General features: G+C 63.6%; 55 protein-coding genes (2 of these 55 only partly in view). 24 read left to right on the forward strand and 31 right to left on the reverse strand.

The window, feature by feature from the left end:
* Together gudD and ACLEJU_RS10360 are read right to left on the reverse strand one after the other, a co-directional pair.
* Nucleotides 1–801 carry the 5' portion of a glucarate dehydratase gene (gudD, locus tag ACLEJU_RS10355; RefSeq protein ID WP_435422976.1) on the reverse strand. Its footprint begins 555 nt before the window's first position, so only the first 801 of its 1,356 coding nucleotides appear in the window; the start codon lies at nt 799–801; its stop codon lies off the left edge, out of view.
* Nucleotides 802–820: 19 nt separating this feature from the next.
* Complete coding sequence (locus tag ACLEJU_RS10360) at nt 821–2,173, reverse strand: MFS transporter (protein ID WP_435422977.1); 1,353 nt, start codon at nt 2,171–2,173, stop codon at nt 821–823.
* Between the two features lie 259 nt (nt 2,174–2,432).
* Here ACLEJU_RS10360 and ACLEJU_RS10365 point away from each other — a divergent pair, with 259 nt between their 5' ends.
* Complete coding sequence (locus tag ACLEJU_RS10365) at nt 2,433–3,131, forward strand: FadR/GntR family transcriptional regulator (RefSeq protein WP_435422978.1); 699 nt, start codon at nt 2,433–2,435, stop codon at nt 3,129–3,131.
* Between the two features lie 115 nt (nt 3,132–3,246).
* Here ACLEJU_RS10365 and ACLEJU_RS10370 read toward each other — a convergent pair whose 3' ends face one another.
* The 7 genes from ACLEJU_RS10370 to ACLEJU_RS10400 all read right to left on the reverse strand — a co-directional run bounded on the left by ACLEJU_RS10370 (nt 3,247) and on the right by ACLEJU_RS10400 (nt 9,638).
* Nucleotides 3,247–4,005 carry an ABC transporter ATP-binding protein gene (locus tag ACLEJU_RS10370; RefSeq protein WP_435422979.1) on the reverse strand — a complete coding sequence of 253 codons (759 nt, stop codon included), beginning with the start codon at nt 4,003–4,005 and terminating at the stop codon, nt 3,247–3,249.
* Entirely contained in the window at nt 4,002–5,063 is a 1,062-nt protein-coding gene (locus tag ACLEJU_RS10375) for a FecCD family ABC transporter permease (RefSeq protein ID WP_435422980.1), read from the reverse strand. Before ACLEJU_RS10375 ends, ACLEJU_RS10370 begins: the two co-directional genes overlap by 4 nt.
* Nucleotides 5,060–6,175 carry an ABC transporter substrate-binding protein gene (locus ACLEJU_RS10380; protein ID WP_435422981.1) on the reverse strand — a complete coding sequence of 372 codons (1,116 nt, stop codon included), beginning with the start codon at nt 6,173–6,175 and terminating at the stop codon, nt 5,060–5,062. The genes ACLEJU_RS10375 and ACLEJU_RS10380 overlap by 4 nt, the downstream gene beginning before the upstream one ends.
* A gap of 114 nt (nt 6,176–6,289) precedes the next feature.
* Nucleotides 6,290–7,300 (reverse strand): zinc-dependent alcohol dehydrogenase family protein, encoded by a 1,011-nt coding sequence (locus tag ACLEJU_RS10385; RefSeq protein WP_435422982.1) that lies wholly within the window; start codon nt 7,298–7,300, stop codon nt 6,290–6,292.
* Nucleotides 7,301–7,454: 154 nt separating this feature from the next.
* Nucleotides 7,455–8,045, reverse strand: a complete 591-nt coding sequence (locus ACLEJU_RS10390) for an HAD family hydrolase (RefSeq protein WP_435422983.1) — start codon at nt 8,043–8,045, stop codon at nt 7,455–7,457.
* A complete protein-coding gene (gene tesB / locus ACLEJU_RS10395) occupies nt 8,042–8,911 on the reverse strand; it encodes an acyl-CoA thioesterase II (RefSeq protein ID WP_027917732.1) in 870 nt (289 codons plus the stop codon). Before tesB ends, ACLEJU_RS10390 begins: the two co-directional genes overlap by 4 nt.
* 154 nt (nt 8,912–9,065) lie before the next feature.
* Nucleotides 9,066–9,638 carry a GNAT family N-acetyltransferase gene (locus ACLEJU_RS10400; RefSeq protein WP_435422984.1) on the reverse strand — a complete coding sequence of 191 codons (573 nt, stop codon included), beginning with the start codon at nt 9,636–9,638 and terminating at the stop codon, nt 9,066–9,068.
* A gap of 167 nt (nt 9,639–9,805) precedes the next feature.
* Between ACLEJU_RS10400 and ACLEJU_RS10405 the strand changes: the two genes are divergently transcribed.
* From ACLEJU_RS10405 to ACLEJU_RS10415, 3 genes are all read left to right on the forward strand, one after another.
* Nucleotides 9,806–10,492, forward strand: a complete 687-nt coding sequence (locus ACLEJU_RS10405) for a histidine phosphatase family protein (RefSeq protein WP_435422985.1) — start codon at nt 9,806–9,808, stop codon at nt 10,490–10,492.
* A gap of 38 nt (nt 10,493–10,530) precedes the next feature.
* On the forward strand, nt 10,531–11,445 hold the full coding sequence (locus ACLEJU_RS10410; protein ID WP_435422986.1) for a histone deacetylase family protein: 915 nt from the start codon (nt 10,531–10,533) through the stop codon (nt 11,443–11,445).
* A 149-nt stretch (nt 11,446–11,594) separates the two neighbouring features.
* On the forward strand, nt 11,595–12,836 hold the full coding sequence (locus ACLEJU_RS10415; RefSeq protein ID WP_435422987.1) for a TIGR03862 family flavoprotein: 1,242 nt from the start codon (nt 11,595–11,597) through the stop codon (nt 12,834–12,836).
* Between the two features lie 35 nt (nt 12,837–12,871).
* Here the strand turns inward: ACLEJU_RS10415 and ACLEJU_RS10420 are convergent, their stop codons facing one another.
* The 5 genes from ACLEJU_RS10420 to ACLEJU_RS10440 form a co-directional block, all read right to left on the reverse strand.
* The gene (locus ACLEJU_RS10420; protein ID WP_435422988.1) at nt 12,872–14,203 is read right to left on the reverse strand and encodes a DEAD/DEAH box helicase; all 1,332 of its coding nucleotides are present in this window, start codon (nt 14,201–14,203) and stop codon (nt 12,872–12,874) included.
* 55 nt (nt 14,204–14,258) lie between these two features.
* The gene (gene yedA, locus ACLEJU_RS10425) at nt 14,259–15,173 is read right to left on the reverse strand and encodes a drug/metabolite exporter YedA (RefSeq protein WP_435422989.1); all 915 of its coding nucleotides are present in this window, start codon (nt 15,171–15,173) and stop codon (nt 14,259–14,261) included.
* A gap of 109 nt (nt 15,174–15,282) precedes the next feature.
* Nucleotides 15,283–15,888, reverse strand: a complete 606-nt coding sequence (locus tag ACLEJU_RS10430) for a 3'-5' exonuclease (RefSeq protein ID WP_435422990.1) — start codon at nt 15,886–15,888, stop codon at nt 15,283–15,285.
* Nucleotides 15,889–15,896: 8 nt separating this feature from the next.
* Nucleotides 15,897–16,376, reverse strand: coding sequence for a LabA-like NYN domain-containing protein (locus ACLEJU_RS10435; protein ID WP_027917740.1), 480 nt, complete (start codon nt 16,374–16,376; stop codon nt 15,897–15,899).
* A gap of 68 nt (nt 16,377–16,444) precedes the next feature.
* Entirely contained in the window at nt 16,445–17,212 is a 768-nt protein-coding gene (locus ACLEJU_RS10440; RefSeq protein ID WP_435422991.1) for a DUF2076 domain-containing protein, read from the reverse strand.
* 155 nt (nt 17,213–17,367) lie between these two features.
* Here ACLEJU_RS10440 and ACLEJU_RS10445 point away from each other — a divergent pair, with 155 nt between their 5' ends.
* Nucleotides 17,368–18,018 (forward strand): YciC family protein, encoded by a 651-nt coding sequence (locus ACLEJU_RS10445; protein ID WP_435422992.1) that lies wholly within the window; start codon nt 17,368–17,370, stop codon nt 18,016–18,018.
* An 18-nt stretch (nt 18,019–18,036) separates the two neighbouring features.
* Here the strand turns inward: ACLEJU_RS10445 and hrpB are convergent, their stop codons facing one another.
* On the reverse strand, nt 18,037–20,565 hold the full coding sequence (hrpB, locus tag ACLEJU_RS10450; RefSeq protein ID WP_435422993.1) for an ATP-dependent helicase HrpB: 2,529 nt from the start codon (nt 20,563–20,565) through the stop codon (nt 18,037–18,039).
* 115 nt (nt 20,566–20,680) lie between these two features.
* On the opposite strand from hrpB, the gene ACLEJU_RS10455 reads away from it, so the two are divergent.
* Both ACLEJU_RS10455 and ACLEJU_RS10460 read left to right on the forward strand, forming a co-directional pair.
* On the forward strand, nt 20,681–21,100 hold the full coding sequence (locus ACLEJU_RS10455; RefSeq protein ID WP_435422994.1) for a polyribonucleotide nucleotidyltransferase: 420 nt from the start codon (nt 20,681–20,683) through the stop codon (nt 21,098–21,100).
* Between the two features lie 25 nt (nt 21,101–21,125).
* A complete protein-coding gene (locus ACLEJU_RS10460) occupies nt 21,126–21,995 on the forward strand; it encodes a cation diffusion facilitator family transporter (RefSeq protein ID WP_435422995.1) in 870 nt (289 codons plus the stop codon).
* Between the two features lies 1 nt (nt 21,996).
* Here ACLEJU_RS10460 and ACLEJU_RS10465 read toward each other — a convergent pair whose 3' ends face one another.
* Complete coding sequence (locus ACLEJU_RS10465; RefSeq protein ID WP_435422996.1) at nt 21,997–22,827, reverse strand: DUF6515 family protein; 831 nt, start codon at nt 22,825–22,827, stop codon at nt 21,997–21,999.
* 391 nt (nt 22,828–23,218) lie between these two features.
* Between ACLEJU_RS10465 and ACLEJU_RS10470 the strand changes: the two genes are divergently transcribed.
* Complete coding sequence (locus ACLEJU_RS10470; protein ID WP_003249795.1) at nt 23,219–23,695, forward strand: Lrp/AsnC family transcriptional regulator; 477 nt, start codon at nt 23,219–23,221, stop codon at nt 23,693–23,695.
* 52 nt (nt 23,696–23,747) lie between these two features.
* Nucleotides 23,748–23,951 (forward strand): DUF2788 domain-containing protein, encoded by a 204-nt coding sequence (locus ACLEJU_RS10475; protein ID WP_027917747.1) that lies wholly within the window; start codon nt 23,748–23,750, stop codon nt 23,949–23,951.
* Between the two features lie 4 nt (nt 23,952–23,955).
* Here ACLEJU_RS10475 and ACLEJU_RS10480 read toward each other — a convergent pair whose 3' ends face one another.
* From ACLEJU_RS10480 to ACLEJU_RS10490, 3 genes are all read right to left on the reverse strand, one after another.
* Nucleotides 23,956–24,591: a pseudouridine synthase gene (locus ACLEJU_RS10480; protein ID WP_435422997.1), complete on the reverse strand. Its 636-nt coding sequence runs from the start codon at nt 24,589–24,591 to the stop codon at nt 23,956–23,958.
* A 6-nt stretch (nt 24,592–24,597) separates the two neighbouring features.
* Nucleotides 24,598–26,061 (reverse strand): AMP nucleosidase, encoded by a 1,464-nt coding sequence (amn, locus tag ACLEJU_RS10485; RefSeq protein WP_294338723.1) that lies wholly within the window; start codon nt 26,059–26,061, stop codon nt 24,598–24,600.
* An 84-nt stretch (nt 26,062–26,145) separates the two neighbouring features.
* Nucleotides 26,146–27,798, reverse strand: coding sequence for an acyl-CoA dehydrogenase family protein (locus ACLEJU_RS10490; protein ID WP_435422998.1), 1,653 nt, complete (start codon nt 27,796–27,798; stop codon nt 26,146–26,148).
* Between the two features lie 306 nt (nt 27,799–28,104).
* On the opposite strand from ACLEJU_RS10490, the gene ACLEJU_RS10495 reads away from it, so the two are divergent.
* Together ACLEJU_RS10495 and ACLEJU_RS10500 are read left to right on the forward strand one after the other, a co-directional pair.
* Entirely contained in the window at nt 28,105–29,511 is a 1,407-nt protein-coding gene (locus ACLEJU_RS10495) for a PAAR domain-containing protein (protein ID WP_435422999.1), read from the forward strand.
* A complete protein-coding gene (locus ACLEJU_RS10500) occupies nt 29,504–29,881 on the forward strand; it encodes a hypothetical protein (RefSeq protein ID WP_440776678.1) in 378 nt (125 codons plus the stop codon). The genes ACLEJU_RS10495 and ACLEJU_RS10500 overlap by 8 nt, the downstream gene beginning before the upstream one ends.
* Before the next feature lie 60 nt (nt 29,882–29,941).
* Here the strand turns inward: ACLEJU_RS10500 and ACLEJU_RS10505 are convergent, their stop codons facing one another.
* A complete protein-coding gene (locus ACLEJU_RS10505) occupies nt 29,942–31,933 on the reverse strand; it encodes a sensor histidine kinase (protein ID WP_435423001.1) in 1,992 nt (663 codons plus the stop codon).
* A 265-nt stretch (nt 31,934–32,198) separates the two neighbouring features.
* Between ACLEJU_RS10505 and ACLEJU_RS10510 the strand changes: the two genes are divergently transcribed.
* The 4 genes from ACLEJU_RS10510 (at nt 32,199) to ACLEJU_RS10525 (ending at nt 35,679) form a co-directional block, all read left to right on the forward strand.
* Nucleotides 32,199–32,996, forward strand: coding sequence for a hydroxymethylpyrimidine/phosphomethylpyrimidine kinase (locus ACLEJU_RS10510; protein WP_435423007.1), 798 nt, complete (start codon nt 32,199–32,201; stop codon nt 32,994–32,996).
* Nucleotides 32,997–33,009: 13 nt separating this feature from the next.
* Nucleotides 33,010–33,633, forward strand: coding sequence for a thiamine phosphate synthase (gene thiE / locus ACLEJU_RS10515; RefSeq protein ID WP_435423002.1), 624 nt, complete (start codon nt 33,010–33,012; stop codon nt 33,631–33,633).
* Nucleotides 33,634–33,650: 17 nt separating this feature from the next.
* On the forward strand, nt 33,651–34,934 hold the full coding sequence (hemL, locus tag ACLEJU_RS10520; RefSeq protein WP_435423003.1) for a glutamate-1-semialdehyde 2,1-aminomutase: 1,284 nt from the start codon (nt 33,651–33,653) through the stop codon (nt 34,932–34,934).
* A gap of 199 nt (nt 34,935–35,133) precedes the next feature.
* The gene (locus ACLEJU_RS10525; RefSeq protein ID WP_152956212.1) at nt 35,134–35,679 is read left to right on the forward strand and encodes a tetratricopeptide repeat protein; all 546 of its coding nucleotides are present in this window, start codon (nt 35,134–35,136) and stop codon (nt 35,677–35,679) included.
* A 3-nt stretch (nt 35,680–35,682) separates the two neighbouring features.
* On the opposite strand, the gene ACLEJU_RS10530 is transcribed toward ACLEJU_RS10525, so the two are convergent.
* Nucleotides 35,683–36,009 (reverse strand): DUF1820 family protein, encoded by a 327-nt coding sequence (locus ACLEJU_RS10530; protein WP_435423004.1) that lies wholly within the window; start codon nt 36,007–36,009, stop codon nt 35,683–35,685.
* A 175-nt stretch (nt 36,010–36,184) separates the two neighbouring features.
* On the opposite strand from ACLEJU_RS10530, the gene ACLEJU_RS10535 reads away from it, so the two are divergent.
* The 4 genes from ACLEJU_RS10535 to lnt are packed head-to-tail and all read left to right on the forward strand — an operon-like array spanning nt 36,185 to nt 40,040.
* Nucleotides 36,185–37,183 (forward strand): PhoH family protein, encoded by a 999-nt coding sequence (locus tag ACLEJU_RS10535; RefSeq protein ID WP_294338734.1) that lies wholly within the window; start codon nt 36,185–36,187, stop codon nt 37,181–37,183.
* Nucleotides 37,176–37,649, forward strand: coding sequence for an rRNA maturation RNase YbeY (gene ybeY, locus ACLEJU_RS10540; RefSeq protein WP_435423005.1), 474 nt, complete (start codon nt 37,176–37,178; stop codon nt 37,647–37,649). The genes ACLEJU_RS10535 and ybeY overlap by 8 nt, the downstream gene beginning before the upstream one ends.
* A 25-nt stretch (nt 37,650–37,674) precedes the next feature.
* A complete protein-coding gene (locus ACLEJU_RS10545; protein ID WP_294338737.1) occupies nt 37,675–38,514 on the forward strand; it encodes an HlyC/CorC family transporter in 840 nt (279 codons plus the stop codon).
* Between the two features lie 8 nt (nt 38,515–38,522).
* On the forward strand, nt 38,523–40,040 hold the full coding sequence (gene lnt, locus ACLEJU_RS10550) for an apolipoprotein N-acyltransferase (RefSeq protein ID WP_435423006.1): 1,518 nt from the start codon (nt 38,523–38,525) through the stop codon (nt 40,038–40,040).
* Nucleotides 40,041–40,148: 108 nt separating this feature from the next.
* On the opposite strand, the gene ACLEJU_RS10555 is transcribed toward lnt, so the two are convergent.
* Entirely contained in the window at nt 40,149–40,910 is a 762-nt protein-coding gene (locus ACLEJU_RS10555) for a YdcF family protein (protein ID WP_435424893.1), read from the reverse strand.
* Between the two features lie 131 nt (nt 40,911–41,041).
* A complete protein-coding gene (locus ACLEJU_RS10560) occupies nt 41,042–41,356 on the reverse strand; it encodes a hypothetical protein (protein ID WP_435424894.1) in 315 nt (104 codons plus the stop codon).
* A 229-nt stretch (nt 41,357–41,585) separates the two neighbouring features.
* On the opposite strand from ACLEJU_RS10560, the gene leuS reads away from it, so the two are divergent.
* From leuS to ACLEJU_RS10585, 5 genes are all read left to right on the forward strand, one after another.
* The gene (gene leuS, locus ACLEJU_RS10565) at nt 41,586–44,192 is read left to right on the forward strand and encodes a leucine--tRNA ligase (RefSeq protein ID WP_435424895.1); all 2,607 of its coding nucleotides are present in this window, start codon (nt 41,586–41,588) and stop codon (nt 44,190–44,192) included.
* Nucleotides 44,193–44,253: 61 nt separating this feature from the next.
* Nucleotides 44,254–44,859, forward strand: a complete 606-nt coding sequence (locus ACLEJU_RS10570) for an LPS assembly lipoprotein LptE (protein ID WP_435424896.1) — start codon at nt 44,254–44,256, stop codon at nt 44,857–44,859.
* Between the two features lie 36 nt (nt 44,860–44,895).
* Nucleotides 44,896–45,933: a DNA polymerase III subunit delta gene (gene holA, locus ACLEJU_RS10575; RefSeq protein WP_435424897.1), complete on the forward strand. Its 1,038-nt coding sequence runs from the start codon at nt 44,896–44,898 to the stop codon at nt 45,931–45,933.
* A gap of 210 nt (nt 45,934–46,143) precedes the next feature.
* Nucleotides 46,144–46,308: an alternative ribosome rescue factor ArfA gene (gene arfA, locus ACLEJU_RS10580; RefSeq protein WP_435424898.1), complete on the forward strand. Its 165-nt coding sequence runs from the start codon at nt 46,144–46,146 to the stop codon at nt 46,306–46,308.
* A gap of 60 nt (nt 46,309–46,368) precedes the next feature.
* Nucleotides 46,369–47,685, forward strand: coding sequence for a lytic murein transglycosylase (locus ACLEJU_RS10585; RefSeq protein ID WP_435424899.1), 1,317 nt, complete (start codon nt 46,369–46,371; stop codon nt 47,683–47,685).
* Between the two features lie 117 nt (nt 47,686–47,802).
* Here ACLEJU_RS10585 and ACLEJU_RS10590 read toward each other — a convergent pair whose 3' ends face one another.
* From ACLEJU_RS10590 to rodA, 8 genes are all read right to left on the reverse strand, one after another.
* Entirely contained in the window at nt 47,803–48,741 is a 939-nt protein-coding gene (locus ACLEJU_RS10590; RefSeq protein ID WP_435424900.1) for a S66 peptidase family protein, read from the reverse strand.
* Between the two features lie 135 nt (nt 48,742–48,876).
* The gene (gene lipA / locus ACLEJU_RS10595) at nt 48,877–49,893 is read right to left on the reverse strand and encodes a lipoyl synthase (RefSeq protein ID WP_060509515.1); all 1,017 of its coding nucleotides are present in this window, start codon (nt 49,891–49,893) and stop codon (nt 48,877–48,879) included.
* A gap of 2 nt (nt 49,894–49,895) precedes the next feature.
* Entirely contained in the window at nt 49,896–50,543 is a 648-nt protein-coding gene (gene lipB, locus ACLEJU_RS10600) for a lipoyl(octanoyl) transferase LipB (protein ID WP_110637742.1), read from the reverse strand.
* Nucleotides 50,543–50,818 (reverse strand): DUF493 domain-containing protein, encoded by a 276-nt coding sequence (locus tag ACLEJU_RS10605; protein ID WP_103448833.1) that lies wholly within the window; start codon nt 50,816–50,818, stop codon nt 50,543–50,545. The genes lipB and ACLEJU_RS10605 overlap by 1 nt, the downstream gene beginning before the upstream one ends.
* Before the next feature lie 73 nt (nt 50,819–50,891).
* Complete coding sequence (locus ACLEJU_RS10610) at nt 50,892–52,052, reverse strand: D-alanyl-D-alanine carboxypeptidase family protein (protein ID WP_435424901.1); 1,161 nt, start codon at nt 52,050–52,052, stop codon at nt 50,892–50,894.
* Nucleotides 52,053–52,276: 224 nt separating this feature from the next.
* Nucleotides 52,277–53,278, reverse strand: a complete 1,002-nt coding sequence (locus ACLEJU_RS10615) for a septal ring lytic transglycosylase RlpA family protein (protein ID WP_435424902.1) — start codon at nt 53,276–53,278, stop codon at nt 52,277–52,279.
* The gene (gene mltB, locus ACLEJU_RS10620; RefSeq protein WP_435424903.1) at nt 53,278–54,288 is read right to left on the reverse strand and encodes a lytic murein transglycosylase B; all 1,011 of its coding nucleotides are present in this window, start codon (nt 54,286–54,288) and stop codon (nt 53,278–53,280) included. Before mltB ends, ACLEJU_RS10615 begins: the two co-directional genes overlap by 1 nt.
* A 17-nt stretch (nt 54,289–54,305) precedes the next feature.
* Nucleotides 54,306–55,218, reverse strand: partial view of a rod shape-determining protein RodA gene (rodA, locus tag ACLEJU_RS10625; protein WP_050437190.1) — the 3' portion only. It continues 191 nt past the right edge of the window; the window shows 913 of its 1,104 coding nt (coding positions 192–1,104); its start codon lies off the right edge, out of view; it ends in the stop codon at nt 54,306–54,308.

Genomic DNA, 55,218 nt, shown 5'->3' on the forward strand with positions numbered 1-55,218 from the left:
ATCTTCGGCGTAGGCCAACACATCATGCTTGTCGCGGCACAGGGCGATGGCTTCTTTCAGCGACCAGGCGCCGTTCGGGTCGAGGGTGATACGCGCTTCAGGGAAGCGTTCGGCCAGGGCCGTCACCGCTTCCATTTCCTCCTCGCCCCGCAACACGCCGCCCTTGAGCTTGAAGTCGCTGAAGCCATAGCGCTGCTTGGCGGCTTCGGCCAGGCGCACCACCGCTTCCGGGGTCAGGGCCTTTTCGTGGCGCAGGCGGAACCAGTCGTCGTCGGCGTCGGCTTCGTTGCGGTAGGCCAGGTCGGTCTGCTGGCGGTCGCCGATATAGAACAGGTAGCCGAGCATCTTCACCGCCTCGCGCTGCTGGCCTTCGCCGAGCAGTGCCGCCATCGGCACATTGAGGTGCTGGCCGAGCAGGTCGAGCAGCGCCGACTCGATGGCCGTCACCGCGTGCACTGTGATGCGCAGGTCGAAGGTCTGCAGGCCGCGGCCGGCGCAGTCGCGGTTGGCGAAGGTCTGGCGCATGGCGTTGAGCACGCGCTGGTAATGGCCGATCGGCTGGCCGACTACCAGGCTGCGGGCGTCCTCCAGGGTCTGGCGAATTTTTTCGCCACCAGGCACTTCGCCAAGGCCGGTGTTGCCGGCACTGTCGCGCAGCACCACGACGTTGCGGGTGAAGTACGGGCCATGGGCGCCACTGAGGTTGAGCAGCATGCTGTCATGGCCAGCCACGGGGATCACGCGCAGTTCGGTCACGACCGGGGTGCTAGTGTGTACGGCGGGATTGGTCTGCATGTTCATGGTTGTTGTCTCGCAGTCATCAGTGGGTCTGGCCCAAGGCCGAAGGCGCCTTGAGGTCGTCAGAAGGAGCGCCCTTCGGGCGAATGCGTACGAAGAAGATGGCGATGGCCGCCAGCACCGAGGTCACGGCCAGGCCATACAACCCGCCCTGGATCGATCCGGTCTGCTGTTCGAGCAGGCCAAAGGTGGTGGGGGCGACGAAGCCGCCGAGGTTGCCGACCGAGTTGATCAGCGCGATCACCGCTGCGGCGATACGGGCGTCCAGGTAGCCTTGCGGAATCGGCCAGAACAGCGACGAGGCCGACTTGAAGCCGATGGCGGCGAAGCACACGGCGACGAAGGCGAACACCGGGCCGCCGGTGGTGGACATGAACATGCCGATGGCGGCGACTACCAAGGCACCGGCCACCCAGGCCTGCTGGAACTTCCAGCGCGTGGAACCGGCGGCGAAGGCATACATGGCGATGATCGAGATCAGCCACGGGATCGAGTTGAAGAAGCCGACCTGCAGGTCGCTGAGGTCGCCCATGCGCTTGATGATGCTTGGCAGCCAGAAGGTGGCGGCGTAGATGGTCAGCTGGATGCAGAAGTAAATCAGGCAGAACAGCACGATCTGGCGGTCCTTGAGCAGGCTCCAGGCCGAAGGCTTCACCGCGCCGACCGCTTCGCGCTCTTGCTGCTCACGGTCGATGGTCGCCACCAGCGCCTCCTGTTCGGCCCGGCTCAACCACTTGGCATCCTGCGGCTTGGAGTCGAGCCAGAAGAACACGAAGAAGCACAGGGCCACCGAGGCCATGCCTTCGATGAACAGCATCCATTGCCAGCCGTGCAGGCCCAGGCCCTGGATCTGCATCAGCGCGCCGGCCAGCGGCCCGGAAATCAGCGATGCCAAGGCTGAACCGCTGAGGAAGATGGCAATCGCCTTGCCGCGCTCGGCGGCCGGCAGCCAGCGGGTGAAGTAGTAGATCACGCCAGGGAAGAAGCCCGCTTCGGCCACGCCCAGCAGGAAGCGCAGCACGTAGAACTGGGTTTCGTTCTGCACGAAGGCCATGGCGGTGGCCACCAGGCCCCAGGTGAACATGATGCGGGTCAGCCACAGCCGCGCGCCGACCTTTTGCAGCAGCATGTTCGAGGGCACCTCGAACAGCGCGTAGCCGATGAAGAACAACCCGGCGCCGAAACCAAAGGCGGCGGCACTGATGCCCAGGTCGCTTTCCAGGTGCGGGCGGACGAAGCCGATGTTGACGCGGTCGAGGTAGTTGACGATGAACATGATGACGAACAGCGGCAGGACGTGGCGCTTGACCTTGGCCACGGCACTGGCCAAGGCGTCGCCTTCATTCCGGGCAGACGGAGCGAGGGTGTCGTTCACTTGTGGATCTCCCACTAATTGTTTTTGTGCGGGTCGAAGTTGTCTGACATGACAGTAGGCAGAGCATATGCGTAGCGAGGTTGTACGACAAGATGCCGAATATCGCCTAATTAGCAAAATACAAGCTTATAAATGGCAGAATTGCATCGATTGTGCCGGGATTGTTTTAAACAGCTCGATACCGTGCAGAGAAAAACCGGGCAGAAAATATTTTATCGGGTTAACTTGTCGTACAAGTTAACCTTATGTGAAATCCACCATGGATACATCCCCAGCCAAACGCAGCCACAGCCGCGCCCATGACCTGGTGTCGAGCCTGACCCAGCAAATCCTGCTAGGTACCTTCAAGCCGGGGGACAAGCTGCCGTCGGAAAACACCCTGGTGCGCGAGCATGGCGTCAGCCGCACTGTAGTCCGCGAAGCGCTGTCGAAGCTGCAGGCCTCAGGCCTGGTGGAACCGCGCCACGGCATCGGCACTTTCGTGATGGAGCGCCAGGGCCAGGCGGGTTTGCGCGTAGGGGCGGAGAATGCGGCGAGCGTGCGCGATCTGCTGGAGCTGCGCATCGGCCTGGAGGGCCAGGCGGCGGCCCTGGCCGCCGTGCGCCGCAGTGATGAGCACCTGGCACGCATGCGCAAGGCGCTGGATGACTACCAGGACCTGGCGGCTGCCGGTGACAGTTGCATCGAGGCAGACCGGCGTTTTCACCTGTTGATCGCCGAAGCCACCGGCAACCTGTATTTCAGCCAGATGATGGCGCAGCTGGGCAACGGCCTTATCCCGCGTAACCGCATGGCCCTGGCCGAACGCGCGGGGGCCAACCTGGCGCGGCATGCTTATTTGGCGAACCTGGAGCACGAGGCGATCCTCAATGCCATCCGCCGGCAGGACCCGGATGCGGCACGGGCGGCGATCTGCCTGCACCTGTCCAACAGCCGGGATCGCCTGCTGCCGCAATAGGGGCTGCTGCGCAGCCCTTCGCGGGCATGCCCGCTCCCACAGGATCACCACAGACCTCAAGCTTGCGGGATACCTGTGGGAGCGGGCGTGCCCGCGAAGAGGCCGGCACAGGCAATCACAAGGCTCGATCCACCAGCACCTGCAATCGCCCCTTCGAACAGCGCTCGACCCGCGCCGCGACGCCATACACCTCAGCCAGCAGCTCAGGCTGCAGCACTTCCCTCGGCGCCCCGCACGCCACCACCCTGCCCCCGCGCAACACCACCAGCCAATCGGCATGGCTGGCCGCCAGGTTGATGTCATGCAACACCGCCACCGCCAGCAACCGATGCGCCACCACCCGCTCGCGCACCGCGCCCATCACCCGCAACTGGTAATGCAGGTCCAGCGCGCTGGTCGGCTCATCGAGCAGCAGCACCTGCGGATTGCGCGCCATCAGCTGCGCCAGCGCCACCAGTTGCCGCTGGCCACCGGACAGGCTGTCGAGCGAGCGCTCGGCCAGCGCCTCGATACCGAGCTGGCGCAATGCCTCGTAGGCGCAGCCAAGCAGGTCATCCGTACGACTCACGCGCAACGCCGCGACAATACTTTCCAGCACCCCAAGGGCAATCCCCGGTGGCAGTTGCTGGGGCATGTAGGCCAGCCGCCGCGAGCGCTCGGCAAAGCTCAGTCGGGTCACGTCCTGGCCATCCAGGCTCAAGCCGCCCTTCATCCGCTCCAGCCCCGCCAGCGCCCGTAGCAAGGTTGATTTGCCCGCGCCATTGGGGCCGACCAGTGCCACCAGGCTGCCGGCCGGCAGCTCCGGTAAGCTCACCCCGTGCAGGATCTGCCGCGCGCCATAGGCGACCGCCACTTCATCGATCACCAGGCTCACAATTTTCTCCCCCGGCGGAACACCAGCAGCACGAACACCGGTACCCCGACCAACGCCGTGACGATGCCCACCGGCACGATCACCCCGGGCAAGATCAGCTTGCTGGCAAGCGACGACAACGACAGCATCAATGCCCCCACCAGCGCACTGGCCGGCAGTAGAAAGCGCTGGTCCTCACCAACCAGCAAGCGGGCGATATGCGGCCCGACCAGGCCGACGAAACCGATGGTGCCGACAAACGCCACCGCCGTCGCCGACAACAGACTGATGCGCAGCAGCGAGGCAAAGCGCAGGCGCCGGGTGTCCACGCCAAAGCTGCGCGCGCGGTCCTCGCCCATGCGCAACAGGGTCATGGCCGGCGCGGCACGCAGCGAGAACGGCAACAGCAGCGACAGCACCAGGGCGAGGATGCCGAGTTTCTGCCAGTCGGATCGGGCCAGGCTGCCCAAGGTCCAGAACACCAGTTGCTGCAGCACGTCCTCGGTGGCCAGCAACTGCAGCAGCGAGACCAGCGCATTGCAGCTGAACACCAGGGCGATGCCGAACAGCACCAGGCTCTCCACCCCTGCGCCACGCAAGCGCGACATGGTCTGCAGCAACACCACCGACAGGCAGGCGAAGACGAAGGCCATCACCGTCACCTGCACACTCGGCGCCAGCCAGGCGATACCCAGTGGATAGGCGATCGCCAGCGATGCACCGAGCGCCGCCGATGACGACACGCCGAGGGTGAAGGGGCTGGCCAGCGGGTTGTCGAGGATCGCCTGCATCTCGGCGCCAGCGAGCGCCAATGCCGCGCCCACCAGCACCGCCATCAGCGAGTAAGGCAGGCGCACGTTCCAGATGATCACCCGCTCGGTGGCGCTCAACGTTGCCGGGTCGAAGATGCCCTGCAGCAGTTGCCCCAGGCCCATGCCCGAGGCACCGCTGGCCAGGTCTCCGAGCACCGACAGCAGCAGCAACAGCGCCAGCGCGAATACCAGCAAGGCCCGCCGCCAGAGCAGGCGGCGGTAATGCCAGGCCGCGAGTGCCGCGCCCTCCTGCGCCAGCGCGGTCACTTGGCGTCGACCCAGTACTGGCCGTCCAGGCCTACCTTGAGCATGCGGTTGATTTCACCCAGGGTGGCCTGTGGATCGACATCCGCGAAGCGCTCGGGATGCACCCAACGCGCCATGGCCTCGATCGCGAGGATGTTGAACGGCGAGTTGTAGAAGTCATGCCACAGGCCGTGGGACTGCCCGGCCTGGATCGGCCGCAGCGGCGCGAACTCGGGGCGTGCGGTGATCTTCGCCAGGCTCTGGCGGGCGGTCTCGGTGGATACGCCCGCCCCCAGCAGCACGCCCGGCGCACGGTTGCCGGTGGCGATGTAAACGTCCGGGTCGGCTTGCAATACATATTCGACACTGACGTCGCCCAACGCGCCCGGCACCACGTCGGCGCCGATGTTGTGCCCGCCGACCGCCTCGACCACGCTGCCCAGGCCGCTCTTGCCGGTGGTATGTCCCGGTGCCTGCCACACGCCCGCCAGCAGTTCGAGAAACACTTTCGGCCGCTCACCGGGCTGTAGCGAGGCCACACTGTCGGTGATGTGCTTGAGGTGGCGGTCGTACAGACTCAGGTATTCCTGAGCCTGCTGTTCACGCCCGAGCAGGGTACCCAGCGCCTGCATGCTGACCCGGGTGTTACGGATCGGGTGCACGCGGAAGTCGACGAACAGCACCGGTACCCCGGCCTTTTCCAGCAGGTCGGCCACCGGGCTGTGCTGGGTCGGGCCTTCGCCAGCGATGCTGAAGATCGCCAGGTCCGGCTTGAGCGCAAGGATCTGCTCGGCACTGACGCTTTGCTCGGAGGCTTGGCCGATCAATGGCAGCTTGGCGACCTGCGGGTACAGCTTGGCGTAGACGTCGTAGGTGTGCGGATCGAGCAGGCGCATGTCGTTCTGCCAGCCGACCACACGTTGGAACGGGTTGTCGCGGTCGAGCAAGGCCAAGGCGAAGAACAACCGCCCTTCGCCAAGTACGACTCGCTGCGGCGCATGATCGACTTCGACCTTGCGCCCGAGTACGTCAGTAACTTGCAGGGCACTGGCAGTTTGCGCAAAGCCGGCAGCAGCAGCCAGCAGAACGAGGGCAGGCAGCAAACGCTGCCGGATACGGGAAAGGAAGCACATCGGGGGAATCCTCTTGAAGAGAATCAGTCGCATCTGAAGCGAGGCATTCTAGCCAGCCGCTTTCCCCTACTGATGTGCGCAAATGTATTGGCTTGTCGGGCGCCCGTTACAGTTTTACCAGGTCAGGCAGATCTTGCCGAAATGCCGGTTGCTCTCCTGATAGCGGAACGCTTCGACGATCTGCTCCAGCTCGAAATGCTTGTCCACCACCGGCCGCAAGCCGTTGGCATCGATCGCCCGCACCATCGCCTGCTGCTGCGCACGACTGCCCACCAGCACACCTTGCAGGCGGATCTGCCGCACCAGTGCCTGCACCAGCGGCAACTGCCCGGCCACGCCGGTAAGAATGCCGATCAGCGACACGTGCCCACCGATGCGCGCGGCGATCATCGACTGCTCCAGAGTCGCCGGCCCGCCCACTTCGATCACATGATCGACGCCGCGATTGCCCGTGAGCTCACGCGCCTTCTCGCCCCAGGCCGGGGTGCTCTTGTAGTTGATCAGGTGGTCGGCGCCGAGGGCTTTCAGGCGTTCGAGCTTGGCGTCACTGGACGACGTGGCGATGACCGTGGCACCCGCCAGCTTGGCGAACTGCAGGGCGAAGATCGACACACCGCCGGTGCCCTGCACCAGCACCGTGTCACCCGGCTTGAGGTGGTCATCGCTCATCAAGGTGCGCCAGGCGGTAAGGCCCGCCGTAGTCAGGGTCGCGGCCTCGGCATGGCTGAAGCCTTGGGGTGCCAGAGTGAACGAGGTGGCCGCAGCCGTGACCTGTTCGCGGGCATAACCATCGATGCCGTCACCGGGCACCCGGCCAAAGCCTTCGACATTGGCCTGGCCATCGATCCAGTCGGGGAAGAAGGTGCTGACGACGTTGTCGCCGACCTTGAATTCACTCACACCCGCACCGACCGCGATCACTTCGCCGGCACCGTCGGCCATGGGAATACGCCGCTCGCTGGGGCCCCACATGCCGCTGACCACGGCGAAGTCGTGATAGTTGAGGGAGCTGGCATGCAGCTGCACGGTGATCTCGCCGGCCTTGGGCGCTGGGGCCTCGCTGGTGCCGACTTCGACCTTGTCGTAGCCGCCGCCGGGTTGCACATAGATGGCCTTGCTGGTCATGAGTGAGGCTCCATTCAGGGAAAGACAGGGGTTCAGCATAGCCAGTACCGGCCCTTTCGCGGGACAAGCCCGGTATCGTACAGAGTCCGAGCCTGCGGTAATCCTCTAGGAGCGGGCTTGCCCCGCGAAGAGGCCAACACAGGCAACACAGATTTCAGCCCAGCATCACCCGCAACGCCCGGCAATCCGCCGCATGCCAGTCCACCAGTTCAGGCCACGGGTTATCCGGCAGATTGACCAGTACCGTGCGCGCCCCTGCCGCCCGCCCGCAGTCCAGGTCAAAGCGGTAATCCCCAACCATCACCAACTCGTTGGGTGCCACACCCCAGGCGCTGGCAATCTTCAACAGCCCATCCGGGCTTGGCTTGGGCTCTGCCTCATCGCGCCCGAGAATGTGCTCGACCGCAAAGCAGTCCGCCAGGCCGATTGCCTCAAGCGTCACATGCGCCAGCTCCCGCGCATTGCGGGTAAGGATGCCCAGGCGGCAGCCACGCTCGGCCAGCTCACGCACCAGCTCCACCGCCCCGGTGGCCGCTGTCGAGGCAATCGCCAGGTCGCGTTCATGTTCCAGCAGCCAGGCATGCTTGGCCGCCGCTTCCGCCGCCGGCAGCGCCGCCAGGTGGGTGAGAATGTCGTGCTCGGCCGGGATATCCAGGGCGACGCGGATAGCGGCGAAGTCGTGCACTGCCACAGTCAGGGTGCCGTCCATGTCGAACACCCAGTTGCGGATTTCGCCCAGGCTCATGCCCAGTCCTTACGGTGGCGAATCAGGCCTTCCTGGGTCGACGACGCCACCAGCTGGCCGGCGCGGTTGAAGATGCTGCCGCGGCAGAAGCCACGGGCATTGCCGGCCCACGGGCTATCGGTGGCGTACAGCAACCACTCATCGGCGCGCAGGTTGCGGTGGAACCACAGCGAATGGTCGAGGCTGGCGATCTGCATGTCGCGCTGCCACACCGACTTGCCATGGGGCAGCAGCGAGGTGGTCAGCAGGCCGAAATCGGAGGCGTATGCGAGCAGGTACTTGTGCAGTGCAGGTACGTCCGGGAGCGTCCCGTCGGCGCGGAACCAGGCGTACTTCACCGGGTCGCCGGGCTGGGGGTTGAACGGGTCGCGCTCGGTCACCGGGCGGATCTCGATCGGCTTGGCGCACAGCACCTTGTCGCGGATACGCTCTGGCAGCTTGTCGGCATGGGCACTGGCCAGCTCGACTTCGGTCGGCAGGTTTTCCGGGCCGACCACGTCGGGCATCTGCACCTGGTGCTCGAAGCCTTCCTCGTCGTACTGGAACGACGCGCTGCAGGTGAAGATCGGCTGGCCCTTCTGGATCGCCGTCACTCGCCGGGTGCTGAAGCTGCCGCCGTCACGCACGCGGTCGACCGAATAGACCACCGGCAGGCTGGCATCGCCAGGGCGCAGGAAGTAACCGTGCAACGAATGCACATGGCGCGCATCCTCGACCGTCTGGCTGGCGGCCGACAGCGACTGGCCCAGCACCTGGCCACCGTACAGCTGGCGGAAGCCCAGGTCCTGGCTGCGGCCACGGAACAGGTTCTCCTCGATCGACTCGAGGCTCAACAGGTCGACCAGGTCGTCCAACACATGACTCATCGGGGGTTCTCCTTGTAGGAGCGAGCTTGCTCGCGATGCGCCGCATGAGCGGCGCTCGGTTTCACAGGCGCTGAACATCTTTCGGCGAGCACCTTGCAGATCTTGTAGATAGAGAAATGATACAGGGTTTGTCATCAACGCCGTGCATGGCGGCTCATTCAGTGCGCAGGGTCTGCTCCCAATGCGCGCGGTCAATGCGGTACAGCACATGGGGGCGCAACGGGTGGCCGATGGGTAGCCGGGGGTGGTCGAAGCTGCCATTGACGTCCTGGACCATGCCGATGGCCTGCATGACTTTCTGCGACGGCAAGTTGCTCTCGCTAGTGAACGACACCACCTCCTCCACGCGCAATTGGGCGAAAGCACAACGCAGGCAGGTCCATGCCGCCTCGCTGGCAAACCCAAGGCCCCAGTGGCGCCGGGCCAGGCGCCAGCCAATCTCCACCGCCGGTGCGAACGGCGCGTCGAAATTGACATTGAGCAGCCCCGTCATGCCGATGAAAGCGCCGCTGTCCTTTCGCTCCAAGGCCCACAGGCCGAAGCCGTATTCGTTGAAGTGGCCACGAATCCTGCCGATCAGCGCCGCCGCTTCCAGACGTGTCATCGGCGCCGGGAAATAACGCATCACCTGCGGGTCGGCACACAGCGCAGCGAACTCGCGCAGGTCGTCATCGCGCCATTGGCGCAACACCAGGCGTGCGCTTTCCAGGTGGAGGATAGGTGTCATGGGACTAGCTCCGGTTCTGCGCTGTGGCACTTAACAGCGTAGGCGCGGGCAGGTTTTTCACGCAACCGGCGGCGCCCAGAATGCAATTTTCACAACCCCTTCACCAGCCCCCGACAGACGGCTGAGCACAATACCGCCACACCACCGCCGCGCCATTGGAGTGACGCATGCAGCCGAGCAACACTTTGGGCCATCCCGCCATCCACGCCCGTCGCAAGCGACGCATGTCACGCAAAGCCCTCGGTGCCGCTCTTGGCCTGTGCATGGTCATCGCGGCGGTGACCACCTGGCTGGCGACGAGGACCCATATCGTGGACCTTGGCAACGAACAGCAGTTGAGTGAAAGCGGCCTCCTGCAAGACTGGGCCGATGGTGCGGTAATCGTGATGATCCGCCATGCCGAGCGGTGCGACAGCGCACCCGGCCCGTGCCTGAATGACCCCACCGGTATCACCGTGGCCGGCAGCGAGGCCGCCACGCGGGTCGGCCAAGGCTTGAAGCAACTGGGCCTGAGCAATGCCGATGTGCTCGCCAGCCCCAAAGTGCGTACCCAGCAGACCGCGCACTTCATCCTTGGCCAGTCCGTAGCAAGCGAAGGCTGGCTGGAAAGCTGCGACAACCAGTTCGCCAGTGAAGCGCTGGCCCGCAAGCGTGCAGGGCACAACCTGGTGCTGGTGACCCACAATGGCTGCATCGACCATTTCGCCCGCCAGCAGCGGGTGGCCGGTGGTGAGCGCGAGAGCAACTATGCCAGCGCGCTGTTCGTCTCGGTGGACGCCAACGGCAAGGCGCGAATCCTTGGACGCTTGAACGAGCCAGACTGGCAACGCGTATTGGCCAGCGCGGGGAAATAACTGGCAAGATCAGCGCTGGCCCCGATTGCGAAGTCCCCATGCCGTTGCCGCTGATCTACCACGAAGACTACAGCCCGGAATTCCCCGCCGAGCACCGCTTTCCCATGGACAAGTTCCGCTTGCTGCGCGACCACCTGGTCGACAGCGGGTTGACCACCGACCAGGCCCTGCTGCGCCCGGACATCTGCCCCAACGATATCCTCGCCCTGGCCCATGACCGCAGCTACATCGAGCGCTACATGAACGGCGAGCTGTCCCGCGAGGACCAGCGCCGCCTCGGCCTGCCCTGGAGCGAAGCCCTGGCCCGGCGTACCGTGCGCGCGGTGGGCGGCTCGCTGCTGACCGCCGAAATGGCGCTGCAGCATGGCATCGCCTGCCACCTCGCCGGCGGCACCCACCACGCCCACTACGACCACCCGGCCGGCTTCTGCATCTTCAATGACCTGGCAGTGATCAGCCGCTACCTGCTTGAGGCCGGCCGCGTACACCGGGTGCTGATCTTCGACTGCGATGTGCACCAGGGCGACGGCACGGCACGCATCCTCCACGACACCCCGGACGCCATCACCGTGTCCCTGCACTGCGAGCAGAACTTCCCGGCACGCAAGGCCCACAGTGACTGGGACATTCCCCTGCCACGCGGCATGGGCGACACGGCTTACCTGAAGGTGGTGGAAGATGCGCTGAACTACCTGCTGCCGCTGTATCAACCCGACCTGGTGCTGTACGACGCCGGCGTCGATGTGCACAAGGACGATGCCCTGGGCTACCTGCAACTCACCGACCAGGGCCTGGCAGCGCGTGACGAGTTGGTGATGCGCCACTGCCTGGGCCGCGATATCCCGGTGGTCGGGGTGATCGGTGGCGGCTACAGCAAGGACCGCGAAGCCCTGGCCAGGCGCCACGGCATTCTTCACCACAGTGCGGCACGGGTAATCGGTTGTTCACAATGACTGTGGAGCCGCTTGTGGATAACCTGCGAGAAAGGCGCTACAGCCCTTTGCCTACGTGGCCTGCAGAATATTGATCATTTTTTGTTCAGTGCTTAGGTTGGCCCGGCTGCGCTAGAATGTGCCGTCTTTTCCACAGCCTGCTGCCTACCATGTCTGAAAAATCCCCCGCTTCCCCTCCCCTGGCCGTTGTTATCGGCGGCGGCCCTGCCGGCCTGATGGCTGCAGAAGCCATGGCCCAGGCGGGCCTGGCGGTGGAAGTGTTCGACGCCATGCCATCGGTGGGCCGCAAGTTCCTGCTGGCCGGCGTCGGTGGCATGAACATCACCCACTCGGAAGCTTATCCACAGTTCGTTTCCCGCTATGCCGAGCGGCAGAGCGAGATCGACGGGTTGCTGCGCGACTTCGATGCCGATGCGCTGCGCCAGTGGATTCACGGGCTGGGTATCGAAACCTTCGTCGGTACTTCGGGCCGGGTTTTCCCCACCGACATGAAAGCTGCTCCGCTGCTGCGCGCCTGGCTGAAGCGCCTGCGTGAGATCGGTGTAGTTATCCACACCCGCCATCGCTGGCTGGGCTGGAACGCCGATGGTAGCTTGCGAATCGCTTATCCACAGGGTGAACTGCAGGTCAAGGCCGACACCGTGGTGCTGGCCCTCGGCGGCGCCAGCTGGGCCAGGCTGGGCTCCGATGGTGCTTGGCAGCCATTGCTGGCCGAGCGCACTGTGGATATCTCGCCGCTGCGGCCGAGCAACTGTGGTTTCGAGGTCGAAGGCTGGAGCCCAGTGCTTGTGGACAAGTTTGCGGGGGCACCGCTGAAGAACATTGCCCTGAGCGTGCCGGGCATGGCGCCGCGCAAGGGCGAGTTCATCCTCACCGCACAGGGCGTCGAGGGCAGCCTGGTTTATGCATGGTCGGCGCAGCTGCGCCAGGCCATCGAGCATCAAGGGCAGGCCAGGCTGTTCCTTGACCTGCTGCCGGACAAGCCTGTGGATAAGATTGCCCAGGCGCTGGCCAAACCACGCGGGTCGCGGTCGATGGCCAAGCATCTGCACAGCCAGTTGGGGATCGATGGGGTCAAGGCGGGGTTGCTGCGGGAGCTGACGGATCAGGCGACCTTTGCCGATCCTCAGGCGTTGGCACGGGCGGTCAAGGCCTTGCCGATCACGCTGGTTCGCACGCGTCCGCTGGACGAAGCGATCAGCAGTGCCGGTGGCGTGCGTTTCGAAGGGCTGGATGAAGGGTTGATGGTTCGCCGGATGCCGGGGGTATTCTGTGCTGGCGAAATGCTGGACTGGGAGGCGCCGACCGGGGGGTATCTGCTGACGGCGTGTTTTGCCAGTGGATTGCGGGCGGGGCGTTCAGCAGTGGATTGGCTGACGCGGTCTGCCTGATCGATTGCCGGGGCTGCTTCGCAGCCCCAGGGATCTCAAGGCTTACGCTTGCGCGGCCCGCCGTTGAAGCTCGGTACCTTGCGCACAGCCTTCACCGATGGCTCTGCTGCCCCCGCTTCGGCACTGTCCATCCAGCGCCCCAACCCGCGCTTGGCGCTGTTCTCTTTCGGTTTCTTGGGCTTCTTCGGCTTCTTCACAACCTGGCCACTGGCATCGGTCATCGGTACCCGATGCTCGGGGATGAAGTCCGGCTCCTCGTGACGTGGCAGGGTCTGCCGGGTCAGCATTTCGATCGCCGACAACATCTGCACCTCATCGGCACACACCAGCGAGATCGCCTCGCCCTTGTTGCCAGCCCGACCGGTCCGGCCAATACGATGCACATAATCCTCGGCCACGATCGGCAGGTCGAGGTTGACCACCAGCGGCAGGTCGTCGATATCCAGGCCACGGGCCGCGACGTCGGTTGCCACCAGCACCTGGATTTCCCGCGCCTTGAAACTGTCCAGCGCGCGCTGGCGGGTGGCCTGCGGGCGGTCGCCGTGGATGCCGTCGGCATTGACACCTTCAGCCAGCAAGCGCTCGACCAGCTGATCGACGCCATTGCGGGTCTTGGCGAATACCAGCACCTGCTTCCAGCGCTGCTTGCGCAGCAGGTGCATGAACAAGTCGGTCTTGCGCTTCTTGTCCACAGGCACCAGCCACTGCTTGACCGTGGTCGCCGCAGCGTTGCGCGGGCTGACTTCAATGCTCAGCGGGTCGTTCAGGGCAAGGCCCGCGAGCATGCGGATCTGCTCGGAGAACGTGGCGGAGAACAGCAGCGTCTGACGCTTGCGCGGCAAGGCGGCGTAGACCGACTGCAGCTCCTCTGCAAAGCCCAGGTCGAGCATGCGGTCGGCTTCGTCGAGCACAAGGGTCTGTACCTGGTTGAACTTCACCGCGTTCTGACGGAACAGGTCGAGCAAGCGACCGGGCGTCGCCACCAGCAGGTCGACGCCACGGCGCAGGCGCATCATCTGCGGGTTGATGCTGACCCCACCGTACACCGCGTAGGTGCTTAGCGGCAGGTTCTCGGCATACTCGCGCACGTTGTTGTGCACCTGCTCGGCCAGCTCGCGGGTGGGCACCAGTACCAGCGCACGGATCGAGTTGCTGGCAACCTTCTCACCTTCCAACGCCAGGCGTTGCAGCACTGGCAGGGCGAAACCGGCGGTCTTGCCGGTGCCGGTCTGGGCTGCGGCCATCAGGTCACGGCCGGCCAGCACGGCAGGGATGGCCTTGGCCTGGACCGGGGTCGGGGTGGTGTAGTCCAGCTGCTGCAAGGTGCGCAGCAGCGGTTCGATCAGGCCGAGTTGGGCGAAATTCATGGCAATACCGTCAGGGGGTTCAGCGAAGGCGGCAAGTTTAACGCATCGCCCCTGGCTACTTGCAGATTTCGCCCTTCAGCGGCTGTTCGGGCGCCTTGCGCCACTGCGGCAGACCGATCAGCACCACGGCGCCGATGATCACCGCCATGGCCAGGCATTCTTCTGCGCCAATCTCTTCGCCGGCGAAGAGGATGCCCAGCAGCACCGCCACCGCCGGGTTGACGTAGGCATAACTGGTGGCCGCGGCCGGGCGCACGTTCTTGAGCAGGTACATGTAGGCACTGAAGGCGAGGATCGAACCGAACAGCACCAGATAGGCCAGCGCACCCCAGCCAGCCGCAGTCGGCATCTGCGTCATGCGCTCACCAGAGACCACACTGCCCAGCAGCAACACCGCACCGCCGACCAGCATCTCGGCAGCGCTGGCCATCGGCCCTTGGGGCAGCGGCAGGCTTTTGCTCCAAACCGAACCGAATGCCCACGACGCCGCCGCGAACAGGATCAGCGCCGCGCCGATGGGGCTGGCCTGCAGGTTCGAGCCGAGGTTGAGCAGACCGATGCCGAGCAGGCCAAGGAAGATTCCGGCCCATTCCAGGCGCGAGTTGCGGTGGCCGAACAGCAACCCAAAGACCAGGGTGAACAGTGGCACGGTGGCCACTGCCAACGCCGCCACACCCGATGCCACGCCAGCATGCTCGGCTACGGTCACACCACCGTTGCCGCAGCTGAGCAGCAGAAAGCCGATAGCACCTGCAGCACGCCATTGTGGCCAGGTCGGTGCCGGTACCCCGCGCCAGCGCAGGAAGCCGTACAGCAAAGCGCCCGCGATCAGAAAGCGCACCCCCGCCATCAACATCGGCGGCCATGACTCGACGCCGATGCGGATGAACAGGTAAGTGGAACCCCAGACCAGGTACAAGGCCAGAAAGGCGCCGACGAGCAGCAGCGGAAAGCGACGGGAGGCAGGCATGGCAGACAACTCAGAAATCCGTTTTCGGGTGACCGAGTTTAAGGCTCTGCTTCAGTAAACATAAGTTACAAAACAGCGCGAAATGAGCGGCACACTTTTGGTGCGCGCTTCAGGCGAACCTGGCCAGAATTTCGCGAACCTTCGCCGCAGGCGTTTTCTGCAGGCGACAGAGGAGCTCGTGGGAAAGTTGCTGAACGCCGTGGCTCTGGCGTAGCACGCCCGCCAGATGCTGCAGCAGGTTGGCGGCCATCTCCGCGTCGGCCATCGCCCGGTGTGCGGTACCGGTATCCGGCAGGCCGGCCCAACGGGTCAGGGTGCCCAGCTTGTGGTTCGGCGCCGCCGGCAGCAGGCGCCGTGACAGTAGCAGGGAACAGGCGAAGGACTGGCGACGGATGCGGCCGATGCGGCTCAGTTCGTAATCCCAGAACTTCTGGTCGAAGGCGGCGTTGTGCGCCAGCAATGGGGTATCACCGACGAATTCGGCCACTTCGTTCATCACCGTGTCCACCGGTGGTGCCGTGCGCAGCATGGCGGTGGTGATGCCGGTCAGCCCGGCGACGAAGGCAGGCACCGGCACACCGGCATTCATCAGGCTCTGATAGCGCTCGACGATGCGCCCGCGTTCCAGCATCACCACCGCCACCTCGGTGGCACGGCAGCCGGCACCGGGGGAAATACCGGTGGTTTCAAAGTCGATGACAGCAATACGTTCCATGAAAAACCTTAGTGCTTGAGCAACAGCGCGCCCTCGATGGGCACATAACGGGTGGCGGCGCGAATCAGCGACAACGCGGTGAGGCCTGGGACGCCGTAGACCACCGCCTCGGTGCCGTGGCGCTGGATGACGCGCTCCAGCAGCAGGTCGAAGTCACCGTCACCGGAGGCCAGCACCACCTGGTCGACACGGCTGGCCGCATCGATCACGTCAAGGGTAATGCCCACGTCCCAGTCGCCCTTGGCCGAACCGTCGCTGCGCTGGATAAACGGTTTCAGGCGTACGTCGAAACCGAGGTTGCGCAGGATCTGCTGGAATTGCTGCTGCTTGCTGTCACCGCGGTCGATGGCATAGGCCACGGCCTCGACGATCTCACCTTCGCGGCTGACGTCCTTCCACAGTGCGGTGTAGTTGAAGTGGCAGCCATGGGCCTGGCGCACGGTGTAGTAGAGGTTCTGCACATCGGCGAACAGCGCGATCTTTTTCACCACATACCCTCGACATGAAAAGGGGCGCAAAGCGCCCCTTCGGAAATGCCAGCAGTATGCCAGACCGGTCAGACGAACGTATCGTCATCCGAGAAGAAGCCACCGTCATCGCTGCCATAGTCGGTGTCGGCAAAACCACCCTGGTCATTGCCCCAGCCACCGTTGTCGGCTACCTGCTGCTGCCCGCCCTGGTCATTCCAGCCGCCGTTATCACTGGCCGGTGCCGGTTCTTCCTTGATCACCTCGACCACCTCTTCAGGCTGCGAGTGGTGGTTGAACAGGCTGCTTATGCCTTGCGCCAGCAACACGCCACCGGCGACGCCCGCAGCAGTCTGCATTGCGCCGCCAAGGAAGCTGCTGGCACCGCTGCGCGACGGCGCGGCGCCAAAGCCGGCCTGTTGCGGTTGTGCCTGTGCTTGCATTTGCGGCTGCGGCTGGGAGAAGCCCGGCGCACTCGGCTCGCGCCAACCTCCACCCGAGGCTACCGGCGCACTTGGGCGCTGCGGTTGAACCGGCTCCGGATTGCGCGCTCCGGCACCGAAGATGCTTGACAGGAACCCACCCCCGCCATTGCCACTGCTGGCACGGGTCGCGTCGAGCTGGGCCCGGGCTTGCTTCAGCTCGGCCTCCAGCTGCTTGTTCTGCTCGTCCAGTTGCTTGATCGCGGCTTCCTGAACCAGGATTGCCTGGGTCATGTAATAAGGCGCTGCCGGCTGCTGGCGCACATGCTCCTCGATCCGTGCCTGCGCCTGCGCATCACGCGGCTGGCTCGGGTCTTCGGCTTGCTTGATGCGGCCGAACAGGCCGTCGATCAGGGTTTGTTCATCAGTGTTCATTGGGCTACCTCATGGGCTAGCAGGACATCGGACATGGCAAAGATGGGGCGCACGGGCTGCGGATTCAATCACCACGCGGGTGAAACTTTTTTCAGCAAGTGACAGCTCTGGGCTAAAGTTAGGCCCCTGCTTTTACTGCCTTGCGATGTTGACTGATGAATCCGCTGAGCGTTCTGCGCGACTCCCTGTACTTCTTCCGCCGCCACCTGGCCAGCATCATCTCGCTGTGCCTGCCGCTGGTGGTGCTCGAAGCCCTCATTACCCAACTGCTGTATCGCCAGCTGGGCGACCAGGCCTCGCCGGCCTACGGCATGCTGATCAGCCTGTTGTTCTACCCGCTGTACAGCGCGGCGCTGATTCTCTACCTGGATACCCGCAGCAACGGCCAGGAGATCGCCAAACGGGACCTGTTTGCCCGCGCCGTGCAGCTGTGGCCGCAGCTGGCCCTGCTGATCACGATCAGCTCGCTGCTGATCATGGCCGGCCTGGCGCTACTGGTCTTCCCGGGCGTGTGGATCATGATCAACCTGGTGTTCGCCGAATACCTGCTGGTGCTGCGTGGCCTGCCCGTGGTGCAGTCGATGCGCGAAAGTGCGCGCATGACCACCGGGCACTTCATGCGCATCATGATCTGCGTGGTGGGCGTGCTGGCGCCGATCTGGCTGATCGACGGCCTGCTGCTGATGGCCATCCCCGAGCCCTCGCCAGCAGCCGAACTGGCCATGGACAGCCTGAGCGGCTTCCTGCAGCTGTTCAGTACGGTGGTGCTGTATCGCCTGTTCATGTTGCTGGAAGCAGAAAGCTGAACAGCGTCCTCCCGCCCCTCAAGTACCGCGTGGCTTGGCCCGCGCGGTAGCCTCGGCCACCAGGGGGTCATCCGGCCAGTAGTGCTTGGGATAGCGCCCCTTCAAGTCCTTCTTCACTTCGGCATAGGTCGTGCGCCAGAAGTTGGCCAGGTCCTGGGTCACCTGCACTGGCCGGCGCGCTGGCGACAACAGGTGCAGCTTCACCTGCTGGCGTCCCTGGGCAATACGCGGGGTATCCGCCAGGCCGAACAGCTCCTGCAGGCGCACGGCGAGGATCGGCGGGTTTTCGCTGTAGTCCAGGCGGATGTTCGAGCCGGACGGCACCGCCAGATGTGCCGGGGCCCATTCGTCCAGGCGTTGCGGCAATGGCCAGGGCAGCAGGTTGCGCAAGATCGATGACAGGTCCAGCGCGGCGAAGTGGCTCAGGCGTGAGACCTTGCCCAGGTAGGGCTGCAGCCAATCCTCCAGAGTCGCCAGCAGCGCCTCGTCACCCAGGTCGGGCCACTCGCTCTGCCCCTCCTTGTCCAGATCCAGCTGACGCAATAGCGCCACCCGCGCTTGCCATTGGCGCAGTTCCGGGGTCCAGGTCAGCAGGTTCAGGCCCTTGCGCCGTACCAGGCCAAGCAGCGCCTTGGCGCGGGCTTCGTCATCCAGGCCGGGCAATGGTTCGCGGCCCAGCACCAGCTCGCCGACCTTGGTCTGGCGTTCGGCACGCAGCACCTGCTCGCGCTCGTCCCAGTCGAGGATATCGACGCGCTGGACCTGCTCTGCCAGCACATCATCAAGCAGCGCCGGGTCGAACTCGGCGGCCAGGTAGATGCGCTCTTCCCGCTGGCCCTGGCGGCTACCGAGGTCGGCGATCACCAGCCACGGGCATTTCATCAACGCATCGACCTCGGCGAACAAGGCGGCACGGCCATTGGCCAAGCGATATTCAGCGCCACCCTCGCGACGCTGCAGGGCAACCCGGTCGGGATAGGCCAGCGCCAGCAAGGCGCCAAGCCAGCGCGGATGGTCGGGGTCGGCAACCGCCGCAGCGGCCTTGCCGCGCAACAAGCCACGGTATTGCCGGGCGAGTTGCCGTGCACGCTGCACGCCGCCTTGGCCACCTCGGCTGGCCTTGCCTTCACCACTGACCAGCGTCAGGCGGCTGTGCAGGTCGGCACCACCACCGCGCTGGATGTCGCGCTCACCCAGCAAGGCGGCAACATCGCAGGCCATCGTCGCCAGGCCAAGGTCCTGGCCGCGCAGCAGCAGGTGGGCGATGCGTGGGTGAGCCGGCAGCTCGGCCATGGCCTGGCCGTGGTCGCTGAGGTTGTCACGGCTGCCCGGCTTGAACGCGCCCAGCCGCGCCAGCAAGTCCTGGGCCTGGGAGAAGGCAGCTGCCGGCGGCTGGTCTAGCCAGCGCAGCTGGTCGGGGGTAACACCCCAGCGAGCAAGCTGCAGGGCCAGGCCAGCGAGGTCGGCCTGGAGGATCTCGGCGCTGCCGTGGGCGGCCAACTGGTCATGCTGGGCTTCGGACCACAGGCGGTAGCACACCCCGGGCTCCAGGCGCCCTGCCCGGCCGGCGCGCTGGGTGGCGCTGGCACGGGAGATACGCTGGGTGTCCAGGCGGGTCATGCCGCTACCCGGATCGAAACGTGGCACGCGCGCCAAGCCGGCATCGATGACTACGCGCACGCCGTCGATGGTCAGGCTGGTTTCGGCAATGTTGGTGGCCAGCACCACCTTGCGCAGGCCCTTGGTCGGCGGGTCGATGGCGGCGCGTTGGGCATTGAGGTCCAGTTCGCCGTGCAGCGGGCACAGCAGTACATCCGGCTGCTCACCCAAGGCATCCTGAAGGCTTTGATGCACGCGGCGGATCTCGGCCTGGCCGGGCAGGAATACCAGCACGCTGCCGGGTTGTTCGGCCAATGCCAGCAACACGTTGTCCACAACTCGCGGTTCGATGAACTCGCCCGGCTGGAATGGCCGGCCCCAGCGAATATCCACCGGGTGCATGCGGCCTTCGCTGCTCACCACCGGCGCGTCGCCCAGCAGCCGCGACAGGCGCTCGCCTTCCAGGGTTGCCGACATCAGCAGGATTTTCAGCGCAGGGTCGTCACGCAGCAGTTCGCGGCCATTGAGGCTCAAAGCCAAGGCCAGGTCGGCATCCAGGCTGCGTTCGTGAAATTCATCGAAGATCAGCAGCCCCACGCCGTCGAGTGCCGGATCGGCCTGCAAACGGCGCGTGAGGATGCCTTCGGTGACCACCTCGATACGCGTGTTCGGCCCGACCTTGCTGTCCAGGCGGATGCGATAGCCCACGGTTTCACCGACCTTTTCACCCAGCTCGCTGGCCAGGCGCTCGGCCGCCGCCCGCGCAGCCAGGCGGCGCGGTTCTAGCATGAGGATGGTCTGCCCGGCCAGCCACGGCTCGTTGAGCAGCGCCAGCGGCACGCGGGTGGTCTTGCCCGCACCGGGGGGCGCCTCGAGTACGGCTTCGTCGCGGTTTAGCAGGGCTTCGCGCAAGGCGGGCAAGACAGCATCGATGGGTAAAGAAATCATGGTGGTCCTCGAACAGTCTGGCGAGTATAACGGCGAACCCAGCCTGCTCTATCATGGTCTTAGCTTCAGGTGCTGGCGCTTCGCTTGCCCTGCTGAATACTTTTCGGAGATTTACATGCGCATCCCATCCCGCGTCATTGGTGGCGCCCTGATCGTCACCCTGCTGACCCAGCTGACGGCCTGCGGCACCATCTTCTATCCCGAACGCCGTGGCCAGATCGGCGGCAAGATCGACCCCGTGGTTGCCGCGATGGACGCCATCGGCATCCTGTTCTATGTGATCCCGGGCCTGATCGCCTTTGGCATCGACTTCGCCACGGGCGCCATCTACTACAAGGGCGGGCACACGGCCCAGGTCGACCCGGTAAAACTGCGTGATGCCGTAAGCCCCGATGGCAAGGTCGACAACCTCAAGCTGCAAGCCATTCTCGAAAGCGAACTGGGCCAGCGCCTGCCGCTGGATGACCCACGGCTGATCCAGCACCGCGGCAGCGTCGAACAGCTGGCGACTCTGGGCCTGGTACCTGCGGCCTGATTCTCACAAGGACATCACCCTGGGCATGATTACCCCGGCCGAACACCAACGCCTGCTGCGCCTGGCCACCCGCGCCTCACTGGCGGTGGCCAGCATTCTGGTCATAAGCAAGGCCGTCGCCTGGTGGCTGAGTGGCTCGGTCAGTCTGCTGGCCGGGTTGACCGACTCGGCACTGGACGCCGTCGCCTCGTTCCTCAACCTGCTCGCCGTGCATTACGCCCTGCGCCCGGCCGATGACGACCATCGTTTCGGCCACGGCAAGGCCGAGGCTCTCGCGGGCATGGCCCAGGCCCTGTTCATCGGGGTCAGCGCGGTGTTGATCGGGATACAGGCTGTCGAGCGCCTGAAAGCACCCGAGCCGCTGGGTGACACGGCCATCGGCATCGCCGTGATGCTGCTGTCGCTGGCGCTGACCGTGGCCTTGCTGGCATTGCAGCGCAAGGTCATTCGCCTGACCGGCTCCACTGCGGTGCGCGCCGACTCACTGCATTACCGCTCCGACCTGCTGCTCAACGGCAGCATCCTGCTCGCCCTGCTGCTGGCACGCTTCGGCTGGCCGCAGCTGGATGCGCTGTTCGGTCTCGGCATCGCGTTCTACATCCTCTGGAGTGCCCTGCAGATCGCCCGCGAAAGCACGGCGATCCTGATGGACAAGGAATTGCCCGGTGACATTGGCGAAGGGATGGTCGAACTGGTCCTGGGCATTCCCGGCGTGCAAGGCGTGCATGACCTGCGCACGCGGGTGTCGGGCAACCAGTGGTTCGTGCAACTGCACCTTGAGCTGCCGGGCCAACTGCCACTGATTGAGGCCCACGACCTGTGCGTGCAGGCTTCGGCAGTCATCCGCCAGCGTTATCCACGGGCGGATGTGATGGTGCATGCCGACCCGGTGTGAATCAGTTGACGCTGTAGCCTCGGCCACTGAAGCAGGCACTCAGCGCCCGTCGGTAGTTGCTCGCCACTTCGACAGGTGGCGCATAGGGTGCCGTTGCCGGATCAAAACCTGACTGGCTCACCGCCCAGCGGTGGCACTGGTAGCGGTCCTGGTCCTGCTGCTCCTGCCCTTGGCCATACATCGGGTAGGCAATCACGTCGTAGCTGTTGCTGGCCGGGGCTGCCGCCGGCAAAGGTGCCGGGGCCATGGCGGGCGGGTTGACCACGACATACTCCTGGCTGTCAGCCAGGTACTGGTAGTAAGTGTCGGCCACCAGGAAAAACAGTGCGCCACCCAGCCAGACTTCCCGTGCATAGGAAGGCAGGTAGTTGACCCGCACGCCGTAAGGTGGGGTCACCACCACGTAGCTGCCACCATGCGGGCGGTACCAGTAGCCACCGGAGTAGAAGTAGTCATTGCCGCGGTACGGCACCTTCCAGTAGCGGTCCGGGAAGTGATCGATGGTGTGCCCTGGGCGATACTGCGGCCCAGGGCCCCAGCCATTGCCGTGGCCATCCGGGCGCCCCTGCCAGTCGCCGCCGGGCCGCTGCCCCGGGCCGCCGGCTTGCCAGTGGCGGTTGTCACCATTATGCCGGGGGATATCCTGATAATAGCCCTGCCGCGCGGGCTGGGTCTGCTGTACTTCGCCACGCGAATTGAGCGGGCGACCAGGGCCACCCTCGTTGCCATGCCCTTCGCCATGCCCCTCATCCGGCCCTTCGGCCAAGGCCCCGAGGCTTATGCTCAAACCCAGCAAACCAACACCTGCCAACTGCCAGATGCGCGACTTCATGTTGTTCCTCACGGTAAAGAAAACGGCATGCTGCCAGTCTACCGCGCCGGTGCCACGGGCAGATGAAATCGCGGCCATGAAAAAAGGGAGGCCAGTGGCCTCCCTTTGAGAATTGTCGTCCGTGCTCGGCACTTGTGGCGCCGGCTCACCTCACAGCGTCTTCTGGAAACTGTGTAGCCCGGGGGCCTGCAGATCCTGTTGGATGGCTGGCCGCGAGCGCCCGCCTAGGGCGCGTCGCCGTGGACTGATGTCCGGGCAGTGATTCTGTAGGTAAAGATACGGGAGAGGCTGCGGCAGAGGATTGCGAAGATTGCTCAGATAAATAGCACTTGCGCAATTTTTAACCCTGGATCGATAATTCATCGCAATCTGAACAGAAAAGGCCTTTTCCATGAGCAAACTTGACCGCTACGACCTGAGCATCCTCGCCGAATTGCAGCGCGACGCGCGCATCTCCAACCAGGAGCTGGCCGAGCGCATCGGCCTGTCGCCATCGCCATGCTCGCGTCGGGTCAAGCAACTGGAAGACGACGGCTATATCTCGCGCCAGGTCGCCCTGCTCGATCGCAAGAAGCTCGGCCTGAGCCTGACCGCTTACGTGCTGATCGGCATGGACCGACACACGCCGGAGCGCTTCGAAACCTTCGAAGCCGCCATCCGCAACTTGCCGCAGGTGCTCGAATGCAGCCTGGTCACCGGGATGGATGCCGACTACCAGCTCAAGGTGGTAGTGCCGGACATGGACCACTATCAAAAACTGCTGCTGGGCAGCCTGACCCGTATCGAAGGCGTGACCAGCGTGCGTTCGAGCTTCGTGCTCAACCAGGTCCTGGCAAGCACCGAGCTGCCATTGACCCATCTGCGCTAAACGCCCGCTCGCCCGCGTATAATCGCAAGCTCAGCCTGCCTGGAGAACACAGATGGATCCCGCCGTATTCGAAGAGTGGATGATGATCGTGCTGGTCACCGTACTGATCGGCTTCATGGGTTTCATCGTCTGGGACCTTGCGAAAAAGTCCAAGGCCGGGCGCTTTGGCACGATGATCCTGTTCTTCGTGCTTGGGCTCGGGGTGCTGGCCTTCATCATCAAGAGCGTGGTGGTGGCGTTTCTCGAAGGGGTCTAGGCCGTTAACGCGTGAGCTTCGGGGCCACTTCGCGCCAACACCCCTGCTCCAGCCCATCCAGCGACCAGTCGCCGATCCGCACCCGCACCAGGCGCAAGGTCGGCAAGCCCACTGCTGCAGTCATCCGCCGCACCTGGCGATTACGCCCCTCGCGAATCACCAGCTCAAGCCAGCTGGTCGGCACGCTCTTGCGAAACCGTACCGGTGGATTGCGCGGCCATAGCTCGGGCTCTTCGAGGCGTCGGGCTTCAGCGGGCAAGGTCGGCCCGTCGTTGAGCTCCACACCATCGCGCAAACGCTGGATCTGTTCGTCGCTCGGTTCGCCTTCCACCTGCACCCAGTAGGTCTTGGGCAATTTGTGCTTCGGGTCGGCAATGCGCGCCTGCAGGCCGCCATCGTTAGTCAGGAGCAACAAGCCTTCACTGTCACGGTCGAGCCGCCCGGCCGGGTAGATGCCTGGGATGTCGATGAAATCCTTGAGCGTCGCGCGCCCTTCTCCGTCGCTGAACTGGGTCAGCACGTCAAATGGCTTATTGAACAGGATCAAGCGTGGCTCGGCCGGTGGCGCCTTGGCCTGGCGACGGGGGCCGGCAGGCCGCGCCTGCGGGCGGCGCGGCTTGGAACGGGGTGGAAGTGGCATGGATCCTCAGCGGAACGGCGGCTCATCGAAGCTGCGCAGTTTACGCGAGTGCAACGAATTGAGCTCGGTGCGCAGCAGATCGAGGGCGGCGATGCCGATCTTCAGGTGCTGGCTGACCGCACGGTTGTAGAAGGCATTGGCCGAACCCGGCAGCTTGATTTCACTGTGCAGCGGCTTGTCGGAGACGCACAGCAAGGTGCCGTACGGCACCCGCAGGCGATAACCCTGGGCAGCGATGGTGCCGCTTTCCATGTCCACCGCCACGGCACGCGACAGGTTGATCAACGGTCGCTCCTGGGCCCAGCGCAGCTCCCAGTTGCGGTCATCATAGGTCAGCACGGTGCCGGTGCGCAGGCGCTTCTTCAGTTCTTCGCCACGCTCGCCGGTGACCTGTGCCGCGGCCTCCTGCAGCGCCAGCTGCACTTCGGCCAGGGCCGGAATCGGAATGTTCGGCGGCACCACACGGTCGAGAATGCCATCGCGGCGCATGTAGGCGTGGGCCAAGACATAGTCGCCGATGGTCTGCGACTGACGCAGGCCACCGCAGTGACCGATCATCAGCCAACAGTGCGGGCGCAGCACCGCCAGGTGGTCGGTGATGTTCTTGGCGTTGGACGGGCCGACACCGATGTTGACCAAAGTCACGCCGTCACCGTCGCCCGCGATCAGGTGGTAGGCCGGCATCTGATAGCGGTGCCAGACCACGCTGGCCACCAAGGCCTGGGTTTCGCCGTGGTCCATGCCCTTTTCGATCACCACGTTACCCGGCAGCACCATGCGCACGAAGCGCGGGTCTTCACGTAGCTGCTCGAGGCCGTGGCTGATGAACTGGTCGACATAACGGTGGTAGTTGGTCAGCAGGATCCACGGCTGTACGTGGCGCCAGTCGCTGCCGGTGTAGTGCACCAGGCGGCGCAGCGAGAAGTCAACGCGAGCGGCATCGAACAGCGCCAGCGGCAGGGTCTCGGCATTGCCCCAGTCGTACAGGCCATCGGCGATGTTGTCGGTGGCTGCGGACAGGTCGGTGCTGGGGAACACCCGCGCCAGCTCGGCGGCGGTGATACCGCTGCCGGCCAGCTCATCGCCTTGGTCGACCACATAGGGGTACGGGATGTTCTGCTCGCTGACACCGACTTCCACGGTCACCGTGTAGTCATGCATCAACGGGCGCAGCTGCTCCAGCAGGTAACCCCGGAATGCCGCAGGCTGGGTAACGGTGACGCTGTAGGTGCCCGCCACCTGGACCTTGGCATAGGCACGAGTAGTGGCGGCCACTTCACCGTGGCTGTAGTAGGTCAGGCGCAGTGCCGGGTAGCGGTACAAGGCGCGCTCGTCGGCACCCGGCTCGGTACGGTCCTTCAGATAACGCTTGAGGGCCTGGCTCAGGGCCCCGGTGGCCTGTTCATGCAAGGCCGCCAGACGGTCGACGGCCTGTTCGGGGGTATCAACGACTACAAAAGCTTGGCTCACACTGGGCTTCCTGTCTGGACATGCATGTCAGCCATCTTGCCTGCCTTTGTTGCTAAATACATCCCCGGTGGTCAGCCGTCATATTCAACTTGGCCAGGCCGGTGTCGCCCGCGCCACCAGTGCCCCGACATCGATGCCACGCGGCAATGCGCCATACACCCGCCCGCCACCGGTCAGCCGGCTACCGATAAAGGCATCGCTGACCACGGCATTGCCCGCTTCCAGCAACAGCTTGGCCTGCAGTGCCAAGGCAATGTCCTCGGTCAACTGACGTGCCCGGTACTGGATATCGCCGGTATCGGCAAATGCCCCCTTGAGGTTGCCGATATGCGCGGCCAGACGCGGGTCGCCATGCCCATCGCCCAGCTCGGCGAACAGCGCATCGAGCACCCCGGGCTCCTTGGACAACGCCCGCAACACGTCCAGGCACTGCACGTTGCCGGAACCTTCCCAGGTCGAGTTGACCGGCGCTTCGCGATACAGCCTCGGCAGAATGCTGTCTTCGACATAACCGGCACCGCCCAGGCACTCGGCAGCCTCGTTGATCATGGCCGGCGCCCGCTTGCAGATCCAGTACTTGCCCACCGCCGTGACCAGCCGTGCGAAGTGCGCCTGCTGCGGGTCGTCGAGCTGCTCCAGGGCTTGCCCCATGCGCAGGCTCAGGGCCAGAGCGGCTTCGCTTTCCAGGGCCAGGTCGGCCAGCACGTTCTGCATCAGGGGCTGCTCGCTCAGCACCCGGCCGCCGACCTTGCGATGGGCGCAGTGGTGTGCCGCCTGGGTCAGCGCCTGGCGCATCAACGCACTGGAGCCGACCATGCAGTCGAAGCGGGTCATGGCGACCATCTCGATAATGGTCGGCACGCCACGCCCCTCCTCGCCCACCATCCACGCCAGGGCACCGCGAAACTCGACTTCGCTGGAGGCGTTGGAGCTGTTGCCCAGTTTGTTCTTCAGGCGCTGGATGTAGAACTGGTTACGGCTGTCATCAGGCCGATGGCGCGGCAGCAGGAAACAGCTCAGGCCCTTGTCGGTCTGCGCCAGGGTGAGGAAGGCGTCGCACATCGGTGCCGAGCAGAACCACTTGTGCCCGACCAGTTCGTAAGCCTGCCCCGGGCCGGGGCTGCCGACCGGGTAAGCGCGGGTGGTATTGGCGCGCACGTCGGTGCCGCCCTGTTTCTCGGTCATGGCCATGCCAAGGGTCACGCCGGCCTTGTGGCGGTCACCGACATTGCGCGGGTCGTATTCGCGGGCGAGGATCTTCGGTAGCCAGTATTCGGCCAGCTCGGGCTGCAAGCGTAATGCCGGTACGGCGGCGAAGGTCATGGTGAGCGGGCAGCCCGAGCCGGCTTCGGCCTGGCTATGCAGGTAGGTCATCGACGCCCGCGCCACATGGGCACCGGGCCGAGGCTCGGCCCAAGGCAACGACGGCAGGCCGTGTTCGACGGCGGTGCGCATCAGCTCGTGATAGGCGGGGTGGAACTCGACCAGGTCGATGCGATGGCCATAGCGGTCATGGCTGCTGAATTCCGGCTTGTGCGCATTGGCCAGAAAGCCTGCGGCCATCAGCGGCCCGCCGGCCAAGGCACCGTAGGCGTCGATCCGCGCTTCGGCCCAACCGGCCCCAAAGCGCCGCGACCACTCCTGCAGTGGCTGGTCGAGGCGGTACAGGTTGGCACCGTCGAGTGACGGCGGTTGGTTGGTGACTTCGTGGGTTTCAGCGTACTGGTGCAGGTTCATCGGGAGCTCCTGGATCCGGGCATGCCTGAAAGGCCCAGTGAAGCACTCCCTGCGGGGTAGTCAAAGCGGCATTAATGACTAAACATGTGGCGGGGGAATTCTTATCAGAGATTGAATCAGGGCCAAGGGGTTCTTGCCGCAAGTACTTCAGCGCCTTTTAAATCGAGCGCCCTCGCGAGGCCCTTCGCAGAAAATGACGTCCATATCTCTTTGATAGGTAGGACATTTCCCAAACCTTCCTCCCCCCGGAAATTCAGGTCTCCAGACTGCTAGGTTCCAGGCTTCCTTCTTCAACTGAGGTTAGCCGTGAGCTCACGCATCAATATCCTAGGCCGAGGTCAGGGCCTGGACGGAGACGAAACCACCACAGGTGCCATCTGCATCGCCAACCAGTCCATGGGCTTTTCGAGCGGCGGCGCGTGGCTATTTGAAGGGGACAAGACCACTGCTTGCCCGCGCTGTGGTGAGGCCGGAACCATCGTCGAAGGGGAGCCTTGCTGGACGCAAAACGGCGTACCCACAGCGGTGGATGGCACGCTGGTCAAGTGTGGCTGCCCCTTGGGCGACAATCGCCTGGTTGCACCGTTGGATCAACTCCCTGCCCCGCGCCTTGCACCTGCAGCGGCGGCTGCTAGAGAGGCGCCAGTACAGGCTTTCGCAAACACGCCGAAAAGGACTGGCTACCCGCCTCATACAGTCCAGCCATCTGTGGCACAGCAAAGCCAGGAACCTGGCTTCTACATCGTGCCGCGGTGCATGACGTATCAGGATGTGCTGATAGAACTTGATGCACCGCAAGCCAACCTCCCAAGATCTATCCTGGAGCGCCTGAACCCGACCTATCAGCAGGGGTTCAAGGCGGGGGAGATATTCGTTATCGGCGACGGCCTGAGCCGGCCGGTCTGCACCCGTGAAGAGCTGATCGCAATGAGCGCAGCGCAGCAGGCTCGGGAAGCATTGGCAGATCTGACGGAGGACGAAGCCGACTTCATGATGCGCCATCAAGCTGAGATCGCCGGGTTGCTCAGCGATGTGAGCCTGGCGATGGGTGTGAGCCAGGCGATGATGGCCAGGTTGCTGGAAGATTTGAGCAACATCTTAAGAACGATCGAAGAACTACATCAACAGCAATTCGCCAAGCACGGGCATCTGCGCAGCCCGGAGTTCTTTACTGAACGCAAGAAACTGTTCAAGCAACTGGATGCAAATTTGAAAGCAACCTTTCTTAACAAGCGCATGAATTTGGGCTACTACGAAAAGCTACGGCGTGACTTGGGGATTTCCTCGAAAAGCCTGGTGCATCACTGGAGTAAAGCTGGAGCGCCAGGTCAAATACCAGGCTACTCGACGCACCTGAATAAGCTGGCGAGCATGTCTAAATATCTGAAGACTGGAGGGTATATAGGTGTTGCCATTGGCGGCGCTGGCTCAGCGATGAACATTCAAAAAGCTTGTCAGGCCGGCAATACCCAAGCGTGCAAAAAAAAAATATTCACGGAAGGCGGGAATTTTTCAGGTGGATTAGCCGGTGGTATGGCTGGCGCAGCGTTGGGCAGCGAATTGGCAATTGCTGCTTGCTGGACGACAGGGCTAGCCGCCCCTGTATGTGCAATCGTAACCACCGGTCTTGGAGCTTTGGTGGGTAGTGTTGCCGGAATGAAAGGCGGAGAAAGAATTGGAGAAATCGCTTATGAAGCCATCTTCGATGATTGATCATCTGAGCCCACACCTTCTGCTACTACTGCTGTTGATCCCCTTTGCGCTGATTCTGGGTGGCTTGGCACTCAATGCCCATCTTGCCTGCTCTCATCACTACAACGTCCTGACAGCAGCTTTACAGCGCAGTACCTGCCTGAGCTTATGCAAAAAAACCTGGGGATCTAGAGGACTGATTTCAAAACTTCTCATAATTTCAGGCATTGCCGGAGCCATGAGCTTCCCACGCCATGCCGTACGGCGGGGATTACTGAACGCAAAGGACCTATCGGAATTTCCTGCTTACCTAAAATTCAGGATGAGCATTGCCTCTTGGTTACTGAGAGTGGGCTTTATCTGGATGATGGCCAACGCGTTCATTTTTTAAATTCTGGAAGCATCACTCAATATCGAGGTGCAGAGTTCCAAGGGCCTGCACCACCTGCCATCAGAAACGCGTAGCCCCCGAAACCGCCCTCCCAGGGGGCATCTGCACCTGTGCAATCGCTACATTCAAAGTCAGCTCGAAGCGGCTCCCCAACCCACGCGTCGACTCATAGGACAGCTTGGCGTCGAGCAGTTCGGCCAACTGCCGACAGATCGACAAGCCAATACCGAGCCCGCCATAGCGCCGGGTCATCGAGCCATCCACCTGGAAGAAACGCTGATAGAGAATCGCCTGGTCCAGGTCATCGAACCCGATACCGCTGTCACTGATGGTGAACGTCAACGCCAGGCTGTCTGGGCCAAGGCGACGGCCCCGGACCTGCACCATCACTCCACCGTGATGCGTGAACTTCAGGCCATTGTCCACCAGGCAACCCAGGCAGCGGGCAACCTTTTGCGCATCGCCCAGCAATTCGTCCGGCAGCTCGGCGGGGATATCCAGGCTCAGGTACAACCCTTTGCCCAGGGCTGTTCCGGCATAGCCGGCACGCAGGTCCTGCAGCGTGCGCCGCAGGCTGAACGGCAGTGCCTGCGGGCGCATGCGGCCGGCCTGCAGCTCGGTCAACGTGAGAATGTCGTCAACCATGTCCATCATGTCCTGGGCCGAGCCGACCGCCGTGCGGTGGTACTGGGCCATCTCGGCGGTCATGGGCAGTGTGTGCATCAATTCCAGCGAGCCGATCACGCCATTCATCGGTGTGCGCAGTTCGTGGGTAACGGTGGCCAGGAACTCATCCTTCAGATGATTGCTCCTGGCCAGTTGCTGGTTCATCTGCTCCAACGCCTCGCCGGTCTCACGCAGGGTCTGCGCCTGCTGTTCGCGCATGCTGTTGATGCGGTCGGCCAGCGCCAGGGACAGCAACGCCACTTCCAGCGCCGAGCCCAGCTGGCTGGAATACATGGTGATGAACAGGTTGGGCAGGTAACCCAGCACCATCAGGGTATTGACCAGCCCGCCAAGCAGGAACGCCGTCCAGGCAATGATGAACCAGCGCGCCACTCGCAGGCCGCGTACCCAGGCATACAACCCGGCGGCAAAGATACTCACGGTAAACAGCAGGGCCAGTACCGTGGCCATGCGCAAGGCGATGCCGTAGCGCATGCTCACCGACAACACCATCACCAGCACGCCACCGAGCATCAACAGCTGCAGCAACCGGTCGAAGCTGCGGCTGATCTTGCCCAACTGCAGGAAGTGGCGCGCGAACTGGCAACCGAACAGGCCCGCAGCGCCGATGAACAGCGGCGTCGCGGCGTTGGCCCACCACGGGCTGTCCGGCCAGAAGTAGGCAACACCTGCGCCGTTGACCGACACCTGATACAAGCCGAACGAGGCAATGTAGAGGATGTAGTAGAGGTAACTGACGTCTCGCACGCTGAGGTAGATGAACAGGTTGTACACCGCCATCACTAGCAGAACACCGTAGATCATGCCCAGCACATAGAGGCGGGTCGGCTGGTCTTCCATATAGGCTTCGGCTGACCACAGCGCCAGCGGTGCCTGTACCGAACCCTGACTGTGCAGGCGCAAATAGGCGGTGGTCGACTGCCCGGGCTGCAGCGGCAGCTCGAACAGGTAATTGTTCTGGCGTATCTGCCGGCTGTCGTAGGGCAAGGCGTCGCCAGTACGCTGGGCCAGGCGGAACGCGCCATCGCTGCCCGGCAGGTACAGCTCGATATGATCCATGGGAGGGTAGGCCAGCTCCAGCAACCACTGGCGCGGCTGCGCATCGGCAGAGGCCACATAGTGCAGGTCGACCTTGAGCCAGAACACCGAAGTCGAGTAACCGGCGTTCAGCACGTCCTGGTGATGCGTGCGGAAACGACTGGCAAAGATCGGTGCGCTGACCTGGGCAATGCTCGCGCTACCATCACGGTCCTCATAGACCTGCATGATTTTGCCCAATGGAAGGTGCCGGGTCGCCTCGTCGAATTCGACGGCTCCGGCCAGCACGGGCAACAAGCCCAGAAGCACAATCAGCAAATAGCGCATACAGCCCCAGCATGGCCTGCTCGGTCGCGTCGCGATGGCCTCCGATCCATTTGAGACGACGAAATCCGGCAGAGCCCGTTTGTCGAGTTATCCGAGCACTCTAGCATAGCTTTCAATGCTGGCGACGAGCCACTCCAATTTTCAAAGAAAAGGCTCTAGAGCAATACTTTCAGAGCCAACGCACAGATAAATCTGACCGATCGATCAACAAATCTCGTTTGTAGGACGATCCGCACAAATGGGTTTGGTGGTAAGCTCGCCGACCATGAATACCTACAGCTCCCGCCCCGTTGTCCTCTGTCTCTCCGGCCACGACCCAAGTGGCGGCGCCGGCTTGCAGGCAGATATCGAAGCCCTGATCGCCCAAGGCTGTCACGCCGCGCCTACCGTGACCGCCCTGACCGTGCAGGATACCGTCAACGTTTCCGACTTCCGCGTGCTCGACCGCGAGTGGGTCCTGGCCCAGGCCAATGCCGTGCTGACCGATTCCACGGTCGCCGCCGTCAAGCTAGGCATGCTCGGCTCGATCGGCATGGTCGACACCGTCGCCGAACTGCTCAGTGCCCACCCGCACCTCCCGCTGGTCTGCGACCCGGTGCTGCGTGCCGGTGGCGGTGGCCGCCTGGGCAAGGACGAAGTCGGCTATGCCCTGCGCGAACGCCTGCTGCCACTGGCAACCATCGCTACGCCAAACCTGCCAGAAGCGCGCATCCTGGCCGAACTTCCTGAAGGCACTGCCGACGAGTGTGCGGAAAAACTGTTGCCGTACTGTAAACACCTGCTGATTACCGGTGGTCACGGCGACGAGGACGAAATCCACAATCGCCTGTACAGCCGCGACGGCCAGAGCCACACCTGGACCTGCCAGCGTCTGCCGGGCAGCTACCACGGTTCGGGCTGCACCTTGGCCAGCGCCCTGGCCGGTCGCCTGGCCCTTGGCGAGCAGCTGCAAAGCGCGGTGAAAAGTGCCCTGGATTACACCTGGCGCACCCTGCGCGACGCCGAACAGCTGGGCAAGGGCCAGTATGTCCCGCGCCGCCTGCCCCTGGATTTCTGCTCCTGACAAGAGGCTTTCAATGAAGCTACGCGGTCTGTACGCAATCACCGATAGCCAGCTGCTCGCCGGCCGTTTCCTGTCCCACGTCGAAGCCGCGCTGGAAGGCGGTGTGTGCCTGCTGCAGTACCGCGACAAGAGCGACGATGCCGCCCGCCGCCTGCGCGAGGCCGAAGCGCTGATGAAGCTCTGCGAGCGCTACGGCACCCAGCTGATCATCAACGACGACGCCGAACTGGCCGCGCGCCTGGGCGTCGGCGTGCACCTGGGCCAGACCGACGGCCCGCTGACACCGGCGCGCGCGCTGCTCGGCCGCCAGGCAATCATCGGCTCCACCTGCCACGCCAGCCTCGAGCTGGCCGCCCAGGCAGCCAGCGAAGGTGCCAGCTACGTGGCCTTCGGCCGCTTTTTCAATTCCGTCACCAAGCCCGGTGCGCCGGCTGCCAACGTCGATCTGCTGGAGCAGGCCCGCGCCCACGTGAAACTGCCGATCGCCGTGATCGGCGGCATCACCCTCGACAACGCTGCCCCGCTGATCGCCCATGGCGCCGATCTGCTGGCGGTGATCCACGGCCTGTTCGGTGCCGATAGCGCGCAAGAAGTCACCCGCCGCGCCCGCGCCTTCAACGCCCTGTTCGCTTCCTGATTTCGAGAGAAGATCCCATGTCCCGTTCCGAAGCCCTGTTCGCCCAAGCCCAGAAGCACATTCCTGGCGGCGTCAACTCGCCGGTCCGCGCTTTCAAGAGCGTCGGCGGCACCCCACTGTTCTTCAAGCATGCCGAAGGCGCCTACGTTGTCGATGAAGATGACAAGCGCTACGTCGACTACGTCGGCTCGTGGGGCCCGATGATCCTCGGCCACGGCCACCCGGACGTGCTCGATGCGGTACGCCGCCAGCTGGAGCACGGCCTGTCCTACGGCGCACCGACTGCGATGGAAACCGAGATGGCCGACCTGGTCTGCTCGCTGGTGCCGTCGATGGAAATGGTACGCATGGTCAGCTCCGGCACCGAAGCGACCATGAGCGCCATCCGCCTGGCCCGCGGCTACACCGGCCGTGACGCCATCATCAAGTTCGAAGGCTGCTACCACGGCCACTCCGACAGCCTGCTGGTCAAGGCCGGTTCCGGCCTGCTGACCCAAGGCGTGCCGAGCTCGGCCGGCGTACCGGCGGACTTCGCCAAGCACACCCTGACCCTGCCGTTCAACGACATCGCTGCGGTCGAGAAGACCCTCGCCGAAGTCGGCCAGACCGTGGCCTGCATCATCGTCGAGCCAGTGGCCGGCAACATGAACTGCGTTCCACCGGCGCCTGGCTTCCTCGAAGGCCTGCGCGAGCAGTGCGACAAGCATGGTGTGGTACTGATCTTCGACGAAGTGATGACCGGTTTTCGCGTCTCGCTCGGCGGCGCCCAGGGTTACTACGGGATCACGCCGGACCTGTCGACCTTCGGCAAGATCGTTGGCGGTGGCATGCCGGTCGGCTGCTTCGGTGGCAAACGCGAAATCATGGGCTGCATCGCGCCGCTGGGCCCGGTCTACCAGGCCGGCACCCTGTCGGGCAACCCGCTGGCCATGGCTGCTGGCCTGACCACCCTGAAGCTGATCAGCCGCCCAGGCTTCCATGATGAGCTGACCGCCTTCACCAGCCGCATGCTCGATGGCCTGCAGCAGCGTGCCGATGCCGCGGGCGTACCGTTCGTCACGACCCAGGCGGGCGCCATGTTCGGCCTGTACTTCAGTGGTGCCGACGACATCGTCACCTTCGACGACGTGATGGCCAGCGATGCCGAACGCTTCAAGCGTTTCTTCCACCTGATGCTCGACGGTAGCGTGTACCTGGCGCCGAGTGCGTTCGAGGCGGGCTTCACTTCGATCGCTCATGGTGAAAAAGAACTGCAGATCACCCTCGATGCGGCCGAAAAAGCCTTTGCCGCGCTGAAGTGATTGGTTGCCTGCACCGGCCTCTGTGGGAGCGGGCTTGCCCGCGAAGAGGCCGGTACAGGCAATAAATCCTTCTGCACAATCAGTTATCTTCCCCACCCGGACAGAAATTCGCGTAAAACTTTGTAAGGTTGGCGCTGCTTATCCCATAATGTGCCACCAGAGACATTGGCCGCAGCTTTGCAGAGGTAAGTCGATCCCCATGAACCGCACCGGCCGCGCCCTGACCTTGGGCTGCCTGTTGCTTCTTCAGCCCCTGCTGGCACTGGCGGAGGGCGGTAACTCGTTGCTGATTCCGGCAACGGGGCGCTGCACGCTCAATGTTCAGCCAGAAGACCTGCAGAACGCGCTGAAAGCCTGCGAGGAAACAGCGGCGACCGGGGACGCCCAGGCACAGTTCGAGCTGGGCGAGTACTACTACACGCTAACGCCGAAAAACCTGAAAAAGGCTCTGGACTGGTTCGAAAAGGCCTCGCTGCAAGGCCACGCCGAAGCCCAGTATCGCCTTGGCGCCATGTTCTTCCATGGCGAAGGGGTCAAGGCCAACAACGTGCAGGCATATATCCTGCTGAAGATGGCCGCAGTCAACGGCGCCGAGGATGCGCTGGACATGGCCGACGAAGTGACCGAACAGATGCCGCGCGACGAACTGGAGCACGCCACCCAGGTGCTCGGCCAGATCTTCCGCAAGTACCTGCTGGAACTGCAGAACGCCGAAGGGCGCACGCCGTTCTCGCCACTTCCCTGATCCTTACTTCTCCGGCATCGGCATGGGGAACGGCATCACATTGCCGCTGGCCCTGGCCTCGCTGATCTTGGCCGTGCCCAGGCGCTCCACCTCATCGATACGCACGATCGAATGCATTGGCACAAAGCTGCGGATCACCCCTTCGAACTGATTCTTCAGCTTCTCTTCGCTCGGGTCGACCACCACCTGGGTGCGTTCGCCGAAAACGAACTCTTCGATTTCCAGAAAACCCCACAGGTCGCTCTGGTAGATCTGCTGGGCATACATCTCGAAGACCTGCCCCTGGTTGAGGAAGATCACTTTATAGATGGCGGGTTCGCGTTTGCTCATGTTCGGCGGGATAACACATGCGTAAGAAAAGGCGCACATCATAGCAGAGCAGGCCCCAGGCCCGCGCAGGTACACGGCCTGTAGCAACCCTTGATCGTTTCAGTGCTTTCGCCACTGCCCTTCAAGGGTTATTCTTGAGTTCACATTCATTGCCGTCGAGCGGCTAAAAACGACCTTGAACGCACCCATACAACCCCATCGCTTCATCCTCGAACCCTTCGAGGCCCACCGTTTCGCCAACTTGTGCGGCCAGTTCGACGAGCACCTGCGCCTGATCGAACAACGCCTGGCCATTGAAATCCGCAACCGCGGCAATCAATTCGAGCTGATCGGCGAACCCAAGACCACTTCTGCCGCCGAGCAACTGCTGCGCCGTCTCTATCGCGAGACCAAGGCGAATGACCTGTCGCCGGAAACCGTGCACCTGTACCTGCAGGAGTCGACGGTGGAGAACATCGACAACCCGGCGGTCAACGAGGTCAGCGTCTCGCTGCGCACGCGCAAGGGCAATATCCGCCCGCGCGGTGTCAACCAGCAGCGCTACGTCAAGGAAATCCTCGGCAACGACATCAACTTCGGCATCGGCCCGGCCGGTACAGGCAAGACATACCTTGCCGTGGCCTGCGCCGTCGATGCGCTGGAGCGCGAGCAGGTGCGCCGCATCCTGCTGGTGCGCCCGGCAGTCGAGGCGGGCGAAAAGCTCGGCTTCCTGCCTGGTGACCTGGCCCAGAAGATCGACCCGTACCTGCGCCCGCTGTACGACGCACTGTACGAAATGCTCGGTTTCGAGCACGTGGCCAAACTGATCGAGCGCCAGGTGATCGAGATCGCCCCGCTGGCCTACATGCGCGGCCGCACCCTGAACAACAGCTTCATCATCCTCGACGAAAGCCAGAACACCACGCTCGAACAGATGAAGATGTTCCTCACGCGTATCGGCTTCGGCTCGACCGCGGTGATCACCGGCGACATCACCCAGGTCGACCTGCCCCGTGGCACCAAATCGGGCCTGGCCCATGTCATCGAGGTGCTCAGGGACGTACCGGGGATCAGTTTCACCCACTTCCAACCCAAAGATGTGGTTCGTCACCCACTGGTGCAGCGTATCGTCGAGGCCTATGACCGCTTCGATGCCCGCCAGGCCAAGCCCGAGGCGCCCGGCAAAGATGCTTGAACTTGACCTGCAACGGGCCACGGATGCTGCCGCCCCGGATGACGCCGCCTTCCGCCGCTGGTGCGAACTGGTCCTGCGCCAGCGCACCGCCGACTCGGAAATGACCATTCGTCTGGTCGACGAAGTCGAGGGCCGCGAGCTCAACCACACCTACCGGCACAAGGACTACGCGACCAATGTGCTGTCGTTCCCGGCCGACGTGCCCGATGACCTGCTCGACATCCCGCTGCTGGGTGATCTGGTGATCTGCGTGCCGGTGGTCGAGCGCGAGGCGGCTGAACAGGGCAAGTCACTGGAAGCGCACTGGGCGCACCTGGTCATCCACGGTTGCCTGCACTTGCTCGGCTACGATCACATCGAAGACGATGAGGCCGAGGAAATGGAAGCGCTGGAACGGGAATTGCTGGCAGAACTGGGTCACCCTGACCCGTACGCCGACGATGAAAACGAACCTCTCACACACTGATACACGAAGGATCACGAGAACCGCCATGAGCGAAGATCGATCGAGCAACGGGCAGAAGTCCTGGCTGGGTAAACTGACCCAGGCTTTTGCCCATGAGCCGAAAAACCGCCAGGAGCTCCTCGAGCTGCTGCGCGAAGCCCATCAGAACAAGCTGCTCGACAGCGAAGCGCTGACCATCGTCGAAGGCGCCATCCAGGTCGCTGACCTACAGGTTCGCGACATCATGGTTCCGCGTTCGCAGATGATCAGCATCAAGGCGACCCAATCGCCCCGCGAGTTCCTCCCGGCCGTCATCGACGCCGCCCACTCGCGCTACCCGGTGATCGGCGAAAGCCATGACGATGTGCTCGGGATCCTGCTGGCCAAGGACCTGCTGCCGCTGATCCTCAAGGAGAACGGCGAAAGCTTCAACATCAAGGACCTGCTGCGCCCGGCCACCTTCGTGCCGGAGTCCAAGCGCCTGAATGTGCTGCTGCGCGAATTCCGCGCCAACCACAACCATATGGCCATCGTCATCGACGAATACGGCGGCGTGGCAGGCCTGGTGACCATCGAGGACGTGCTGGAACAGATCGTCGGTGACATCGAGGACGAGCACGATGTCGAGGAAGACAGCTACATCAAGCCGCTGCCCAGCGGCGATTTCCTGGTCAAGGCGCTGACGCCGATCGACAACTTCAACGAGTTCTTCGACAGCGAGTTCTCGGATGACGAGTTCGACACCGTCGGCGGCCTGGTGATGAGCGCCTTCGGTCACCTGCCCAAGCGCAACGAGACCACCGAGATCGGCGCCTACAAGTTCCGCATTCTCAATGCCGACAGCCGGCGGATACACTTGCTGCGCCTGACCCCGATCACCCGCTAAGGACAAACATGCGTTGGATCACCCGCCCCGGCTGGCCCGGTAACCTGCTGGCCCTGGCGGCCGGCGCATCGACCCTCCTGGCCCTGGCGCCGTTCGACATCTGGCCGCTGGCCCTGCTGTCCATCGCACTGCTCTACCTTGGCCTGCGCGAGCTCAGCCCGCGCCAGGCCATGTGGCGCGGCTGGTGGTTCGGCTTTGGCCTCTACGGCGCTGGCACCTGGTGGATTTACGTCAGCATGAACACCTACGGCGGCGCCTCGCCGCTGTTGGCGATCGTGTTGCTGCTGGCGTTCTTCGCCGCCCTCGCCTGGTTCTTCGCCTTGCCCACCTGGTTGTGGGCGCGCTGGTTCAGGCGTAATGAGGCGCCCCTGGCCGACGCCCTGTGCTTCGCCGCCCTGTGGTTGCTGCAGGAGGCCTTCCGTGGCTGGTTCCTTACCGGCTTCCCTTGGCTGTATGCAGGTTACAGCCAGCTCGATGGCCCGCTAGCGGGCCTTGCGCCGCTGGGTGGCGTGTGGCTGATTTCCTTCGTCCTGGCGCTGAGCGCCGCGCTGTTGTGCAACCTGCACCGCTTGCGCGAACGCCCGTCGTTCCTGGCCATCGGTGCAGTACTGCTGCTGGCGCCGTGGGTGACAGGCATGGCCCTCAAGGACCACGCCTGGACCAAGCCAGCCGGAGACCCTCTCAAGGTTGCCGCCCTGCAGGGCAATGTCGAGCAAGACCTGAAATGGGACCCGGCGCACATTGACGCGCAGCTGGCGCTGTACCGCGACATGAGCTTCAGCTCCAAGCCGGTTGACCTCCTGGTCTGGCCGGAAACCGCCGTGCCGGTACTCAAGGACCAGGCCCAGGGTTACATCGATGTGATGGGCCGTTTTGCCGCCGATCGGCACTCGGCGCTGATCACTGGCGTGCCGGTACGTGAAGTGGTGCATCACCAGCGTCGTTTCTACAACGGTGTAACGGTTACCGGCGAAGGCGACGGTACCTACCTCAAGCAGAAACTGGTGCCGTTTGGCGAATATGTGCCCTTGCAGGACCTGCTTCGTGGCGCGATCGAGTTCTTCAACCTGCCGATGTCGGACTTTGCCCGCGGCCCCGCGGACCAGCCACTGCTGCAGGCCAAGGGCTACCAGATCGCGCCGTTCATCTGCTATGAGGTGGTCTACCCCGAGTTTGCTGCAGGCCTGGCAGCACGCAGCGACCTGCTGCTGACCATCAGCAATGACACCTGGTTCGGCACCTCGATCGGCCCGCTGCAGCACCTGCAGATGGCACAGATGCGTGCGCTGGAGGCCGGCCGCTGGATGATCCGCGCCACCAACAATGGCGTGACCGCACTGATCGACCCGTTTGGCAGAATCACCGCAGAAGTGCCGCAGTTCCAGCGCGCTGTGCTGTATGGCGAAGTGGTGCCGATGCAGCAGCTGACACCTTACCTGCAGTGGCGGTCCTGGCCGCTGGCCATTCTGTGTGTACTGTTGCTGGGTTGGGCGCTTCTGGCCGGGCGCATCGCGAAGACAGTCTGATTCAGACTGAACTGGCCTCTTCGCGGACACGCCCGCTCCCACAGGGTTTCGCGTTCCCATGTGGGAGCGGGCGTGCCCGCGAAGAGGCCCGCATGAGCGACACAAGGCTCAGTAGAACAACCGATACCCCACCAACCCCACCGCTTCATTGAGCAACTGCCCGCTCTGCCACATGGCCCGGCTCTCCGGCAGCAACCCACCAAACGGCCGTGCATGATCGCGCCCCAGAAACCCCACTGGCGCCGGCACCACCTCGAACCCGGCCCGCTCGAAGCTCCAGCGTGAACGCTGCATGTGCCACGCCTGGGTCACCACCACCACTCGGCGTATACCCAGCGGCTGTAACACCTTTGCGCTCAGCTGGGCGTTCTCCCAGGTAGTGCGACTGGCCTCTTCCTTCCATTTCACCTCGACGGCGAAATCCTCGCGCAGGCGATCCGCCATCAACTGTGCTTCGCTGGGCGGCGTACCGTAGTGCAAGCCACCACTGGTCAGCACCGGTAAACCCGAGGCTTTCGCCAACCGAGCAGCAAAACGCATGCGCTCAAGGGCGGTTGCCGCAGGCTGGTCTTCTCCCCCCCAGGCCGGATCACCACGTTCGCGCCCTGCGCCAAGTACCACGATGGCGTCCGCCCTGCTCGCCAGGCCGGCCCAATCACCAGTCTCAAGCGGCGGCTCCGTCTCCAGCAGGCGGGCAGACTCCTGTACCACCAGCGGCAAGCTCATCAGCCACAGGCCACCCAGCCCCACGGCAAAACACAGCGCCGCCAGCCGCGGCCGCCGCCAGCGCAACCACCAGGCAGCGAGCAGCAGCAGAAACAGGACGCCAGGCGGCATCAGCCATTGCTTGATGAAAAACCGGATCGGCATCGACACACCTCCATGGAAGGTGTGCAGCCTATAGAGGATCGACGCCGGTCAACAAGTCTGGGCCGGCGTCGATCATAGGAAGTGTCTTGTAGAACCGGCGCGCATTACCCTGCGCCTGGCGTCCTGAACGGCTAGCGATGTGGCAGCGTCCTGGATCTCGCCGAATTGGCGGGGCGTTTCTTGTCCTTGAGCCAGATAATCTTGGCCGTTGCCGGTTCCGCTTGCGGGAATGTACCGGCGCTGGCATTTCGGCGTTCCGGGAGGGAATCCAGGTAAGCCTTGATCACTTCGAACTCTGCATGGCTCAGGCCACGCAACTCCAGCTCGGCTGGCATCTCGTCGCGTAATCTTACCGAGGTCCTGGCGACTTCCAGTGCCAGGCCAAGACGGTCGATCAGGCGTTCGTAAAGCTCCGGTTTGCTTGCGGGTAGCTGCGTCTCTCCCATCCGTTCACCTCATTGAAGATAAAGATTATCTCCCCCCACACCTGAGCTTAGCGTCGCTGCAAAAAGCAGCCGGATGCCGCGACCAGCGGGCATTCGCAATCAAGGTTTCCCACGATGCGCAGCGCTGCTGTATGCTACGGCGTTCACTCTAAAACGACACCGGAGTGCCGGACGCAGCGAGGTTCCGCTGCCTGGAACAAGGTCTCTTCTCTCTCAGCAAAAAGTAGCCATGCACGAACAATACACGCCCCGTGATATCGAAGCCGCCGCCCAGAACTTCTGGGACGAGCAACAATCGTTCGCTGTTACCGAACAGCCAGGCAAGGACACGTACTACTGCCTGTCGATGTTCCCGTACCCGAGCGGCAAGCTACACATGGGCCACGTGCGCAACTACACCATCGGTGACGTGATTGCCCGCTACCAGCGCATGCTGGGCAAGAACGTCCTGCAACCGATGGGCTGGGACGCCTTCGGCATGCCTGCGGAAAACGCGGCGATGAAGAACAACGTCGCCCCGGCCAAGTGGACGTACGAAAACATCGACTACATGAAGACCCAGCTCAAGAGCCTGGGCCTGGCCATCGACTGGGCACGTGAAGTCACCACCTGCAAGCCGGACTACTACCGCTGGGAACAGTGGCTGTTCACCCGCCTGTTCGAAAAAGGCATCATCTACCGCAAGAACGGGACCGTGAACTGGGACCCGGCCGACCAGACCGTACTGGCCAACGAGCAGGTCATCGACGGCCGTGGCTGGCGTTCGGGCGCGCTGATCGAGAAGCGCGAAATCCCGATGTACTACTTCCGCATCACCGACTACGCCGACGAGCTGCTGGAAAGCCTCGACGAGCTGCCGGGCTGGCCTGAGCAGGTCAAGACCATGCAGCGTAACTGGATCGGCAAGTCGCGCGGCATGGAAGTGCAGTTCCCGTTCGACCAGGCCAGCATTGGCCACGAAGGCACCCTGAAGGTCTTCACCACCCGTCCGGACACCCTGATGGGCGCCACCTACGTCGCCGTTGCCGCCGAGCACCCGCTGGCCACCCAGGCCGCCCAGGGCAACCCGGCGCTGCAGGCGTTCATCGACGAATGCAAAGGCGGCAGCGTCGCCGAGGCCGACATGGCCACCCAGGAGAAGAAGGGCATGCCCACTTCCCTGTTCGTCGAGCACCCGCTGACCGGCGAGAAGCTGCCGGTGTGGGTCGCCAACTACGTGCTGATGCATTACGGCGACGGCGCCGTGATGGCGGTGCCGGCCCACGACGAGCGCGACTTCGAGTTCGCCCACAAGTACAACCTGCCGGTCAAGGCCGTGGTGCGCACCAGCGCCGGCGATGACGTCGGCAGCGAGTGGCTGGCCGCCTATGGCGAGCATGGCCAGCTGATCAACTCCGCCGAGTTCGACGGCCTGGACTTCGCCGGTGCCTTCGACGCCATCGAAGCGGCCCTGATCCGCAAGGAACTGGGCAAATCGCGCACCCAGTTCCGCCTGCGCGACTGGGGCATCAGCCGCCAGCGCTACTGGGGCTGCCCGATCCCGATCATCCACTGCCCGTCGTGCGGCGACGTGCCAGTGCCGGAAGACCAGCTTCCAGTCACCCTGCCAGAAAACGTGGTGCCGGACGGCGCCGGTTCGCCGCTGGCGCGCATGCCCGAATTCTACGAATGCAGCTGCCCGAAATGTGGCACCGCAGCCAAGCGCGAAACCGACACCATGGACACCTTCGTGGAATCGTCCTGGTACTTCGCCCGCTACGCTTCGCCGAACTACGAAGGTGGCATGGTCGATCCGAAAGCGGCCAACCACTGGCTGCCAGTCGACCAGTACATCGGTGGTATCGAGCACGCGATCCTGCACTTGCTGTATGCGCGCTTCTTCCACAAGCTGATGCGCGACGAAGGCCTGGTCACCTCCAACGAGCCGTTCAAGAACCTGCTGACCCAGGGCATGGTGGTCGCCGAGACCTACTACCGCGTGGCCAGCAACGGCGGCAAGGACTGGTTCAACCCGGCCGACGTCGAAATCGAACGCGATGCCAAGGCCAAGATCATCGGCGCCCGCCTGAAGACCGACGGCCTGCCGGTGGAAATCGGCGGCACCGAGAAGATGTCGAAGTCGAAGAACAACGGCGTCGACCCGCAATCGATGATCGACCAGTACGGCGCCGACACCTGCCGCCTGTTCATGATGTTCGCCTCGCCGCCTGACGCGAGCCTGGAGTGGTCCGACTCCGGCGTCGAAGGTGCAAGCCGCTTCCTGCGTCGCGTCTGGCGCCTGGCCCAGGCTCACGTCGCCCAGGGCCTGCCGGGCAAGCTGGAGGTCGCCGCACTGGACGACGCGCAGAAGGTCATCCGCCGCGCCATTCACGCCGCGATCAAGCAGGCCAGCACCGACGTGGGCCAGTTCCACAAGTTCAACACCGCCATCGCCCAGGTGATGACCGTGATGAACGTGCTGGAAAAGGCCCCGCAGGCCAGCAAACAGGACCGTGCCCTGCTGCAGGAAGGCCTGGAAGCCGTGACTCTGTTGCTGGCACCGATCACCCCGCACATCTCTCACGAGCTGTGGAAGCAGCTGGGCCACGATCAGGCTGTCATCGACGCTGGCTGGCCGGCAGTCGATGAGAGTGCCCTGGTACAGGACAGCATCACCCTGGTGGTGCAGGTCAACGGCAAGCTGCGCGGTCAGGTAGAAATGCCCGCCGCCGCCAGCCGCGAGGAAGTCGAAGCCGCTGCCCGCAGCAACGAAAACGTCCTGCGCTTCATCGATGGCCTGACCATCCGCAAGGTCATCGTGGTACCGGGCAAACTGGTCAACATCGTCGCCAACTGATGGCAACGCCCACCTGCACCCCGTGCGGGTGGGCGGTATCGGCCCACAAGGGAGCAACAACATGATCAAACGCAATCTGCTGGTAATGGGCCTGGCTGTCCTGCTCAGCGCCTGCGGTTTCCAGCTGCGCGGCACCGGCACCAACGCCCTGAGCGTCAAAGAGATGGACGTCAGCGCGCGCAACGCCTACGGCCAGACCGTGGTTCAATTGCGCCAGGCACTTGAGCGCAGCGGCGTCAATGTGCACACCGGCGCACCTTATCGCCTGATACTGACCAACGAGCAGGAAAGCTCGCGCTCGGCGAGCTACGCCGGCGGCAACAGCACAGCCGAATATGAGCTCACCACCACGCTCAACTACAGCATCGTGGGCCTGAACAACCTCGAGCTGCTGAGCGACAAGGTCGACGTACGCAAGACGTATGTGCGTGACGGCGGCAATATCACCGGCTCCGATCAGGAAGCCCAGCGGGCGCGCGAAGAAATGCGCCGCGACCTGGTGCAGTCGATGGTTGCGCGCCTGCAACTGCTGAGCCCTTCGCAGCTCGATGAGCTGCAACGCAAGGCCGACGCACGCGCCAAGGCCGAAGCTGACGCACTGGAGGCCGCGCGCCGCCAGCAGGCGGAAACGCCGCAGCAGTCGCCTATGGAAATCCCGGGCAACTAAGCCCGAGCGGGGCACTCCGGTGCCCCGCCTGCTCCCATGAAGCTCGCCCCCGCCCAACTCAACAAGCATCTGCAAGGCAGCCTGGCCCCGGTCTACGTGGTCAGCGGCGACGACCCGCTGCTGTGCCAGGAAGCTGCCGACGCCATCCGCAATGCGGCCCGCCAGCAAGGTTTTGACGAACGCCAGGTATTCAGCGCCGACGCCAACTTCGACTGGGGTACCCTGCTGCAAGCGGGTGCCAGCCTGTCGCTGTTCGCCCAACGGCGCCTGCTGGAACTGCGTCTGCCGTCGGGCAAGCCCGGCGACAAGGGCGCTGCAGCACTCATGGAGTACTGCGCCAGGCCCGCCGAAGACACCCTGCTGCTGGTCAGCCTCCCCAAGCTTGATGGCAGCGCACAGAAGACCAAGTGGGGCAAGGCGCTGATCGAAGGTGCCCATTGCCAGTTCATCCAGATCTGGCCGGTGGATGCCCAGCAATTACCCCAGTGGATCAACCAGCGCCTGTCTCAGGCCGGGCTGTCGGCGCAACGCGATGCCGTCGACCTGATAGCCGCGCGTGTTGAAGGCAACTTGCTGGCCGCCGCCCAGGAAATCGAAAAGCTCAAGCTGCTGGCAGACGGTAAGCAGATCACGGTGGAAACGGTGCAGTCGGCCGTGGCTGACAGCGCGCGCTTCGATGTCTTCGGGCTGGTTGATGCCATCCTCAATGGCGAAGCCGCCCATGCCCTGCGCATGCTCGAAGGCTTGCGCGGAGAAGGCGTCGAACCTCCGGTGATCCTCTGGGCACTGGCCCGTGAATTGCGCCTGCTGGCCGGGCTGGCGCAACAGTTTAGCCAAGGTGTGCCGTTGGACAAGGCTTTCAGCCAGGCGCGTCCGCCCGTGTGGGACAAACGCCGACCGCTGGTCAGCAAGGCCCTGCAGCGTCTCTCGGCCCAGCGTTGGGCACAACTGCTGCAGGATGCCCAGCGTATCGATGCGCAGATCAAGGGGCAGGCCGAGGGCTCGCCCTGGACCGGATTGTCGCGATTGGCGCTGTTGATGGCCGGGCAGCGATTGGTGCTCCCTTCGGAATAGCTGAGGGCGCTTTGCGCCCGTTTCGCGACACAAGGCCGCTCCTACAAGGAACCGCGCTCCCCTGTAGGAGCGGCCTTGCCGGGGCGCCGGACCGGTCGGGAAGGGCTGCAAAGCAGCCCCAGGATCTCAGCCATAAACACAATCAATTGGCCCCGCCACCCTCTCAGGCCTACAGTGCGCCCCGAAAGCCACCCAATCGGGAACCCCGCCATGAGCAAGAAGCCGAAACAACACGGCCCCAACAAGGCCAAGTCAATCATCGCCCAACCGCTGTTCCGCTGCCGCCAGGAACGACCGGAAAAGGGCAAAGGCAGCTACCGCCGCGAAGCCTTCCAATCGAGAGATTGGGAGGCTTCTTACTTTTTGGCCGCATGAAAGCATCGCAAGCGCAGGCATGGTATGGTCGGCACCTGACCTGCAATTCTGGATCTGTGCATGCTCTTGAGTCTTCTCCCCCGTTGGAATTCCCGCCAGTTGCTCGCGGCCTCCAGCTTCATCCTGCTCGTCGCCTGCGCGGAAAAACCCACCGCCGCCGACGCCCTGCCGCTGGCCCCCGCCCAGCCTGCTCCGGTCGTTACCCTGCCTGGCGCCACGCCCGACGTCAGCACTGAAATCCAGCCGCTGCAAACCTTCGCCCAATGGCAAGCCGGTTTCCGCCAACAGGCACTGCAGGCCGGCATCGCGGCAAGCACCTTCGACCGTGCGTTTCTCGGCGTCACACCAGACATGGACGTGATCAAGGCCGACCGCAGCCAGCCCGAGTTCACCCGCCCGGTGTGGGAATACCTCGATGGAGCGCTGTCGCCCCTGCGCGTGCGCAACGGCAAGAAACTGCTGGAACAGAACGCCGAACTGCTGACCCGCATCGAGCAGCGCTATGGTGTCGACCGCCAGGCGCTGGTGGCGGTGTGGGGCATGGAGAGCAACTTCGGCCAGTTCCAGGGCAGCAAGTCAGTGATCCGCTCGCTGGCCACCCTGGCCTATGAAGGGCGCCGCCCACAGTTCGCCCAGGACCAGCTGATCGCCGCCCTGCAGATCATCCAGCATGGCGATATCCAGCCTGAGGCCATGCGTGGATCGTGGGCCGGTGCCATGGGCCAGACCCAGTTCATCCCGACTACCTACAACACCTACGCGGTGGACTTCGACAATGACGGCCGTCGCGATATCTGGAACAGCACGCCTGATGCCCTGGCCTCCACGGCCAACTACCTGCAAAACTCGGGCTGGAAGCATGGCCAGCCGTGGGGCTTCGAAGTGCAGGTGCCAGCAGGTTTCGACTATTGGCAGGCAGACGGCACACTGCGCAAACCGGTAAACGAGTGGCTGCAGATGGGCGTGAAGCTACCGGCGGGTACCCAACTGCCAGCTGGCAGCAACCAGTTGTCGGCGGCCCTGCTGTTGCCGGCCGGCGCCCGTGGGCCGGCGTTCCTGGTGCTGGACAACTTCCGCGCGATCCTCAAGTACAACAACTCGTCATCCTATGCCCTGGCGGTGAGCCTGCTGGGTGATCGCTTCTCGGGTTGGGGCTTCATCAGCGGCAGTTGGCCGAAAGAAGACCTGCCATTGAGCCGCAGCGAACGGATGGAGTTGCAGAATCTGCTGAATGCCAGCGGGCATGAGGCGGGGAACCCGGATGGCATCATCGGGGCCAATACCCGCAAGGCGATTCGTAATGCCCAGCAGGGGCTAGGATGGCCGGCGGATGGTTATCCGACCCACAAGCTGCTCGACAGCTTGCGTCAGCGCTGATTCACCTGGGGCCGCTTTGCGGCCCTTTCGCGACACAAGGCCGCTCCTACAGGGATCGATTTCTCCTGTAGGAGCGGCCTTGTGTCGTGAAAGGGCTGCGAAGCAGCCCCGGCTATTTCATGCCCTGAACAGGTCCTGACCCAGCACCAGCGTCTGCCGCTCACTGTCCAGCCTCACCCAGGCCCCCAACGGCAAGCACACATTCGGATCACAATGCCCACTGCGCCAACCGGCCAGCACCGGCACGCCCAGCGGCCCGAAGGTCTGCTCCAGCAGCGGGGCCAACGCCGCGACGGTAATGCCGGCAAAATCCCCCACCAGCACACCCTTGATGCCCTCCAGCTTGCCTGCCAGGCGCAAATGGGTCAGTAACCGGTCGACCCGATACAGCGGCTCGTTGACATCCTCGATGAACAGGATGCAGCCCCGGGTATCGATCTCCGCTACCGTCCCGAGGGTCGCGCTCAGCATCGACAAGTTGCCACCGAGCAGGCGCCCACTGGCAACACCTGGCAACACGCAGTTCAAGGCGAAATCGGCCGGATGGACAATCTCATCCCCCTCCCCCAAAAGCCCGCCCAATTGAGCCAGCAATGACGACTCGGTCGGTTGCGATTTAGCCCCCAACAGATCGGCATTGAGCATCGCGCCGTGGAAAGTGATCAGCCCGGTACGCTGGTAGATGGCCGTGTGCAGCGCGGTGATATCGCTGTAGCCGATCAGCGGCTTGGGGTTGCGACGAATCAGCTCGAAATCCAGCCGATCGAGCAGCCGCATGCTGCCATAGCCACCCCGCATGCAGAGGATCGCGTCGACCTCCGGATCAGCAAAGGCCGCATGTAGGTCTTGCAGGCGCTGCTCATCGCTACCGGCCAGGTAACCCTCGGCCTCGTGAACGCCCGGGTAGATCCGGCAGCGGTAGCCACGCTCGGTGAACCACTGACCGGCCTTCTGCGAATCCAGACGAGCCGGCCCGGCCGGAGCAACGATGGCGAAGCAGGCACCTTGCGACAGTGGACGGGGAAGATAGGACTCGATGCTCTCAGGACAATTCATCGCACAACTCCTTGCTGGTAGATGGCTGGCGATTATCTTCGTCACCACCAGCCCCACCCATGGGGATAGAGCCCCCCAACAAAAATGCCGATGCCGCCTTTCAGCGTGCATCGGCATGGTCAACTCAAGCCCGGATCAGAGCTTGATCTTGGCTTCGTGAGCCTGCTGGTCGGCATGGTACGACGACCGTACCAACGGGCCCGAGGCCACGTTCTTGAAGCCCATCTTGTAACCTTCTTCGGCGAACCAGGCGAAGGTGTCCGGGTGGACGAAGCGCTGCACCGGCAGGTGGCTGCGCGACGGCTGCAGGTACTGGCCGAGGGTCAACATGTCGATGTCATGCTCGCGCATGCGGTGCATCACCTCGATCACTTCCTCATCGGTTTCGCCCAGGCCGAGCATCAGGCCCGATTTGGTCGGCACGTGCGGGACCATCTGCTTGAACTTCTGCAGCAGGTCCAGCGACCAGTCGTAGTCTGAACCCGGGCGCGCGGCCTTGTACAGGCGCGGTACGGTCTCGAGGTTGTGGTTGAACACGTCCGGCGGCGTTTGCGCGGTAATTTCCAGGGCGACGTCCATCCGGCCACGGTAGTCCGGCACCAGGGTTTCCAGCTGCACACCCGGCGACAAGGCACGGATTTCGCGAATGCAGTCGGCAAAGTGCTGAGCACCACCGTCACGCAGGTCGTCACGGTCCACCGAGGTGATCACCACGTACTTCAGGCGCAGGTCGGCGATAGCCACGGCCAGGTTCTTTGGCTCGTCCAGGTCCAGCGGCTTAGGCCGACCGTGGCCGACGTCGCAGAACGGGCAGCGACGGGTGCAGATGTCGCCCATGATCATGAAGGTCGCGGTACCACCGGAGAAGCATTCGCCCAGGTTCGGGCAGGATGCCTCTTCGCACACGCTGTGCAGCTTGTGCTTGCGCAGCAGCTGCTTGATGCGGTCGACTTCCGGGGATACCGGGATGCGTACGCGGATCCAGTCGGGCTTTTTCGGCAGTTCGTCGGTGGGGATGATCTTCACCGGGATACGCGCGACCTTTTCGGCGCCACGCAGTTTTACCCCGGCTTCCACTTTCTTCGGCGCTGGGCGCGCAGTGGCATCCTGGGTAGGTATCAGGTTCGGCACGGCTTCTTGCACAGTTGTCATATTCAGTCGATTCCGCCCGTGAGGGTCGTCTGCTCAGCATAGTCGAGGTGCCTGACCAGCTGTCCGCGCAGCCTTGTCCTGACCTCGTCGAGTTCGATCGGGCCTGCCAGGTCGCGCAGCTGGGTCATGGCCAGCCCCGCATACCCGCAGGGGTTGATTCGGCGGAATGGCGCAAGGTCCATGTCCACGTTCAGAGCAAGGCCGTGGAAGGAACGGCCGTTGCGGATTCGCAGGCCGAGGGAGGCGATTTTCGCTCCGTCGACATAGACCCCCGGCGCATCGGGCTTGGCCACGGCGTTGACGCCATAGCTGGCGAGCAGGTCAATCAGGGTCTGCTCGATGCGGCTGACCAACTCGCGCACGCCAAAACCCAGGCGGCGCACGTCCAGCAGCAGGTAGGCCACCAGCTGACCGGGGCCATGGTAGGTCACCTGGCCGCCGCGATCGGTCTGCACCACCGGGATGTCGCCCGGTACCAGCAGGTGCTCGGCCTTGCCGGCCTGGCCCTGGGTGAAGACCGCGGGGTGCTCGACCAGCCAGATTTCGTCCTGACTGTCCGGGCTACGCTGCTCGGTGAAGCGACGCATGGCCTCCAGCACCGGTTCATAGGGCTGCAGGCCGAGCTCGCGAATACCGAGGCAAAGCGACATCAGAGCACCATTTTCACGATGCCGGTGGCACGCAGGGCACTGTTGATGTCGTGCAGTTGATCTTCACTCGTGGCCACGATATGCAGTTGCACCGTAGTGTACTTGCCTTCCTTGCTTTGACGCTCGGCCAAGGTAGTCATGTCGACTTCGGCGTACTTTTTGAGGATCTCGATAACCGTGTCCTTGAAATGGACAACAGTATCGCCGATGACCTTGATCGGGTAATCGGCGCAGGGGAATTCGATCTTGTGCGACTTGACGTCAGGTTCGCTCATGGCGGAAACGGCCTCGTAAGCCGTGGCAACAACAATGCCCCCGCAGGATGCGCGGGGGCTTGCAGGTCACGTATCAGTTGAACAACCCGTAGAAGAATAGACGGATGCTATCCCACATACGGCGGAAGAAACCACCTTCCTCGACGCCATCGAGGGCGATCAGGTCGGCGCTGTGAACCACGTTCTCGTCCAGTTTGACTTCCACTTTGCCGATCACGTCACCTTTGGCGATCGGTGCGGTGAGCTGCGGGTTCATGGTCATCGAAGCCTGCAGGCGCTTCAATTGGCCTTTAGGCATAGTCATGGTCAGGTCGTCAGCCAGGCCTGCTTTGACTTGGCCGGTAGCGCCCTTCCAGACCGGAGCCTGGGCCAGCTCGGTACCCTTCTGGTAGAAGGTCTGGGTTTCGAAGAAGCGGAAACCGTAGGTCAGCAGCTTCTGGGTCTCGGCGGCACGGGCCTGTTCGCTGTTGGTACCGAACACCACGGCGATCAGGCGCTGGCCGTCACGTACGGCCGAAGCAACCATGCAGTAACCGGCTTCTTCGGTGTGGCCGGTTTTCAGACCATCGACGGTCTTGTCACGCCACAGCAGCAGGTTGCGGTTTGGCTGCTTGATGTTGTTCCAGAAGAACTCTTTCTGCGAGTAGATGGCGTAGTGGGCCGGGTCGATGGTGATGATCGCGCGGGCCAGCAGGGCCATGTCGTGAGCCGAGGAGTAATGCTCCGGGTTCGGCAGGCCGGTCGGGTTCATGAAGTGGCTGTTGGACATGCCCAGTTCAGAAGCCGTCTTGTTCATCATGTCGGCGAAGGCGTCTTCGCTGCCGGCGATGTGCTCGGACAGGGCGACCGAGGCATCGTTGCCCGACTGGATGATGATGCCGTGCAGCAGGTCACTGACGGTGACCTGGCTGCCGACCTTGATGAACATGCGCGAACCGCCGGTACGCCAGGCGTTTTCGCTGACGGTGACCGGGTCGTTCTCGCCGATCTGGCCGCGACGGATGTCGACGGTGGCGATGTAGGCGGTCATCAGCTTGGTCAGGCTGGCTGGCGGCAGGCGCTCGTCACCGTTGTTCTCGACCAGCACGTTGCCGCTGGACGCGTCCATGAGTACGTAGGACTTGGCTGCCAGTTGCGGTGGCGCCGGCATCATCTGCTCTGCTGCGAAGGCAGCAGGCGTGAGCATCAGCAGTACGGGCAGGCAAAGTCGTTTGGCAAGGTTGGTGATGTTCATCCGTCTCTCGAAAATCGCTAATGGTCTGATGTTCCCTGGGCCACATCGTGTGCCCAGCGCCAGTCAGTCTAGTTTTGGTGGCCATGGCCGGCCCACCCCTGAACGGCTGAATCAGGGTGCGGCTTTATGTCGCTGCGGGCAAAAGCCGACATTGTACATGGCCGGGGCCGGCAATTCATGACAAAACCGACAGTTTGTGGGGGCCAGGGCCCCCACAAGAACTGTCAGTCAGCTGTGACCAGCTTGGCCTGGCCAAGGTTCGCCAGGCGAATGCTGTCTTGTGCGTGCTGGATCTCGCCCTGGCTGCTGAACGGCCCCAAACGCACGCGGTGCAGGGTTTGCTGGTTACGCACGATGGAGCTGATGAACACCGGTGCGCTGACCATGGTACTGAGCTTGGAACGCAGCAGTTCGGCAGCGTCCGGGTTGGCGAAGGCGCCCACCTGAAGGACGTTGCCAGCAGTGCCCGCTGGCACGCTGCCGCCGCCCACCTGCACCGGCACCACTGGCGCCGCGTGCTGCTGCGGCGGCGGGGTCCACTGCTCGACCCGGCCGGTGCTGGCCGGAATCGCCTGGGTCTGGGCGACCTGCGGCTCCTTCAGCATCAGCGGCGGCTGCTGGCCCTTCTGCGCCCACCATTGCTGCGGATCGATACCCTCCACTCGCACGTGCGCGGTACCGATCTCGGCGTAGCCGAGCTTCTTCGCCGCGGCGTAGGAGAGGTCGATGATACGGTCGGAATAGAACGGTCCACGGTCGTTGACTCGCAGGATCACACTGCGGCCGTTGGCCAGGTTGGTCACCCTTACATAGGCCGGCAATGGCAGGGTCTTGTGCGCCGCACTCATGCCGTACAGGTCGTACAGTTCACCGTTGGCGGTGTTCTGGCCGTGGAACTTGGTGCCGTACCACGATGCCGTGCCCTCGGCGCGGTAGTTGCGCGAGTCCTGCATCGGGTAGTAGGTCTTGCCCAGCACGGTGTACGGGTTGGCCTTGTAGGCACCGGTATGCATGGTCGGGGTGGCATCGGGGATCTTGTTGACGTCCACATCCCACCACGGCGCACCGTCCTTGTGGGCACGGTTAATGTCCAGGCCAGGCTGCGAGCGGACGACGTTGCCGCTGCCCTGCGAGGTCGGACGGCTGGAGGAACAGCTGACCAGCAGCATGCCGACGGTCATGCAGGTCAGCAGCTTGAAGGTGTTGGCAGAGAGGATTGCGCGCATTACTTGACGCCCCGTACTTGGACCAGCTGTTCCGCAAGCTGATGCACCGCCATGGCATACATCACGCTGCGGTTGTAGCGAGTGATCGCGTAGAAGTTCTTCAGGCCCATCCAGTACTCGGGGCCTTTGTCGCCATCCAGGCGGAAGGCAGTAACCGGCAGATCATCGCGCAACGCATCATGGCTCGACCAGCCCAGTGCCCGCAACTCCCCGAAGGTTTTCGCCGGCTCGATACCGGTGGTCAGGCCAAGATCCGCCTGCGCGCCACTGACCTGGGCGCGGCTGACCACGCGCTCGCCGGCCACCCAGCCGTGGCGCTTGAAGTAGCTGGCGACGCTGCCGATGGCATCGTCGGGGTTGTTCCAGATATTGATGTGGCCGTCACCGTCGAAGTCCACCGCGTAGTTGCGGAAGCTGCTCGGCATGAACTGCGGCAGGCCCATGGCACCGGCATAAGAACCCTTGAGGGTGAGCGGATCGATCTGCTCGTCACGGGCCAGCAACAGGAACTCACGCAGTTCCTTGCGGAAGAATTCCGCGCGTGGCGGGTAGTCGAAGGCCAGAGTCGACAAGGCATCGATCACCCGGTAGTTGCCGGTGTTGCGGCCGAAGAAGGTTTCCACGCCGATGATCGCGACGATGTACTGCGCCGGCACGCCATATTCTCGCTCGGCACGGGCCAGCACCGCTTCGTGCTGACGCCAGAAGTCCACACCACGGGCAATGCGCGCGTCAGTGATGAACATCGGCCGGTATTCCTTCCACGGCTTGACCCGTTCGGCCGGACGCGAGATGGCGTCGAGGATCGACTGCTTGCGCTGCACCTCGCGAAACACACCGTTCAATTGCTCGGGGGCAAACCCATTGTCGCGGCTCATCTGGAGAATGAACTCGGTCACTTGCGGCGAGCCGTCGTAATCGCCGGCATGGGCCAGCTGTACAGCGCCGAACAGGCCCACCGCGCCGATCCACGGCGCACAACGGGCAGCCCAGTTACGCACTGCTTGCATGAAATTCTTCACCTTATTCAAACCTGCGCAATCCACTTGCGGTGCGTGTGGATCGACATCAGAACGCCAAACGCTGACAGCAGCGTCACCAACGAAGTTCCGCCATAGCTAATGAAGGGCAGCGGCACACCCACCACGGGCAACAGGCCGCTGACCATACCGATATTGACGAACACATACACAAAGAAGGTCATGGTCAGGCTGCCCGCGAGCAGCTTGCCAAACAGGGTCTGCGCCTGCGCGGTGATCATCAGCCCGCGGCCGATCAGCAGCAGGTAGACGATCAGCAGCAGGCATATGCCGACCAGGCCGAACTCCTCGCCAAGCACCGCGATGATGAAGTCAGTGTGGCTTTCCGGCAGGAAGTCCAGGTGCGACTGGGTACCCAGCAGCCAGCCCTTGCCGAACACGCCACCGGAGCCGATCGCTGCCTTCGACTGGATGATGTTCCAGCCGGTACCCAGCGGGTCGCTCTCCGGGTCGAGGAAGGTCAGTACGCGCTGCTTCTGGTAGTCGTGCATCACGAAGAACCACATCGCCACCGCCACCGGCACCGTAGCCGCAAGCACGCTGAGGATCCAGCGCCAGCGCAAACCGCCCATGAACAGCACGAATGCACCGGATGCGAGAATCAGCAGCGCCGTGCCCAGGTCAGGCTGACGGACGATAAGAATGAACGGCACGCCGATCAACACCAGGCTTATTGCCACGTGTTTCAGGTGCGGCGGCAAGGTGCGCTTGGAGAGATACCAGGCGATGGTCGCCGGCATGATGATCTTGAGGAACTCCGAGGGTTGGAAGCGGATCACCCCAGGGATGTTGATCCAGCGCGTGGCGCCCATGGCGTTGTGGCCCATGACGTCCACCACCACCAGCAGGAACACCCCGACCAGATACGCCAGTGGTACCCAGCGCGCCATGAAGCGTGGC

This window comes from Pseudomonas sp. SMN11, assembly GCF_052041945.1.
Lineage (GTDB): Bacteria > Pseudomonadota > Gammaproteobacteria > Pseudomonadales > Pseudomonadaceae > Aquipseudomonas.

What these genes read in the sequence shown, in the direction of transcription:
- ACLEJU_RS10560 (WP_435424894.1), bottom strand. Translation starts at nt 41,356, where the DNA reads ATGGGAGAGACGCAGCTACCCGCAAGCAAACCGGAGCTTTACGAACGC.
- ACLEJU_RS10545 (WP_294338737.1), top strand. Translation starts at nt 37,675, where the DNA reads ATGAGCGAAGATCGATCGAGCAACGGGCAGAAGTCCTGGCTGGGTAAA.
- ACLEJU_RS10380 (WP_435422981.1), bottom strand. Translation starts at nt 6,175, where the DNA reads ATGTGCTTCCTTTCCCGTATCCGGCAGCGTTTGCTGCCTGCCCTCGTT.
- ACLEJU_RS10570 (WP_435424896.1), top strand. Translation starts at nt 44,254, where the DNA reads ATGATCAAACGCAATCTGCTGGTAATGGGCCTGGCTGTCCTGCTCAGC.
- ACLEJU_RS10365 (WP_435422978.1), top strand. Translation starts at nt 2,433, where the DNA reads ATGGATACATCCCCAGCCAAACGCAGCCACAGCCGCGCCCATGACCTG.
- yedA (WP_435422989.1), bottom strand. Translation starts at nt 15,173, where the DNA reads ATGCCTGCCTCCCGTCGCTTTCCGCTGCTGCTCGTCGGCGCCTTTCTG.
- ACLEJU_RS10555 (WP_435424893.1), bottom strand. Translation starts at nt 40,910, where the DNA reads ATGCCGATCCGGTTTTTCATCAAGCAATGGCTGATGCCGCCTGGCGTC.
- ACLEJU_RS10460 (WP_435422995.1), top strand. Translation starts at nt 21,126, where the DNA reads ATGATTACCCCGGCCGAACACCAACGCCTGCTGCGCCTGGCCACCCGC.
- ACLEJU_RS10530 (WP_435423004.1), bottom strand. Translation starts at nt 36,009, where the DNA reads ATGAGCAAACGCGAACCCGCCATCTATAAAGTGATCTTCCTCAACCAG.
- ACLEJU_RS10500 (WP_440776678.1), top strand. Translation starts at nt 29,504, where the DNA reads ATGATTGATCATCTGAGCCCACACCTTCTGCTACTACTGCTGTTGATC.
- ACLEJU_RS10510 (WP_435423007.1), top strand. Translation starts at nt 32,199, where the DNA reads ATGAATACCTACAGCTCCCGCCCCGTTGTCCTCTGTCTCTCCGGCCAC.
- ACLEJU_RS10525 (WP_152956212.1), top strand. Translation starts at nt 35,134, where the DNA reads ATGAACCGCACCGGCCGCGCCCTGACCTTGGGCTGCCTGTTGCTTCTT.
- ACLEJU_RS10400 (WP_435422984.1), bottom strand. Translation starts at nt 9,638, where the DNA reads ATGACACCTATCCTCCACCTGGAAAGCGCACGCCTGGTGTTGCGCCAA.
- mltB (WP_435424903.1), bottom strand. Translation starts at nt 54,288, where the DNA reads ATGCAAGCAGTGCGTAACTGGGCTGCCCGTTGTGCGCCGTGGATCGGC.
- leuS (WP_435424895.1), top strand. Translation starts at nt 41,586, where the DNA reads ATGCACGAACAATACACGCCCCGTGATATCGAAGCCGCCGCCCAGAAC.
- ACLEJU_RS10390 (WP_435422983.1), bottom strand. Translation starts at nt 8,045, where the DNA reads ATGAGCCTGGGCGAAATCCGCAACTGGGTGTTCGACATGGACGGCACC.
- ACLEJU_RS10480 (WP_435422997.1), bottom strand. Translation starts at nt 24,591, where the DNA reads ATGCCACTTCCACCCCGTTCCAAGCCGCGCCGCCCGCAGGCGCGGCCT.
- ACLEJU_RS10470 (WP_003249795.1), top strand. Translation starts at nt 23,219, where the DNA reads ATGAGCAAACTTGACCGCTACGACCTGAGCATCCTCGCCGAATTGCAG.
- tesB (WP_027917732.1), bottom strand. Translation starts at nt 8,911, where the DNA reads ATGAGTCATGTGTTGGACGACCTGGTCGACCTGTTGAGCCTCGAGTCG.
- ACLEJU_RS10465 (WP_435422996.1), bottom strand. Translation starts at nt 22,827, where the DNA reads ATGAAGTCGCGCATCTGGCAGTTGGCAGGTGTTGGTTTGCTGGGTTTG.
- ACLEJU_RS10475 (WP_027917747.1), top strand. Translation starts at nt 23,748, where the DNA reads ATGGATCCCGCCGTATTCGAAGAGTGGATGATGATCGTGCTGGTCACC.
- hrpB (WP_435422993.1), bottom strand. Translation starts at nt 20,565, where the DNA reads ATGATTTCTTTACCCATCGATGCTGTCTTGCCCGCCTTGCGCGAAGCC.
- ACLEJU_RS10440 (WP_435422991.1), bottom strand. Translation starts at nt 17,212, where the DNA reads ATGAACACTGATGAACAAACCCTGATCGACGGCCTGTTCGGCCGCATC.
- ACLEJU_RS10610 (WP_435424901.1), bottom strand. Translation starts at nt 52,052, where the DNA reads ATGAACATCACCAACCTTGCCAAACGACTTTGCCTGCCCGTACTGCTG.
- ACLEJU_RS10590 (WP_435424900.1), bottom strand. Translation starts at nt 48,741, where the DNA reads ATGAATTGTCCTGAGAGCATCGAGTCCTATCTTCCCCGTCCACTGTCG.
- lipA (WP_060509515.1), bottom strand. Translation starts at nt 49,893, where the DNA reads ATGACAACTGTGCAAGAAGCCGTGCCGAACCTGATACCTACCCAGGAT.
- ACLEJU_RS10420 (WP_435422988.1), bottom strand. Translation starts at nt 14,203, where the DNA reads ATGAATTTCGCCCAACTCGGCCTGATCGAACCGCTGCTGCGCACCTTG.
- ACLEJU_RS10605 (WP_103448833.1), bottom strand. Translation starts at nt 50,818, where the DNA reads ATGAGCGAACCTGACGTCAAGTCGCACAAGATCGAATTCCCCTGCGCC.
- ACLEJU_RS10415 (WP_435422987.1), top strand. Translation starts at nt 11,595, where the DNA reads ATGTCTGAAAAATCCCCCGCTTCCCCTCCCCTGGCCGTTGTTATCGGC.
- holA (WP_435424897.1), top strand. Translation starts at nt 44,896, where the DNA reads ATGAAGCTCGCCCCCGCCCAACTCAACAAGCATCTGCAAGGCAGCCTG.
- ACLEJU_RS10585 (WP_435424899.1), top strand. Translation starts at nt 46,369, where the DNA reads ATGCTCTTGAGTCTTCTCCCCCGTTGGAATTCCCGCCAGTTGCTCGCG.
- ACLEJU_RS10455 (WP_435422994.1), top strand. Translation starts at nt 20,681, where the DNA reads ATGCGCATCCCATCCCGCGTCATTGGTGGCGCCCTGATCGTCACCCTG.
- hemL (WP_435423003.1), top strand. Translation starts at nt 33,651, where the DNA reads ATGTCCCGTTCCGAAGCCCTGTTCGCCCAAGCCCAGAAGCACATTCCT.
- ACLEJU_RS10430 (WP_435422990.1), bottom strand. Translation starts at nt 15,888, where the DNA reads ATGGAACGTATTGCTGTCATCGACTTTGAAACCACCGGTATTTCCCCC.
- ACLEJU_RS10490 (WP_435422998.1), bottom strand. Translation starts at nt 27,798, where the DNA reads ATGAACCTGCACCAGTACGCTGAAACCCACGAAGTCACCAACCAACCG.
- lnt (WP_435423006.1), top strand. Translation starts at nt 38,523, where the DNA reads ATGCGTTGGATCACCCGCCCCGGCTGGCCCGGTAACCTGCTGGCCCTG.
- ACLEJU_RS10405 (WP_435422985.1), top strand. Translation starts at nt 9,806, where the DNA reads ATGCAGCCGAGCAACACTTTGGGCCATCCCGCCATCCACGCCCGTCGC.
- ybeY (WP_435423005.1), top strand. Translation starts at nt 37,176, where the DNA reads ATGCTTGAACTTGACCTGCAACGGGCCACGGATGCTGCCGCCCCGGAT.
- ACLEJU_RS10615 (WP_435424902.1), bottom strand. Translation starts at nt 53,278, where the DNA reads ATGCGCGCAATCCTCTCTGCCAACACCTTCAAGCTGCTGACCTGCATG.
- ACLEJU_RS10410 (WP_435422986.1), top strand. Translation starts at nt 10,531, where the DNA reads ATGCCGTTGCCGCTGATCTACCACGAAGACTACAGCCCGGAATTCCCC.
- arfA (WP_435424898.1), top strand. Translation starts at nt 46,144, where the DNA reads ATGAGCAAGAAGCCGAAACAACACGGCCCCAACAAGGCCAAGTCAATC.
- ACLEJU_RS10505 (WP_435423001.1), bottom strand. Translation starts at nt 31,933, where the DNA reads ATGCGCTATTTGCTGATTGTGCTTCTGGGCTTGTTGCCCGTGCTGGCC.
- ACLEJU_RS10385 (WP_435422982.1), bottom strand. Translation starts at nt 7,300, where the DNA reads ATGACCAGCAAGGCCATCTATGTGCAACCCGGCGGCGGCTACGACAAG.
- ACLEJU_RS10445 (WP_435422992.1), top strand. Translation starts at nt 17,368, where the DNA reads ATGAATCCGCTGAGCGTTCTGCGCGACTCCCTGTACTTCTTCCGCCGC.
- lipB (WP_110637742.1), bottom strand. Translation starts at nt 50,543, where the DNA reads ATGTCGCTTTGCCTCGGTATTCGCGAGCTCGGCCTGCAGCCCTATGAA.
- thiE (WP_435423002.1), top strand. Translation starts at nt 33,010, where the DNA reads ATGAAGCTACGCGGTCTGTACGCAATCACCGATAGCCAGCTGCTCGCC.